Below are 57671 nucleotides of genomic sequence, written 5' to 3' on the forward strand. Positions count from 1 at the left end.
CTACAAGGCATTCAACGAGAAGGACATGGCTCTTCTCGAAGTGAACCCGCTGATCGTCATGCAAGATGGCCACCTGCGCGTTCTCGACGCCAAGATGTCTTTCGATGGCAATGCGCTCTTCCGTCACGACGACGTCAAGCTGCTGCGCGACGAAACCGAGGAAGACGCCAAGGAAATCGAAGCCTCCAAGTGGGACCTCGCTTATGTTGCTCTCGATGGTAACATCGGCTGCATGGTCAACGGCGCTGGTCTTGCCATGGCAACGATGGACATCATCAAGCTGTACGGCAAAGAGCCGGCAAACTTCTGCGACGTCGGCGGTGGCGCTGGCAAGGAAAAGGTTGCGGCTGCGTTCAAGATCATCACTGCTGACCCGAAGGTTGAAGGCATTTTGGTCAACATCTTCGGTGGTATCATGAAGTGCGACGTCATCGCTGAGGGCGTTATCGCCGCAGTGAAGGAAGTCGGTCTGCAGGTTCCGCTCGTTGTGCGTCTCGAAGGCACCAACGTTGAGCTGGGCAAAAAGCTCCTGAACGAATCGGGTCTTGCAATTACGGCTGCTGACGACCTCGACGATGCAGCCAAGAAGATCGTTGCGGCGATCAACGGCTAATTTGAAGGACCGAAATAATGTCTATTCTCGTAAATAAAGACACCAAGATCCTTGTTCAGGGTCTGACCGGCAAGACCGGTACCTTCCACACCGAGCAGGCCCTTGCCTACTACGGCACGCAGATGGTTGGTGGTATCCACCCTAAAAAGGGCGGCGAAACCTGGACCGGTTCGAAGGGCGAAAGCCTGCCGATCTTTGCTTCTGTTGCTGAAGCCAAGGACAAGACCGGTGCTGATGCATCCGTTATCTACGTTCCGCCAGCAGGCGCTGCAGATGCGATCATCGAAGCCATCGATGCTGAAATTCCTTTCATCACCTGCATCACCGAAGGTATCCCGGTCATGGACATGGTTCGCGTCAAGGCTCGCCTCGACCGCTCCACGTCACGCCTGCTTGGCCCTAACTGCCCAGGCATCATGACACCGGAAGAGTGCAAGATCGGCATCATGCCGGGTTCGATCTTCCGCAAGGGTTCGGTTGGTATCGTTTCGCGCTCCGGCACGCTGACCTATGAAGCCGTGTTCCAGACATCCAACGAAGGCCTCGGCCAGACGACGGCTGTTGGTATCGGTGGCGACCCGGTCAAGGGCACCGAGTTCATCGACGTGCTGGAAATGTTCCTCGCTGACGAAGCCACCACCTCGATCATCATGATCGGTGAAATCGGCGGTTCGGCTGAAGAAGATGCAGCACAGTTCCTGATCGACGAAGCCAAGAAGGGTCGCAAGAAGCCAATGGCTGGCTTCATCGCTGGCCGTACTGCTCCGAAGGGCCGCACCATGGGCCACGCCGGTGCTGTGGTTTCCGGCGGCAAGGGTGATGCAGAATCCAAGATCGCTGCCATGGAAGCAGCTGGTATCAAGGTTTCGCCTTCCCCGGCACGCCTCGGCAAGACGCTGGTTGAAGTCCTCAAGGGCTAAGACCACATACTGAGACTAAAACCGGGCAGGCGGATCGTGAAGAGCCGGCTGTCCGGATGCGCTTACAGAGCGCGGGATGAAGGCCGCTGCGGCGGCATATATGACCAAAGCGGCAGGCCATCAGCGGCCATCAACAAATCGAGGAGGCGGGGTACTTCCCCCGCAGGACAAATGGCAAGGCAAGAAGCCAACGAGCAGTTTCAGATCACGTCGTTTCTCGACGGTGCGAACGCAGCTTACATCGAGCAGCTCTATGCACGGTATGAAGAAGATCCTTCTTCCGTATCGCCGGAATGGCAGAGCTTCTTCAAGGGCCTGTCCGACAATCCCGAAGATGTAAAAAAAGCCGCTAAGGGCGCTTCCTGGAAGCGTGCCAACTGGCCGATCGCGGCTGGTGGCGATCTCGTCTCCGCGCTGGACGGCAATTGGGCGACGGTCGAAAAGGCCATCGAAAAGAAGGTGCAGGCCAAGGCAGAAGCCATGGTCGTAGAGACCGGCAAGCCGGTCAGCGAAGCAGAGGTTCTTCAGGCGACACGCGACAGCGTACGCGCCATCATGATGATCCGTGCGTACCGCATGCGTGGCCACCTGCACGCCAAGCTCGATCCACTCGGCATTGCCAGTGCGGTTGAGGACTACAATGAGTTGTCGCCGAAGTCCTACGGCTTCGAAGAAAGCGACTACGACCGCAAGATTTTCATCGATAACGTGCTGGGCCTTGAGTATGCGTCCGTGCGCGAAATGCTCGAAATTCTCGAGCGCACCTATTGCTCGACGCTCGGTGTCGAGTTCATGCATATGTCCAGCCCGGAAGAAAAGGCCTGGATCCAGGAACGTATCGAAGGTCCGGACAAGGGCGTCGATTTCACACCTGAGGGCAAGAAGGCCATTCTGTCGAAGCTGGTTGAAGCCGAAGGCTACGAGCAGTTCCTCGACGTTCGTTTCAAGGGCACCAAGCGTTTTGGTCTCGATGGTGGTGAATCGCTGATCCCTGCTCTTGAGCAGATCATCAAGCGTGGCGGCCAGGAAGGTCTGGAAGAAGTCATCGTCGGCATGGCTCACCGTGGCCGTCTGAATGTTCTGACCAACGTCATGGGCAAGCCGCACCGCGCCGTGTTCCACGAGTTCAAGGGCGGTTCTTTCAAGCCTGACGAAGTCGAAGGCTCCGGCGACGTGAAGTACCACCTGGGTGCCTCTTCAGACCGCGAATTCGATGGTAACAAGGTTCACCTGTCGCTGACAGCCAACCCGTCGCACCTTGAAATCGTCAACCCTGTTGTCATGGGCAAGGCCCGCGCCAAGCAGGACCAGTTGGCCAAGGTCTGGGAAGGCGACGTCATTCCGCTCTCTGAGCGCGCAAAGGTTCTGCCGCTTTTGCTGCACGGTGATGCCGCTTTTGCAGGTCAGGGTGTTGTTGCTGAAATTCTCGGCCTATCCGGTCTCCGCGGTCATCGCGTTGCCGGTACCATGCACGTTATCATCAACAACCAGATCGGCTTTACGACGAACCCGGGCTTCTCGCGTTCTTCGCCATATCCATCTGACGTTGCCAAGATGATCGAGGCACCGATCTTCCACGTTAACGGCGATGATCCGGAAGCTGTTGTCTATGCAGCCAAGGTTGCAACCGAATATCGCATGAAGTTCCACAAGCCTGTTGTTGTGGATATGTTCTGCTACCGTCGCTTTGGCCATAACGAGGGCGATGAGCCTGCGTTCACGCAGCCAAAGATGTACAAGGTTATCCGCAGCCACAAGACTGTCGCACGTATCTACGCTGACCGTCTGATCTCGGAAGGGCTGATCAACGAAGGCGAGTTCGAAAAGCTGAAAGCTGATTGGCGCGCCCATCTTGAGCAGGAATTCGAGGCAGGTCAGTCCTACAAGCCTAACAAGGCTGACTGGCTGGACGGTCAGTGGTCTGGTCTGCGTATTGCCGACAATGCCGATGAACAGCGTCGCGGCAAAACGGGCGTTGCAATGAAGACCCTCAAAGAAATCGGCAAGAAACTGTCGACCATTCCTGAAGGCTTCAATGCGCATCGCACGATCCAACGCTTCATGGACAACCGCGCACAGATGGTTGAAACCGGTGAAGGCATCGACTGGGCAATGGCTGAAGCCTTTGCATTCGGCACGCTTGCCGTCGAAGGCCACAAGATCCGTCTGTCTGGCCAGGATTGCGAGCGCGGCACCTTCTCGCAGCGCCACTCTGTTCTCTACGATCAGGACACTGAAGAGCGTTACATTCCACTTGCCAACCTGGCTCCGACACAGGCTCGTTACGAAGTCATCAACTCGATGCTGTCGGAAGAAGCTGTGCTTGGTTTCGAATATGGCTACTCGCTGGCCCGTCCGAATGCACTGACACTGTGGGAAGCACAGTTCGGCGACTTCGCAAACGGTGCGCAGGTGGTGTTCGACCAGTTCATCTCGTCGGGTGAACGCAAGTGGCTTCGCATGTCCGGTCTCGTCTGCCTTCTGCCGCATGGTTACGAAGGTCAGGGTCCGGAACATTCTTCCGCTCGTCTGGAACGTTTCCTGCAGCTTTGCGCCGAAGACAACATGCAGGTTGCCAACGTCACCACACCGGCAAACTACTATCACATCCTGCGCCGTCAGGTTCGTCGCGACTTCCGCAAGCCGCTCGTTCTGATGACGCCAAAGTCCCTGCTGCGCCACAAGCGTGCAACGTCTTCGCTTGCTGAACTGGCTGGCGAATCCTCGTTCCACCGCCTGCTGTGGGACGATGCAGAAGTGATCAAGGATGGTCCGATCAAGCTGCAGAAGGATTCTAAGATCCGTCGCGTCGTGCTTTGCACGGGTAAGGTCTATTACGATCTGCTCGAAGAGCGCGAAAAGCGTGGTATCGACGATATCTACCTGCTGCGTGTCGAACAGCTTTATCCGTTCCCGGCCAAGGCGCTCATCAACGAGTTGTCGCGCTTCCGTAACGCCGAGATGGTCTGGTGCCAGGAAGAGCCTAAGAACATGGGTGCATGGTCGTTCATCGACCCGTACCTGGAATGGGTGCTGGCACATATCGACGCCAAGTACCAGAAGGTACGCTACACGGGCCGTCCGGCTGCAGCTTCGCCTGCAACGGGTCTGATGTCCAAGCATCTCGCACAGCTTGCTGCATTCCTAGAAGACGCGCTGGGAGAGTGAAAACTCTCCCTCCATCATCCATCCAAAACAGACACCTATAAACGGAACAAGATTATGGCCACTGAAATCCGCGTACCAACTCTGGGAGAGTCCGTCAGCGAAGCGACTGTCGGGACCTGGTTCAAGAAAGTTGGCGACTTCGTCAAGGCTGACGAGCCTCTGGTTGAACTCGAAACCGACAAGGTAACTGTTGAAGTGCCTTCGCCGACCTCTGGCGTTCTGACGGAAATCGTTGCGCAGAACGGCGAAACGGTTGGCCTCGACGCATTGCTCGGCCAGATCGCTGAAGGTGCTGCTGGCGCGGCAACGACCGCTCCTGCGGCTGCTGCTTCCGCACCAGCTGCTGCTGTTTCGGCGCCTGCACCTGCTGCCGCTGCTGCACCTGCAACCGGCTCCATGCCTGCTGCTCCGGCTGCTGCAAAGGTTGCTGCCGATAACAACATCTCGACTGCAGATATCGACGGTTCTGGCAAGCGTGGCCAGGTTCTCAAGGGCGATGTTCTGGCTGCTGTTGCCAAGGGCGCTTCGGCTCCTGTTGCCGCTGCTCCGGTCTCTGCACCACGTCCAGTGTCTTCGGCTGAAGACGGTGTACGTGAAGAGCGCGTAAAGATGACCCGCCTGCGTCAGACGATTGCAAAGCGCCTGAAGGATGCACAGAACACCGCAGCCATGCTGACCACCTACAACGAGGTGGACATGTCGGCCGTTATGGATCTGCGTAACCGCTACAAGGACGTGTTTGAAAAGAAGCACGGCGTAAAGCTTGGATTCATGGGCTTCTTCACCAAGGCCGTTACTCACGCGTTGAAGGAACTGCCTGCAGTTAACGCGGAGATCGATGGCACCGACATCATCTACAAGAACTATTGTCACGTTGGCATGGCCGTCGGCACCGACAAGGGTCTGGTTGTTCCGGTTATCCGTGACGCTGACCAGCGTTCTATTGCTGGCGTTGAAAAGGAACTCGGTCGTCTTGCAAAGGCAGCCCGTGACGGTTCGCTCAGCATGGCTGACATGCAGGGCGGCACCTTCACCATCACCAATGGTGGTGTTTACGGTTCGCTGATGTCTTCGCCGATCCTCAATGCTCCGCAGTCCGGTATTCTTGGCATGCACAAGATCCAGGAGCGTCCGGTTGCTATTGGCGGTCAGGGTGTCATCCGCCCGATGATGTATCTCGCGCTGTCTTACGATCACCGTATCGTTGACGGCAAGGAAGCCGTGACCTTCCTCGTTCGCGTCAAGGAAAGCCTGGAAGATCCAGAGCGTCTGGTTCTCGATCTCTAAGAAAAAAGGAAGAGAAGAATGGAAACGCTGGCAAGCGAAAACGCGCCTTACATGGTGCTGTTGGCTCTCAGTGTCATTCTTCTCTTCTTGCATATCGGGTTGCAGGGGATACTTGCGACCAAGGAACTCGGATCTGCATGGAATGCAGGTCCGCGTGACGAGGGCAAAAAGCCGAAAGGCGCGCTGGCCGGTCGGGCTGAACGCGCCTTGGCAAACTACAAGGAAACCTATCCGGCCTTTGTGGGGCTGATCCTCGGTGTTGCTCTTGTGGGTGACGCTTCAGGTTGGGGTTTGATAGGCGGGTGGATATGGTTTGTGGCGCGTATCGCCTATGTTCCGCTTTATTTGCTGGGAATTCCCTATATTCGTTCGCTGGTATGGCTCGTTTCGGCTGGCGGACTGCTCATCATGCTGCTGTCGTTGATCTGAGGAATATCCGTCATGCACGCTTACCTGATTGAATTGCTCTCGCTGATGGCGATCTTTGCCTTTGCCATCGTATCACCGGGCGCCGATCTGGCGATGGTGATGCGCCAGGCCATCGTGCACGGCCGCGGTCAGGCAATCATCACCAGTTTTGGTATTGGCGCGGCGTTGATGGTCCATGTCAGCTACACGATCCTTGGTCTAGGCCTCGTCATTTCCCAGTCGATTTACCTGTTCAATCTCGTCAAATGGCTAGGTGTTGCCTACCTGCTCTATATCGGCATCAAGGCGTTGCGCGCTGGCAAGACCGATGTAACGGCAGCCACAGGCGATGTGACGACTGCACCCCGTCAGCAGCAATCGGCGCTCAGGGCTTTTACGTTGGGTTTTGCAGCCAATGCACTCAATCCCAAAGCGGTGTTTTTCTTCCTGTCGATTTTTTCGACAGTTGTCAGCGCACATACACCGATTGCCATCAAATTCTCTTACGGGCTGGTCATGGCTAGCTTCCTGATCCTGTGGTTCATCGGGGTCAGCCTGTTCATGACAACGCCACGCATGCGTGCGGCATTCTCGCGTGCAAGCCAATGGATCGATCGCACCAGCGGTGTGGTTTTCATTGCGCTTGGAATTAAACTTGCCACTGAAAAAGCGGCCTGAAGGCCAAAACCGAATGGTCACGGTTTAGCCGTTTCCATCATCAATCAGGAATTAGAACATGGCTTATGATGTAGTTGTTATCGGCACCGGACCTGGTGGTTATGTTTGCGCGGTCAAGGCGGCCCAGCTTGGCCTGAAGGTTGCCGTTATTGAAAAGCGCTCGACCTATGGCGGCACCTGCCTGAACGTCGGCTGCATTCCTTCCAAGGCGCTGCTACATGCATCCGAAACCTTCGCACATGTTGCACACGGTCTGGATTCGCTCGGCGTTGAAGTTGCCGCACCAAAGCTCAACATCGAAAAGATGATGGCGCACAAGGACGGTGTGGTGAAAGCCAACGTCGATGGCGTTTCCTTCCTGTTCAAGAAGAACAAGATCGATGCTTTCCAAGGCACCGGCAAGGTTGTGGCTGCGGGCAAGGTTTCCGTGACCAACGACAAGGGCGAAGTTCAGGAAATCGAAGCCAAGAACATCGTTATTGCTACCGGTTCTGACGTTGCCGGCATTCCTGGCGTCAATGTTGAAATCGATGAGCAGACCATCGTTTCCTCGACCGGCGCCATTGCGCTCACCAAGGTTCCTGAAAAGCTGATCGTGGTCGGCGGCGGTGTTATCGGTCTCGAGCTCGGTTCCGTTTGGTCGCGTCTCGGTGCCAAGGTGACCGTTGTTGAATATCTCGACAACATTCTCGGCGGCATGGACGGCGAAGTGTCCAAGCAGTCTCAGCGTCTGCTGGCCAAGCAGGGCTTGGACTTCAAGCTCGGCGCAAAGGTTACTGCCGTTGAAAAAACGGCTGACGGCGCAAAGGTTGTCTTCGAGCCTGTAAAGGGTGGCGAAGCCGAAACTCTCGATGCCAATGTTGTGCTGATCTCCACCGGCCGCAAGCCTTACACTGACGGTCTCGGCCTTGCCGAAGCTGGCGTTGTTCTGGACAGCCGTGGCCGCGTTGAAATCGATGCTCACTACAAGACCAACGTTGCTGGCATTTATGCAATCGGCGACGTTGTGAAGGGCCCGATGCTGGCGCACAAGGCTGAAGACGAAGGCGTTGCTCTTGCCGAAATCTTGGCTGGCCAGCATGGCCACGTCAATTACGACGTCATTCCAGGCGTTGTTTACACGCAGCCTGAAATCGCATCGGTTGGCAAGACAGAAGAAGAACTCAAGGCCGCCGGCGTTGCTTACAAGGTTGGCAAGTTCCCATTCACGGCCAATGGTCGCGCTCGCGCCATGCAGGTTACCGACGGCTTTGTGAAGATCCTGGCGGACAAAGAAACCGATCGCGTTCTCGGCGGTCACATCGTTGGCTTCGGTGCTGGCGAAATGATCCACGAGATTGCGGTTATCATGGAATTTGGCGGTTCTTCCGAAGACCTCGGCCGTACCTGCCACGCTCACCCGACCATGTCGGAAGCTGTGAAGGAAGCGGCACTCGCCACGTTCTTCAAGCCAATCCACATGTAATCATTGCTGATTTCACAGTTTATGAAAGGCGGCGACAATTCGCCGCCTTTTGTTTTTATGCGTATCGGTAAATGCTCGGCCTCAGTTAACATCAGAGGTCGAGAATGAAGCTCTTGTCAGAACCGTTGCCGTTTTCGTTTAACTGGGCGGATCGTTTCGAAGGTACCCTTCAGGAGAAGGGGCTGACATCGCTTACGGCAGCGCGCCTTATTCTGGAAAATCCACCGGCCTGGGTTTCGTTTCTCATGCGACTGCGCAATAGCGTTGTGCGCTGGTTCGGTCTGAAGACCGTGCAGCTTTCAGCGGGCGAAAGCGCTGGGGGATTTCCGATTATCGCCTCCACTGCAGACAGAACGGTGATGGGGTTTGATGATCATCATCTCGATTTTCGCATCGTGATTGATGTCGAAGCACACGACAGCAATCCGACAATCAGTGTCACGACGCTTGTGAACCGCAAAAACTGGCTTGGCTGGGTCTATATGATGTTTGTTTCGCCCGTCCACCGGCGCATCGTTCCAGCCACCCTGAAAAAGGTAAGCCGTGGCATTCACAAGGTTACCATTGACCGCTGATGATCAGTTGACGCGGGTCAGCGTATAACCCTGTTTGCGCAGGAGTTCGATGACCCCTTCTTCATCCGGCAAATGGAGTGCACCGACTGCCATGAAGACTGAGCCTTGCGCAAGCAGCGGCGCTGCTCTTCCGGCCATGACATGGTTACGGTCGGTGATAATTCTCTTTTCGAAGCTGGCATAACCGTCTTCGTCCGCGTCTGAGTTTTCCGGTGTGACGGCCGTTACCATTGGCATGATCGCGCCGACATTTTCCTGAAGGTAGAGATCGGTCATCGTCCACATGATGTCCTGCATGCGATCACCAAGGCTCAAGGTTTCAACCAATGCCTTCATGTGGAAATCCATTGGCAGATCAGCCATGGCCTGTATCTGTTCGACAAGGGTTTCCAGTCCCTGGATGGATTTTCCAGAAGCTACACCGTCTTCGGCGATCTTCTTGTCGAGGAAAGATGCTCCCTGCGCCTTGCGTTTGAACTCACAGGCTGGCAGAGCCACGAAGCTTGCCAGAATCCATGGCTTCATCTTCAGAACCGAGACCAGCGGAATGCCGCGCTGTTTCAAGCCATCTTCCAGGCGCTGTTTGTCTTGCGTCGACAGCATGTCGGTAATGGATTTTCCATCGATGAACATCGACAGATCGGGTCTGGCGAAAATTGCGACGGCGGCTTTCTGTTCATCAAGGATTTCGTCTGACTCAACCACCACCGTCTTTGCGCTGGCAAATGCTTCCTGTGCGCCCTTTGGCATTTTGAGAACACGCGGGTCGGTCACATGCATGGTGCCCAGCAAATAGGACGGTGCAAGACCGTCCTTTTCTATGCGCCAGAATGTACCTTTTCCATTCAGGACCTTATCCGCCTCTGCCTGCAAGTTCTGGTATTTCTGGGGTTCATCACGCTGCATGATCTCGACGAGATCCTGACCGACACAGCTCAGATCCTCCTGTGCATGTGCCGGTTTGATACCGAGCAATGTCAAAAGCAGGATGGCGAGAAGGGTGATGTTAAACAGCGCGCACAGGCCAAGCATGGTGTTGCCCGGACTTGGCAATCTCCAACCAAGAAGACGTTCAGTGTTCAATCCGCCAGCCATGGTCATGCAATCCCGTAATTTCGCTAAAGGTTTTTTATGACGGTGACGTCGCGATTGTATTAAAGAAATTGGTTAATGCGCGGACAGCACAACCGTTCCTTTCACGCCCGCGGATGGGCGTTATCGTAGATTTCCAACAGGCGTGCCGTATCCACCCCGGTATAGATTTGGGTGGTTGACAGGCTGGCATGGCCAAGCAATTCCTGGATGGTGCGCAGATCGCCGCCGCCAGCCAGCAGGTGGGTGGCGAAGGAATGTCGCAATGCATGCGGTGTCGCCGTATCCGGCAAACCAAACGCGCTGCGCAATTTCTGCATGCCGCGCTGGATGATGGCTGCGTGCAGTTTGCCGCCGCGTGCGCCGACAAACATGGGTTCGTCATTCGTAAGATGGTACGGGCAAAGTTTGCGATATGTTGCGATTGCTTCGGCGACGATCGGCAACAATGGCACCAGACGCGTTTTTCCGCCTTTACCAGTGATGCGAAGTGCGCTTGTGGCGCTTGGAATATCCACTGCGCGCAGGCTTAGTGCCTCGGAGATACGCAGACCACAGCCATAAAGAAGAGACAGTACCGCTGCATCGCGCGCGGCGATCCACGGTTCTTCCTGCATTTGGGTATCGGTCTGTGTCAGGTTCAGTGCCTGCCTGTCGGTAAGCGGCTTTGGCAGAGATTTTGGCTGTTTGGGCGTGCGAATGGCATTTGCCCCTGCCGTCTTCACCAGTCCCTTGCGTTCCAGATAGCGCAGAAAGGATCGTAAGCCCGCCAGATGGCGGCCAAGCGAACGGGCGCCTGCGCCATCACGACGGCGGGATGCCAGAAAACTACGCAAGTCAGCAGGGCGTAGGTCGGCAATATCCTTGATGCCTGCCGGTGCGGCGAGATGACCGGTCAGGAACATCAGGAACTGTCTTGTGTCCCGCTCATAGGCCTCAACGGTGTTTCCGGAAAGACGGCGCTCACCCTGCAACGTGGCAAGCCATGTCTGCCGCTCATCAAGAAGAGCCTGATCGGCAAAGGTCAGAATCTCGGACAACTCATTACGCTCCGGTGGTTCAATTGATGACAAGGATAGAGCCTGCGGATCAGCATTTGGTTAAAATTGACGATATTGAAGGCATCGCGCATCGCTGTTTGCAGTTTCCTTTTTGTTCATGAAAAGGCATGGTCGCCGCACAATGGCAAAAGATTCGACTGACCTGTTTGGCGCATTATTCGATCCTGCACCTGTGGCGCGCAATAGCGTGCCGGTTCTTGTGCCGCTGCCTGCGCCGGGTCCTTACAGTTACGCTGTCCCAGACGATATGGTGGTGGAACCGGGTACTGTGGTGCAGGTTCCGCTCGGGCCTCGACAGGTCATTGGAGTGGTTTGGGACAGGGAGCAGGATGACGGCAAGACCGTTGATCCGAAGAAGCTGCGCCCGATCACCAAGGCTTTTGACTGCCCGCCACTTAAAGCTGAAATGCGCCGTTTTATCGATTGGGTTGCCTCCTACACGCTGTCTCCACCGGGGCTGGTGGCCCGCATGGCGCTGCGCGCTCCCGCCGCATTTGACCCCGAGCCGATGATTGAAGGCCTGCGTCTGGGCGAAGGCCGGCCCGAACGCATGACGCCTGCACGCCAACGGGTGATCGAGCTAGCGGGTGAGGGCCATACCTGGACAAAGAGCGGACTTGCGCATGCTGCCGGTGTTTCCACCAGCGTTATTGATGGTTTGGCAAAACAGGGCGTGTTCGAAACCGTGTTTCTACCTGCCCCGCCCGTGGTTGCCGAACCTGACCCTGATTATGTCGAGGCGCGTATTGAAGGTCCGCAAAAGCAGGCAGCGTCTGAAATTCTTGAGGATCAGCGCAAGGGCGGATTTTCTGTCTCGCTGATCGATGGCGTCACCGGCTCCGGCAAGACAGAAGTCTATTTCGAGGCGGTTGCCGAAACGCTGCGGCAGGGCAAACAGGTGTTGATCCTGTTGCCTGAAATTGCGCTGACCGCTGCATTTCTAGAGCGATTTCAGAACCGGTTTGGCGCAAAACCGGCCGAATGGCACTCCGAGCTTGCCCCGAAAACCCGCGAAAAGGTATGGCGGCAGACCTCGACCGGCGAGGTGCGGGTGGTGGCAGGTGCGCGTTCCGCTCTGTTTCTACCCTTCGACAATCTTGGTCTGATCATTGTCGATGAAGAACATGACCCAGCTTACAAACAGGAAGACCGCGTGTTCTACAATGCACGCGACATGGCGGTGGTGCGGGCGCGAATAGCTGATTTTCCCGTCGTACTGGTCTCTGCGACGCCATCGGTGGAAAGCCAGGTCAACGGCAATTCCGGGCGTTATAATCTCATTCATCTGCACACGCGTTTTGGCGATGCGGCGATGCCCGATCTGCACCTTGTCGATATGCGACGCCACCCGCCGGAACGGGGCGGCTTTCTGTCGTCTGTGTTGCTGCGCGGCATTGGCAAGACCATTGAACGCGGTGAGCAGGCGCTGCTGTTCCTCAATCGGCGTGGTTATGCACCGTTGACGCTCTGCCGCGTATGCGGCCATCGCTTTCAGTGCCCGCAATGCGCCAGCTGGTTGGTGGAGCACCGTTTCCGTGAGCAGATACAGTGCCACCAGTGTGGTTACGCCGAAAAGACACCGGACCATTGCCCGGAATGCGGCACATTCGACCATTTGGCTGCCTGTGGTCCTGGTGTGGAACGTATTGCCGAAGAGGTCGAGAAACATTTCCCTGATGCGCGAACCATCCTTCTGTCCTCGGATATGCCCGGTGGCGTAAAACGTTTGCGGTTGGAACTGGAAGCGATTGCTAATGGCGAGGTCGATATCGTCATTGGCACGCAGCTGGTGGCGAAGGGCCATAACTTTCCGCTGATGACGCTGGTTGGCATTGTTGACGCCGATCTGGGATTGGCAAATGGCGATCCGCGTGCTGCGGAGCGAACCTTCCAACTTCTGTCACAGGTGACGGGTCGCGCCGGTCGTACCGGTCTGAAAAGTCATGGTCTTCTGCAAACCTATCAACCGCAGCACCCGGTCATGCAGGCCATCGTCTCCGGTGATGCCGGGGCGTTTTATGATCGTGAAATCATTGAACGTGAAAAAGCGATGTTGCCGCCGTTCGGGCGCTTAGCCTCGATTATCGTGTCGGCGGAAACCCGCGCTGATGCAGAAACCCATGCTCGTGCTCTGAGAGTTGCAGCGCCGCAGGCTGCTGGCATTGCCTTGCTGGGGCCGGCGGAGGCACCGCTCGCACTTATTCGCGGACGGTATCGTTTCCGGCTGCTGGTTCACGGAAAACGCAATTCGGACATGCAGGGGTTTATGCGCGCTATGCTGGCCAATGGTCCCAGGGAACGTGGCTCTATCCATGTCCAAGTGGACATCGACCCGCAGAGTTTTCTGTGATGCTGAAGTAGCGTTGAAATAACGATTCCGATTTTTAGGTCAATATTGTAAGTCGGCAAGTGAAACTGATTTGAAGCGAGGGGCTGGCAATCATGGAATTTTACTTTCCAACCGAGTTTGGAGAACAATTGGCGTTTTTGGCTGCATCGGTCTCAGCCCTGATCGGGTTATTGATGTTGTTTGCGCCTGGTGTGACCTTGCGCTTCTTTGCATTGCAATCCAGCCGTGAGCGCAATGACGGGTTTGTGCTGATCCGCTCCTCGCTGGCTGGCTTTTACCTGGGACTTGGCGCTGCTGCTTTGCTGCTCGCGCAGCCTATGGTCTATCTCGCGTTTGGTGCCGCATTCGGTCTTTCAGTGTTCGGGGCAGTGCTTTCCATCCTGTCTGACGGTGGCACGACATGGCGAAATTGCCTACTTATGGTTGTAAATTTTGTACTTGCTGCCTTGCCGTTACTCTATGTTTTTGGAATAGTGTGAGGCTGGCTGAAACGCCCAAGGTGTGGCGCTTTTGGCAAAGGAATGGGGATTTCGTATTTTTTTCTGCTTTCCTGTTGCCCTAAAGCCTTATTCCGTTATTACCCGTGTTGCGAGTCCCGGCATCCTATGCTAGACGGACCGCGAAATTCGAAAAGGTGAGGGGGATCACTTTAGCCTTTTTCGGGGAAATTGAAACGATTTCAAGAATTTGGCAAAGTTGCTGACGCGACTTGTCTTTCTTGGATGATAAGCAGGGAAAAAGTGCCAGTGGCAGACACCTCCCATGGAACATCCGGTGTAGCGGAAAGGTATGCGTCGTCGCTTTTCGAGCTTGCTCTTGAGGCGGGTGTTGTAGAGGCGGTTGGGGCCGATCTCGATGCATTCCAGTCGCTTCTCGACGAGAGTGACGATTTGAAGCGTCTGGTAGAAAGCCCGGTATTTTCGTCTGAAGATCAGGGCAAGGCCATCGCAGCTATCTGCGAAAGGGCCGGCCTGAAGACGCTTGCTGCGAACTTCCTCAAAGTTGTCGCCAAGAATCGCCGTCTGTTTGCCGTTCCTGGCATGGTACGCGCTTATCGCGAAATCGCTGCCGCACACCGTGGCGAAATTACTGCCGAAGTTACTTCGGCACATGCGCTCGATGCAGCGCAGGAAACTGAACTGAAGGCGGCGCTGAAGAGCGTTACTGGTAAGGATGTAACGGTTTCAGTAACCGTTGATCCGTCAATCCTCGGTGGCCTTATCGTCAAGGTTGGCTCCCGTCAGATCGACACGTCTCTTCGCACCAAACTTTCCACCCTTAAGCTTGCACTGAAAGAGGTTGGCTGATGGATATCCGCGCCGCGGAAATTTCCGCAATTCTGAAAGATCAAATCAAAAATTTCGGCAACGAGGCTGAGGTCTCGGAAGTCGGCCAGGTTCTGTCCGTTGGTGACGGTATCGCTCGCGTTTACGGCCTTGACAATGTTCAGGCTGGTGAGATGGTCGAGTTCCCAGGCGGCATCCGTGGTATGGCGCTGAACCTCGAATCCGACAATGTCGGTGTAGTTATTTTCGGTTCTGACCGTGACATTAAGGAAGGCGACACCGTTAAGCGGACCGGCGCCATCGTTGACGTTCCTGTCGGTCCTGAGCTGCTTGGCCGCGTGGTCGATGCTCTCGGTAACCCGATTGACGGCAAAGGCCCGATCAATGCCACGAAGCGCGCTCGCGTTGACGTAAAGGCTCCTGGCATTATTCCACGCAAGTCGGTTCATGAGCCGATGTCCACAGGTCTCAAGGCTATCGATGCCCTGATCCCAGTTGGTCGTGGCCAGCGCGAACTCGTGATCGGCGACCGCCAGACCGGCAAGACCGCGATCATTCTCGACACGATCCTCAACCAGAAGGCCATTCACGACAATGGTCCTGACGGTGACAAGCTTTATTGCGTATACGTTGCTATTGGTCAGAAGCGTTCGACCGTTGCCCAGTTCGTTAAGGTTCTGGAAGAGCGTGGCGCACTGCAGTACTCGATCATCGTTGCCGCTACGGCCTCCGATCCTGCTCCTATGCAGTATCTGGCTCCGTTCGCTGGTTGCGCAATGGGAGAATACTTCCGTGACAACGGTCAGCATGCGCTGATCGGTTACGACGACCTTTCCAAGCAGGCTGTTGCCTACCGTCAGATGTCGCTTCTTCTGCGTCGTCCTCCGGGCCGCGAAGCTTATCCTGGTGACGTTTTCTACCTTCACTCCCGTCTTCTCGAGCGCGCTGCAAAGCTCTCCGACGAAATGGGCGCTGGTTCGTTGACCGCTCTGCCGGTTATCGAAACCCAGGGTAACGACGTTTCCGCGTTTATTCCGACCAACGTGATCTCGATCACCGACGGCCAGATCTTCCTTGAAACCGACCTGTTCTATCAGGGTATCCGCCCGGCTGTTAACGTCGGTCTGTCGGTTTCGCGCGTTGGTTCTGCTGCTCAGATCAAGGCCATGAAGCAGGTTGCTGGTTCGATCAAGGGTGAGCTCGCTCAGTACCGCGAAATGGCCGCATTTGCTCAGTTCGGTTCGGACCTCGATGCCTCCACACAGCGTTTGCTGAACCGTGGCGCACGTCTGACGGAACTCCTGAAGCAGCCACAGTTCTCGCCGCTCAAGACGGAAGAACAGGTTGCCGTGATCTTTGCTGGCGTGAACGGTTACCTCGATAAGGTTGCTGTGAACCAGGTTGGCAAGTTCGAGCAGGGTCTGCTGTCCTACCTCCGTTCGGAAGGCAAGGGCATTCTCGACACCATTCGCACGGAAAAGGCTGTTAGCGATGACACCAAGAGCAAGCTCAAGGCTGCTCTGGATAGCTTCGCAAAGTCTTTCGCCTGATTAGGGTTCACACTGGGACGGATAACGGATGCCTTCACTAAAGGATCTGAAAAACCGCATTGCCTCGGTCAAGGCGACACAGAAGATTACCAAGGCGATGAAAATGGTCGCCGCGGCGAAGCTTCGTCGTGCGCAAGAGGCTGCTGAGGCTGCCCGGCCATATTCACAGCGCATGAGCGCCGTTCTGTCCAATATCGCTCAGGCGGTTGAGGCAGACGTAGCTCCTGCACTGATGACCGGTACCGGCAAGGACGACGTGCATCTGCTCGTCGTCTGCACAGCCGAGCGTGGTCTTTGCGGTGGTTTCAACTCACAGATTTCCCGTTTTGCTCGTGATCGTGCGCGTAAGCTGATCGCCGAAGGCAAGACGGTCAAAATCATGACCGTTGGTAAAAAGGGCTACGACAGCCTGCGTCGCGAATTCGCATCGAACATCATTGAGCGCGTTGAACTGCGCGAAGTGAAGAAGATCGCTTTCGAAAATGCCGACCAGATTGCCAAGAAGATCATTGCGCGTTTCAACGCCGGTGAATTCGATGTCTGCACGCTGATCTACTCCGAGTTCAAATCGGTTATCAGCCAGGTGCCGACAGGCTTGCAGCTTATTCCTGCTGCTGCGCCGGCCGCTGAAGTCGAGCAGACACCGACGACTGCAATTTATGAATACGAGCCGGATGCGGCTTCCATTCTGGAAGACCTTATTCCGCGCAACATTTCGGTTCAGGTTTTCCGGGCATTGCTCGAGAACGTTGCTGGCGAAATGGGTGCCAAAATGAGCGCGATGGATAACGCAACGCGCAACGCCGGTGAAATGATCCACAAGCTGACATTGTCTTACAACCGTCAGCGTCAGGCTCAGATCACCAAGGAACTGATTGAAATCATTTCGGGCGCTGAAGCGCTCTGAGGTTAAGGAAAGAGGGTAAGGATAATGGCTAAGGCAGCTACCCCCAAGAAAACCGCAGCGAGCACAACCGCGACTGGCAAAGTTACGCAGGTTATCGGCGCTGTTGTCGACGTGGCGTTCGAAGGCGACCTGCCTGCGATCCTCAACGCGCTTGAAGCTGACAACATGGGCAACCGTCTGGTTCTCGAAGTTGCACAGCACCTCGGCGAAAACGTCGTTCGCACGATCGCCATGGACTCGACCGAAGGTCTGGTTCGCGGTCAGGCCGTTCGTGACACCGGTTCTCCGATCACCGTTCCGGTTGGTCCTGAGACGCTTGGTCGTATCATGAACGTTATCGGCGAGCCTGTTGACGAAGCTGGTCCGCTGGTCACTTCCGGCAAGCGCGCTATCCACCAGGAAGCTCCGTCCTACGTCGACCAGTCGACTGAAGGCCAGATCCTGGTTACCGGCATCAAGGTTGTTGACCTTCTCGCACCTTACGCAAAGGGCGGTAAGATCGGCCTGTTCGGCGGCGCTGGCGTTGGCAAGACCGTTCTCATCATGGAACTGATCAACAACGTGGCCAAGGCGCACGGTGGTTACTCGGTATTTGCCGGTGTGGGTGAACGTACTCGCGAAGGTAACGACCTTTACCACGAAATGATCGAGTCGGGCGTTAACAAGCACGGCGGTGGCGAAGGCTCCAAGGCTGCTCTCGTTTACGGCCAGATGAACGAACCACCAGGTGCACGTGCACGTGTTGCTCTGACCGGTCTGACGATCGCTGAAGACTTCCGTGACAAGGGCCAGGACGTTCTGTTCTTCGTGGACAACATCTTCCGCTTTACGCAGGCTGGTTCCGAAGTGTCCGCTCTGCTCGGCCGTATCCCTTCTGCTGTGGGTTACCAGCCGACGCTTGCGACCGACATGGGCCAGATGCAGGAACGCATCACGACAACGACGAAGGGTTCGATCACTTCGGTTCAGGCTATTTACGTACCTGCCGACGACTTGACCGACCCGGCACCAGCAACCTCGTTCGCCCACTTGGACGCAACGACCGTTCTGTCGCGTTCGATCGCTGAAAAGGGTATTTACCCGGCTGTTGACCCGCTCGACTCTACATCGCGTATGCTTGACCCAATGATCGTTGGCGAAGAGCACTACGAAGTGGCTCGTAAGGTTCAGTCGACACTGCAGCGCTACAAGGCTCTTCAGGACATCATCGCCATCCTTGGCATGGATGAACTGTCTGAAGAAGACCGTCTGGCTGTTGCCCGCGCTCGTAAGATCGAACGCTTCCTGTCGCAGCCGTTCTTCGTGGCGGAAGTCTTCACCGGTTCGCCGGGCAAGCTGGTTGCTCTCGAAGACACCATCAAGGGCTTCAAGGGCCTGGTAAATGGTGACTACGATCACCTGCCAGAAGCAGCATTCTACATGGTCGGTTCGATGGAAGAAGCTATCGAAAAGGCAAAGAAGCTGGCTGCTGAAGCTGCCTGATAATGCTTTAAGAAGGGCGCGTGGCTTTTCCACGCGCCTTTGTCTGTCGCGCAACAAAACAAGAAGTGAATAGCCATGGCCGACACTTTCAAATTCGAACTTGTTTCTCCGGAGCGCCTGCTCGTTTCCGAAACGGTTACTGAAGTCGTCATTCCAGCCACTCTGGGCGAAATGACGGTGTTGGCAAACCATGCGCCGGTAATGACGACGATCAAGCCTGGTCTCGTTTCGGTGAAATTTGCCTCTGGTGAGACACACAAGTACGTGGTGTTCGGTGGTTTTGCCGACATTCTGCCAACAGGTTGCACATTGCTTGCTGAATCTGCTGTTTCGGCTGATGAAATCAGCCCTGATACATTGCAGAAGCGTATTGATGCAGCGAAGGCAGAAATCGAAGGTGGTAGCCATCACCACGAGCACCTGACCAAGCTTGAAAAGCACCTCTACGAACTGACGAACCTGCATGAGGTTCTCGTCGCTGCTTGAAAGCACCGGGCGGGTTCGAAAGAATGACTGCCCACAAAAAATGAGAAAAAAGCGGCCGTTTCGGTCGCTTTTTTGTTTTTAGACTACCCATGTTCAGCTGCTACTATCATCGCCGTTGCGAATTTGCGCTTTGATGCGCCCTAGCTCTTGGGTAGAACTAGGCTCCAATTTTGATGAAAGCCAATGGCAAGTGCGCGTGATGCTGCCAATTGTTCCGGCTTTTGTCGCATGCAGGCGAATAGGGCTGTTACTTGATGGAAACCTCGCGGAAAGTCATACGCATATCACGGCACGCAGGTGTTTTGGTGCAAGCCACACGTGCTGTTCCCGAGGAGGTGCCAATCGCCTTTTCCTATGGCGGTTCTACCCATGCCGTCATGATGGGCACACCGGCCGACTTGGAAGACTTTGCCATTGGTTTCAGCCTGACAGAGGGTATAATCCGTGATGTCTCTGAGATCGTTGACGTTGAAGTCCTTGCGGCCGATCAGGGTTACGATGTGCAGGTGATGCTTGGAGATAATCAGGCTGATGCACTGCGTGCGCGCCGTCGTCATATGGCAGGGCCAGTCGGATGCGGCCTCTGTGGAATTGAATCGATCGAGCAAGCACTTCGTCCGGTTCCCGACGTTTCAACGGCCCCGCTCAAAGCGACGTTTGATGACATTGTGTCTGCGATCACGCTGTTGTCGGACGGGCAGTCACTTAATCGGGAAACGCGCGCCGTGCACGGCGCCGGCTTCTACCTGCCAGGTGAGGGATTGCTGGCTGTCCGCGAAGATGTCGGGCGGCATAATGGCCTCGACAAGTTGGCTGGCGCTGTCCTTCGTGCTGGCCGCCGCGGCCGCGACGGTATGATTGCGGTTACAAGCCGTGTTTCCGTCGAGATGGTGCAGAAGACTGCTATTCTTGGCAGTCCCATCCTCCTGGCGATCTCGGCGCCCACTGCACTTGCCATCGAGACGGCGGAAAAGGCCGGTGTGACACTGGTGGCATTGGTGAGGGGGGAGGACTTCGAAATTTTCACCCATGCTCACAGAATTGTTGAGATGGCAGCGGGTGCGGATATCGCCTCCTGATTTTGCTTTTGGACACGGCTCTGCTATTCGTCATTTTTAAGCTGATAGCGGATGTCGCAGGAGAGTGATGTGCAACACGAAGTGATTCCAAAGCCGCCAGCCGCGGCTCAAGAATCCGATTTCGGACCGTGGCTCGCCAAGGCATCTATTCTTGTGGTGGACGATGAGCCAGGCATGCGCAATTTCCTTGTGCGCACGCTGGAAAGCCGCTGCAAATTTATCGACGAAGCAGCAGATACGGTTGAGGCCAGCCGCAAGCTGGATGAGCGTCATTTCGACATTGTCATTCTCGACAATATCATGCCGAAGAAAACCGGTCTTGAATGGCTGGCAGAACAGCGCTCCATCGGCCTTTATGCCGAAACGATCCTGATGACGGCATATGCCGATCTCGATACGGCGATACAAGCGATCCGCGCCGGTGCGGCGGATTTTGTGCTGAAACCGTTTCGGTCAAACCAGATACTAAATGCCATATCTCGCGCGCTGGACCGCATCCAGTTGCAGCGGGAGAACTTTGCGCTCAAATATGAGCTGAGGGCCGCGTCCGATCACATCTATCTGCGTGATCGGATTTTCGGTAGCTCTGCGACCATTCAGCAGACACGTGAAATGATCAGTCGCGTTGCGCCCTTGCCAACGTCGGTGTTGCTGACAGGTGAGTCCGGTACCGGCAAGGAAGTGCTGGCGCGTTCCCTTCACGAACTGTCCGACCGGGCTGGCAAACCCTTCGTGCCACTCAATTGCGCGGCTATTCCCGCTGACATGCTGGAAACAGAATTGTTTGGCCATTTGAAGGGCGCTTTCACGGGCGCGGAGTCCCGGCGCGAGGGTCTTTTCCTGCATGCGCAGGGTGGCACGCTGTTCCTTGATGAAATCGGTGAAATGCCGGTGGCGCTACAAAGCAAGTTGCTGCGCGTCATTGAAGATCGCAAGGTTCGGCCGGATGGTTCCGAGCGCGAAGTGCCGATCGATATTCGCTTTGTGTTCGCCACCAATGCCGATCTTGCCAAGGACGTTGAAAAAGGCCGTTTCCGCGCTGACCTTTATTACCGCATCAACGTCATGCAGGTGCATCTCGCGCCGTTGCGAGAACGTGAAAAGGATGTTCTTGAACTGACCGATCTGTTCATGAACAAGCTGTCGCGGCAGCTCGGCATGCCGCCTGTACAGGTGGATGATGCGATCAAGGCGGCTTTGCTCGCCTATAACTGGCCCGGTAATGTTCGTGAGCTACGTAACCTGATCGAACGTACCCTTATTCTGGGGCGTTTTCCTGCGGATCTACGTGGTGGCATTTCTGCGCCTGCCAGCAATGCCACGCTGGAAGAGGTTGAGCGCCGGCACATATTGAGTGTGCTCGACGAGGTTGCTGGCAACCGCGATGAAGCTGCAAGACGGCTTGGCATTTCCCGCAAGACCATTGATCGCAAGCTGACCTCCTGGCATGGCTGATCTGCACCATCAGCCAAAGGTCGTCAGTGCGGTTCGCTCCGTCCGCGTTAAACTGCTGGCGATTGCCCTGTTACCAACCTTGGTGATTTTGCCGCTGTTGCTGGGCGTGACGATGGTGCGTTGGGGCGCCAAGTTCGATTCGCTTCTGATCTCCAAAGTGCATGGCGATCTGACCATCGCGCATCAATATCTGTCGACCATTCTCGAAAACACCGGCGAACGTATTGAATCCATTGCGACCTCCGCACGGCTTCAGGATGTCTTGCAGGATGATACAGCGACACAATTGGGTGGTTATCTGGAAGAGAGCCGTGAGAAGCTTGGGCTCGACTTCCTGTTTATCATCGATCCCGAGGGACGGGTTACCGCCAGTGCCGGAACGGAAGTATCGCTTGTGCGGGTCAACTGGCCCGTGCGGGCCAAGGCACTGCAGGGAAAAGCAGCTTACGCATTCGACATTTTTTCCAATGACGAGTTGGGAGAGATTTCCGCTGCGCTGGCGCAACGTGCTCGCCTGGAGCTTGTAAAGACGCCAAATTCTGGGCAATCGGAACAGCTTTGGGAAACACGCGGTCTCGCCATTCACGCCGCCAGTCCGATTGATGTTTCGCCTGGCCGGCGTCTGGCTCTTGTCGGTGGCAAACTTCTCAACCAGAATCTCGATTTCATCGATACGATCAATGATCTGGTCTACAAGGAAGCCAGTCTGCCGGAGGGCAGTCAGGGTACGGCAACGCTGTTTCTGGATGATGTCCGCATCAGCACCAATGTCCGTCTTTTCGAAGGGAAGCGGGCATTGGGAACGCAGGTATCCAACGCCGTGCGGACTGCGGTGCTGGGTGAAGGGCGCGTATGGCTCGACAGCGCCTTTGTCGTAAACGACTGGTATGTCTCCGCCTATGAACCGCTGGTCGACAGTTACGGCAATCGTGCGGGCATGCTCTACGTCGGATTTCTGGAAGCGCCCTTTGCCCGCGCCAAATATGAAACGGTCGCCGCGGTGATTATTGCATTTTTTGCGATAACCTTGATGAGCATTCCGGTGTTCTTGCGGTGGGCGCGCAGCATCTTCAAGCCACTGGAAAGAATGACCGAAACCATCGCCCGTGTGGATGAGGGCGATCTTGGTGCGCGAACCGGGCTGCCTGCCACGCATGATGAAATCGGGCAGGTGGCCGTTCATCTGGATGATTTGCTGCAGCGCCTGCAGGAGCGTGAAGGGGAACTGCGCGCTTGGAATGAAGAGCTGAATGTGCGTGTTGACGAACGGACGCGGGAATTGCAGCTTGCCAACCATCAGCTGGAAGCCACCACGAAACAGCTGGTGATTTCTGAAAAGCTGGCCACGGTGGGGGAGATCACCGCCGGCGTTGCCCATGAGATCAACAACCCGATTGCCGTCATTCAGGGTAATCTCGAGGTGGCGCGTTATCTGATCGGTGAAAAGGCCGATCTGGCCAAAACCGAGTTTCGGCTGATTGATGAGCAGGTCGAGCGCATAAGCCGTATTGTCACCAAGCTGCTGCAATTTGCGCGACCAGAAGAATTCGCCGGCTATGTTGAACGGCATGACCCGGCCCATATCATGACCGATACCATGCCACTGGTTCAGCACGTGCTGAACCGCAGCGGTATCAATGTCGTGCGTGATGACAATGTCAGCCGGTTGGTGTTGATGAACCGCACCGAGTTGCAGCAGGTGCTGGTCAATCTGATCGTCAATGCCGCTCACGCAATGCCGTATGGCGGCACGTTAGGTCTTGGCTGCCATGATGCAGAGCGTGACGAGCGAGCTGGTGTTGTGCTGACAGTGTCCGACACCGGTATCGGCATGGATCAGGATGTTCTCGCTCGAATTTTTGAACCGTTTTTCACGACCAAACGGCAGGAAGGTACAGGGCTTGGTCTATCGGTCAGCCAGATGCTGGTGATCCGTCAAGGCGGTATCATTACCGCTGAAAGCACGCCCGGAACAGGAACGACCTTCACGGTCTGGCTACCTGAAGCGCAATAAATCTCCCATATCAGACCTGCTGTCCGGGCGCGATTTTGTCGCACCACCTGGACACTTTGTCGCATTGCCACGGACATTTTGTCCGAAATGCGGCGGAATTGTATTCTAATTCATTGTAATTCCGTGGTTTTATTTTTGGCACGATCTTTGCAGTTGTCAAAACGCAATTCGGAACAAGCGAAATGGGCGGGTTTTAGGAGAGGCCGCTCAAGCCGCGTCAGGGTCGGGGTCCATGACACGCAAGCCTGATCAAATGTCCCATGCCGGTGTGTGCTCACCGCCGGTCGGAACAGCCGAGTAAATGACAACAACCATATTCGCGCGGCGTCCAGCCGGGTCGAATGGAGGAAACACATGACTGCTACGAACGAGACGTTCACTGGCAACGCAGCCGGTATCGGCTTCCTTGACCGTGAGCGCATTATCGCCAAGCCTGGCTTTAACCGCTGGATGGTGCCGCCTGCTGCGCTGGCCATTCATCTCTGCATCGGTATGGCCTACGGCTTTTCCGTGTTCTGGCTGCCTTTGACCAAGGCAATCGGCATCAACCAGTCCGTCGTTTGCTCGGACATGGGCCTTGCGACTGCCCTGTTCACCACCAGCTGCGACTGGCGCGTCAGTGATCTTGGCTGGATCTACACGCTGTTCTTCGTTCTGCTGGGCTGCTCGGCTGCGATTTGGGGCGGTTGGCTTGAGCGCGCTGGCCCACGCAAGGCCGGTTTCGTATCGGCTGTGTGCTGGTGTGGTGGCATGACCATCGCTGCCATCGGTATCATGACCCACCAGCTGTGGCTGATGTGGTTCGGAGCCGGTGTTATCGGTGGTATTGGCCTTGGCCTCGGCTACATCTCTCCGGTTTCGACCCTGATCAAGTGGTTCCCTGACCGTCGCGGCATGGCGACCGGCATGGCGATCATGGGATTCGGTGGTGGTGCCATGATCGGTGCGCCGCTTGCGGATGCGCTGATGCGCCATTTCCGTACCGATGCATCGATCGGTGTTTGGGAAACCTTCCTGGTCATGGCTGCGATCTACTTCGTGTTCATGATGGCTGGTGCATTTGGCTACCGCATTCCGCCTACCGGCTGGAAGCCTGAAGGCTGGACAGCGCCTGCTGCCAAGAGCTCAATGATCACGACCCGCCACGTTCACCTGAAGAACGCGCACAAGACAAAGCAGTTCTGGATGATCTGGCTGGTACTGTGCCTTAACGTTTCGGCTGGTATCGGCGTACTCGGCATGGCTTCGCCAATGCTGCAGGAAATTTTTGCCGGTTCGCTGATTGGTCTGCCTGATGTCAAGTTTGCTGATCTGAACACGGAACAACTGGCGTCGATTGCAGCGATTGCTGCCGGTTTCACCGGTTTGCTTTCGGTGTTCAACATTGGTGGCCGTTTCGTATGGGCCTCCATGTCTGACCGTATCGGCCGCAAGGCAACCTACTTCACCTTCTTCGCACTCGGTATCGTACTCTACGCATCTGCCCCTTGGGCTGCTGGTCTCGGCAACAAGGCGCTGTTCGTGGGCATGTTCTGCATCATCGTGTCGATGTATGGCGGTGGCTTTGCAACTGTTCCGGCTTACCTTGCCGATATCTTCGGTACGCAGTTTGTTGGCGCTATCCATGGTCGTCTGCTGACGGCATGGGCAACAGCCGGTATCATCGGTCCTGTTGTGGTGAACTACATCCGTGAAGCACAGATCGCAGCGGGCATTCCACGCGCGCAGGTCTACGATTTCACCATGTATATTCTGGCGGGCATGCTGGCTGTTGGCCTCATCGCCAACCTGCTGGTGAAGCCGCTGGATGCCAAGTGGTACATGTCTGATGAAGAAGTTGCCGCCCTTCAGGCCAAGACCAAGGCCGTGGACACTGGTCCTTCCGGTTCGTTCGGTATTGGCAAGGGTGGTCTCGACGCCAGGGCGCTGATTGCCTGGGCTGTTGTTGGTATTCCGATTGTCTGGGGTATCTGGATTACCCTGCAGAAGACTTTTGTGCTCTTCGTGTAAAAAGAAAAGGCGGCTTTCGGGCCGCCTTTTTTGTTTCTGGATGTAAGTGCTACAGCGTCAGAACTCGGTCCATTGATCGGCGCGCTCTGCAGGCATGGCTGATGTGGCGTGCCGCAGACTGGCAACCATCTTATGTACCGGTGATGCGACCTGCTGGTGTCTGCTGACAAGGGCATGTGGGGTCGGTGCTTCATAGGCCTGTGCCTGAGCATTGCCGATACGGAACTGGGTCAACAGCTCCCGCAATATTTCCGATTCGCGCGCCAGACCGTGGCTGGCGGCAGTCGTTTCCTCAACCATTGCCGCATTCTTCTGCGTTGCCTGGTCCATCATGTTGACGGCCTGGTTGATTTCCGCAAGGCCGTTGGCCTGCTCGCGGGCCGCTTCGACAATCGCCGAGACATTGACGTGGATCTGGTCGACCTGATTGGCGATTTCTCGCAGCACGCCGCCTGTCTGACCAACAAGTTCGACACCATTGGCGACATGGTCGCCTGAGGTATTGATCAGGTTCTTGATTTCCTTGGCAGCACTGGCAGACCGTTGTGCCAGTTCGCGTACTTCCTGCGCGACGACGGCAAATCCTTTGCCGGCCTCGCCGGCACGTGCCGCCTCAACACCGGCATTCAACGCCAGCAGGTTCGTCTGAAACGCAATGTCGTCAATCACGCCGATGATGTTGGTGATCTCCTTGGAGGAGCGAGATATCTCATCCATGGCGCCAATTGCCTTGTCGACAATGGCACCGGAGCGTTCGGCATTGTTTTTGGTGGAAGTTACCAGCCTTCCGGCATCGTCGGCGCGCAGACTGGAATCCTTGACTGTTGTGGTGATTTCTTCGAGTGCTGCGGCGGTCTGTTCGAGTGAGGCAGCCTGTTGCTCGGTTCTTTGCGCCAGCTGGTCCGCAGCCGTGCGGATTTCAGAAGAACCTGCGGCAATTGTTGTCGCGTTGTGGGCCACCGTCTGCATGGTGTTGCGCAGTTTGGCGATGACTTCATTAAAGTCGTGCCGAACTCTTTCCATGCTTGGCACAAAGGCAGTATCGAGATTTTGCGACAGTTCTCCATCGGCCAGGGCTCTGAGGCCGTCGCCAAGTGCAGTAATTGCGCTCATGCGTGGGGTGACGTCTGTCGCAAATTTGACGACTTTGACGACGGTGCCCTTGTCGTTGAAGATTGGGTTGTAGGCTGCCTGTATCCAGACTTCCTTGCCACCTTTGCCAAAGCGAACAAATTCATCGGCAATAAATTCGCCCTGTGAAAGGCGCTGCCAGAATTGGGCATAATCGGATGTCGCAGCATAATTCGGCTCGCAAAACAGGCGATGGTGTTTTCCCACGATCTCCGAGAGGTCGTAACCCAGTGTTTTGCAGAAGTTTTCATTGGCGGTGAGAATTTCACCAGTTGAGGTGAACTCGATCACCGCCTGTGATTTGGAGAGGGCATTCAGCTTGCTGGCATCTTCGACCGCTTTTTGTTTGACGGCGGTGATGTCGGTCGCCAGCTTGATGACCTTGTAAACTTTGCCGGAGCGGAAAACTGGATTGTAAGAAGCCTGTATCCAGATGTCGCGTCCGTCCTTGCGGATGCGCTTGTATTCTTTGGTGTCGTGTTTTCCCGCCGCCAGGTTTTGCCAGAACTGGGTGTATGCGGCAGATGCGCTGTAATCTGGCTCACAGAACATGCGGTGATGTTTGCCAACAATCTCGCTCAGGTCGTAACCGAGGGCTTTGCAAAAGTTTTCATTGGCATTGAGGATTACGCCGTTTGGGGTGAATTCAATCACGGCCTGCGATTTGGATATGGCATCAACGATATTTCTGGCATCACTGACTTTATGCAGGCCGAACATTGTACCCTCCGGAAACAGCGAAAGTGAGAGCGTTTACTTTCGCTTGGCAGCGTTATCGCGATTCATTCGCTGACAGGGAGAAAAATCATCAATCTCCAATATAGTGATTAGAACATTAGAATATTAAAATGTAATTGATGCATTGTTGCTTGAAGCTCTTTTTAATACAGAAAGAAAAAGGGGGATTTTAGCTGTTTGACACAAACAAAAACCGCCACGAATGGATCGTAGCGGTTTAAAATCATAGGACGTTTGGAAAGATGATCTCGCTCGCGATGTGTGGCGTAGCGTGATGCAGTTTCTTATGCTGCCAGATCTTCGATCTCGTTGCCCTTGAACATCTTTGCGAGGTTCAGGAAGCAGATCATGCCATGTTCGTTGGCGATGATGCCTTCGGAGAAGGACTTGTCGAAAGAAGCGGATACTTCCGGCACAGGCTGAACCTGATTGGCAGGAATTGTCAGAATGTCGGATACGCGGTCAACCAGCATGCCGATGACCATGTTGTGAACTTCGGCAACCACGATGGCGCTACGCTCATTGGCAACGGTGCTTTTCATGCCGAGTTTGTAGGCGAGGTCAATGATCGGAATAACAGAACCGCGCAGGTTCATCACGCCAATCACGTCAGCTGGGGCGTGCGGGATCGGGGTGCATGGCGCCCAGCCGCGAATTTCGCGGATTGTGGTCGTCTTCACGCAGAATTCCTGATCGTGCAGGCGGAATGCAATAATTTCCAAAGTGTCGCTGCCGAAGTTTGTAGAATTAATCGTCGCCATCAGAATTCTTCCCAATCTTGCTGTACTTGCGCCAAAGCAAGAGAACCATGTGTTCTGGCTGCTGGTGTGGCAACCGTACCGCGTGCTCTTGATGCCAAGGGCTGCACATCCCCTTTCACATCATTCCTTGTAACGTGAGAGTCTTGCGTAAATCTAAATTGTCTTAGCAAATTACGTAAAGATTCTGCTTCTTTTGCCAAACCATGGCTGGCGGCGCTGGTTTCTTCCACCACGGCCGCGTTCTGCTGGGTATTGGCATCGATGGAGTTGACCGCAGAATTGATTTCTTTCAATCCAGTCGCCTGCTCGCGGGTCGTTTCAATCATGGCTGCGACATTCTGATTGATCTCGGCCACCTGACGAACGATTAACTCCAGTGATTTGCCTGTCTCATCAACAAGCGAAACACCATTGGCAACCTGCTCGGTTGATTTGGTAATCAGCGCCTTGATTTCCTTGGCGGCATTGGCGGAACGTTGCGCCAGTTCACGCACTTCTTGTGCGACCACGGCAAAGCCCTTGCCAGCCTCACCGGCACGAGCTGCTTCCACGCCAGCGTTCAGCGCAAGCAAATTGGTTTGAAAGGCGATCTCATCGATAACGCCGATAATGTTGCTTATGCCCTTGGACGATTGCTCAATCTCGTCCATGGCCGCAATGGCGTTGTTGACGACAGTCCCGGAAAGCTCGGCGCCGCTCTTGGCCTTCGCTACCAGTTGCCCTGCCTCTTCCGCTCTGCGGCTGTTGTCAGTAACCGTTTGGGTCATTTCTTCCAGTGCGGCTGCGGTTTGCTCGACAGCGGCGGCCTGTTTCTCCGTCCGTTCGGCTAGAGAGCTTGAGGCAATGCTGACTTCATGTGAAGCACCAGCAATGCCCGTCGCATTGTCTGAGACAACTTTCATGGCGTCGCGCAGTCTGGCGATCGATCCGTTAAAGTCTGTGCGCAGTTTGTCGAGGGCAGGGATGAAAGGTGTGTTGAGCTGCGTCGTCAAATCGCCATTGGCGAGGCCGGTCAAACCATCAGCGATTTCATTGACGGCGCGGACGCGTTCCGTCACGTCGGTGGCAAACTTCACGATCTTGAAGACATTGCCTTCCTCATCAAGAATTGGATTGTAGGATGCCTGAATCCAGACGGGTTTTCCGCCTTTACCTATGCGCTTGAATTCCTGGGCAATAAATTCTCCAGCTGCCAATTTTTTCCAGAAGGTCGCATAGTCGGCACTGTCGCGAAACGCAGCTTCGCAGAACATGCTATGATGTTTGCCCTTTATCTCTTCAAGCCTATAACCGAGACAGTTCAGAAAGTTGCTGTTGGCCGTAATGATCTGGCCAGTGGTGGTAAATTCGATAATAGCCTGAGCGCGTGAGATGGCATTTATCTTACCCGCATCCTCGGCTGATTTGAGCTTTGCTTCGGTAATTACAGTGGCAATCTTGATAACGCTCTGGACCTTGCCGCCAATGATCACAGGGTTGTAGGAGGCCTGTATCCAGACTTCGGTGCCACCCTTGCCGATGCGCTTGTATTGTCTTGCATCCGCCTTGCCGTTCGCCAAATCCTGCCAGAACTTCCTGTAATCCTGACTGCCACTATATTTAGGGTCACAGAATATACTGTGATGTTTGCCGATGATTTCGGCGGCTGAATAACCAAGTGCGCGGCAGAAATTGTCATTTGCAGACAGTATCTTCCCGGATGGATCAAACTCAATCATCGCTTGAGTGCCGCCAAGGGCAGTCAAAACAGCTTTTGCATGTGATCCCGGAAAAAATGACAAGCTCATGGGTGGCTCCCGTCTCCGCGAGGCGTTGTACAACTGAAAGTCCGGAAGCGTTTCCATTGATTGAAACGTCAGGACTCAATGTTATGTTTGGGGTGTTTCCTGAATATGCGAAATCCACTGACGATTTTTTATACAAAATCATCATTAAAAAATTATAAATAATAATAATAGGGTATTTTTGATATATTTATATTTTCAATATTATGAAAATATAAACTTATACATAAGCAGTACATAAGAGATCAATATTCTTTTTCGTAGAATATACCTGCCGCGCCACCGCCATCTGCGCCTGCTTCACCGCGCAGTTTGACGCCTCTGCCAACATCCAGATTGATCACAGCCTTTGCGCCTGAACTGCCACTCTGTTCCAGTTCAAGATAGGTGCGGTCATTGATGTATTTCCCGGCAGATACTTTCGCGTCACCCTTTTCGTCGGTGGAGATATCAAGATCATCGACGCCGAGATTGCTGCGCAAACTGTTGAACAGCGACGTGGAACGTCCACCAGCAAGCTGGCTTGCAGCATCGGCCAGACGGGCGATCTGAAGGGCAGACAGTTTCGACATGGACTGACCGAAAATAAGCTGTGCCAGCACTTCGTCCTGCGGCAGTGCCGGAGACGAGGAGAAGGTAATTGCCGGATCATTAGCAAGGCCTGAAACAGAGACGGTTATCGTTGTCGAACCGGAGGCCGAATCGGCGGCCATATCCAAAACTGGCACCAAGCCGCCACCGAATGTGATGTTGCCGGTGGTGAAGTCCAGTCGTTTGGTCAGGACTTCGAGCCTGCCACGCTTCATGGTGAAACCACCGGATACCACGGGATCGGCAGCGGTGCCGCGCACCACCAGATTGCCGGTCAGTTCGGCATCGACGCCGCGACCACGGACAAAAATGCCATTGGGCGCATTGATGTTGAGATCAAGTCCAATCGTGGAACTGCTGCCGTTTGACTCATCCGCCTGCATGCTATTCACCTGCGCTCTTACGGCGGGTGACGCGTTGCGGTGTTTGATGTCGATGGCGGTGAGCGAGGCGGGCAGGCGCTCGGGAATGGTAATGGCGCTCTTGTCCAAGGTAAGTGTTCCCGCAAGCACGGGATTGGCGAGCAATGGGCCTTTCAGGGTCAATGTGCCGCTGACAATAGTGGTAACCAGTGTGCCGTCATTATAGGCGGCGCGGTCTAGCACGATCGACAGATCGGCCGGGAAATTGGACGCTGGCGTGATACCGACCGAGCCGGATGCCGAAAGCGTGCCACCAGCCGCAAGCCTGCCGGACAAGCGCGAGATGACGGCGCGGTCCCGATCAAAGGTGATCGTAGCACCAAGATTGTTGATCGTCAGGTTTCTCCGCACATCGGTCAGCTGAGTGCCATCCGTTGAAACCGTGCCGGTTATCGATGGGGCTGCAGCGGTGCCAGATATATTGAGATCAATGTTGGCACTGCCTGTCACCGACAAACCCTGTTCGGCTGTTTGTGCCGCAACCGTTGCAAAGGGCAGATTACCCTTGAAGGCCAATGACAATGGCTGGTTGCCGGAGATACCAACTGAGCCGCCGCCGGACAATGACAGTCCGCCCTGACCGGTTAGTCCGGTTGTGATGTTCAGAAGATTGTCGGCAAATGTACCATTGGCCTTGATGCTGAGTGGTGAAAGGCCCGCCGCACGTGTCTGGCTTACAGCGGCGTTGTTCCAGCTAAGGTCATAACTGACAGATGGATTTGCCGCGGCACCTTTGGCGGTGACCGTGCCGGAGATATCGCCGGATGCGTCAAGACCACCGGCGAAGGCATTGGCAAGGCTGGCCGGCAAAGAACGGATAACAGCGTTGATATCAAGGTTTGAGCCTGCCGAGCCATTTACTTCAATGCGGCCATTGCCTGTCTGAATGGTGAGGCCGTTGATGCGCGCCGTACCATTGTCGACAGTGATATTGGTCGGTTGTGCCAGCTTGACCGGGATACCACGCGGAGCGGCGGAAAAGTCCCTGATAGCGACAGTCAGCGGTTGTTTGCCGGTATCGACGCTGCCGGATGCCAGAAGTGGCGCATTGTCGTATCGGGCATTGAGGTTGAAGCCTGTTGCGGACCCGGCATGGGTAATATCCAGCTTCAGTCCGCTGATGGTGTTTGCGCCGACATTTATCGCCTGTGCAGTCAACGTTCCCTGTGCCGCCAAGGCCTTCAGGTCGCTGACAGCGATATCGGCTGCGAGGTTTGAAATTCCATTCGTACCTTGGCTCAGCGATTTGCTGTTGGCCTTCAGAGTGATTGCCGTCGTTGTCGCATTGCTGTTGAAGACAGCAGTACCTTTCAAATCACCTGCGGCCTGCTGGGCTGCCAATGCGGCGAGCAACGAGACGTCAGGAAAGTCGAATACTAGAGTACCGTTGGGCTGGAAGGTCGGCGTAAAACGCAGATCACCTGTCAGGCTGTTGGGTCCGATGTCGACGCGCAATGACGGCAGAGCCGTTCCATTCTGGTCCTGAACCAGAGCGGCCTTAGCTTCGATTGGCTGGCCATCCAGCGTGCCGCTCGCCGCAATGTCTGCTTGCGGTGCTGCGGGGTCGGCCTTACCGCTTGCGGTCAGTGCAAATGCTTCGAGCGAACGCCCGGCCATCGTGGCACGGGCCGAGTTCAGGCTGGCCTTGAAATCCGGTGTAGCAAGCGGGCCTGTCGCTTCCACGGCAAAACCGGCTGCCCCCTGTGCGTTGGCCAGCAGTTTTTCGAGAGCAAGGAAACGTCCGCCGATCTTGGCCTGCACTATGCCGTTGTCGAGCAGCAGATTACCATTCGCTTCGACCAGATCCGAGCGAACGACAAGGTTTTCGAGGCTTGTTTTGCCGCCGATGACAGCGTTGACATATCCCTCGACCGCAATGGTTTTTTCGATCTTTTGTGCCAGTGCCTCAGGAAGGATCTGCGGCACTGCGAACAGGCGCAGATTTGCGGAAACGGTTTTGCTGTCCAGCGTATAGGTGCCGCTGGTGGTGCCGCCGATGCTGGCGCTTTCCAGTGTCGCGGCTTCAAAACCGATAGCCGTTGGAGACAGGCGCAACGGTGCCTTCAACGTGGCGGGTGCTTTAACCAAACGGTCGAGATCCGGGCTGACCAGCGCCGAACCATCAACGGAAACCCTCGTGTCGACCGTTCCGGTAAAGGCTGCGAGATTTAGGTCCTGGCTTGCCGCAGATAGCTTGATGCCATCCAGACGTCCCTGCGGAATTTCGACCGAGCGCAGTGCGGCGGCGACATTCAAGGCTGCAGCCTGCGCGTTGCCGCGCAACGAAATATCGGCGCCATCGATGAGAAGCCGTGCCTGACCACCATCCATCGGCAGGCGGAAATCAACCGGGCCATTGGTACCAATCAGGTTGGCGCTCAAGTCGTTCATGCCTTGCGGATCAACGGTGCCGGAGGCCGCCAGAAGCAGCGCGCCGGTTGTCAGATTTCCGGTTTCAATGTCGATACGGCCGTTCGGATCGAGTGCGACATTGAAGTCGATCTGCGTTTCGCCATTAAAAAGCTGGCGGTACAGCGGGGGCAAAAGCATGTCGGGCTGACCGCCACCTGTCAGCGCAATACGGCGCACGCCGGTATCGGCAAGTTTATGCTGGCCGGTCAGGCTCAGGATGCGATTGCCATCGACTGCGCCGACCAATTGGCCGCTCCAGTCGGACATTGGGCCTTGACCATCAATGTCAAGCGAAACAGCGGGGGCGCCGGGCAATGCCAGAAGGTTTGCCAGCATGCCGCCCTGTGGTTCGCTTAAATTAGCCTTGAGTTGCAGAACATTCTGCTCGGGCACATAGGTGAAATCGGCCGTGATGCCTGCCTGTGGCACATCCTTGCGGTGAATGGCGATGTTCGCAGCCATATCTCTGGAAGACGCTTTGGCACTGCCTGCCGCGGTCAATTCAAACGGGCGTCCAGCCAAGGCTTCACCAAGCTTGATGTCGTCGAAAGCAAGGTTTTTGATATCGACTGCAATCGGCAGCGAGAAACTACCGCTTTCCTGTTTTGCCGGTTGTTCAGATGGCAAGGGAGTGCGGTCAAATTCGATTGTGCTGGCTGAGACCAGATCTGCGCGGAAGGTGCCGGTGAGCAGCGCGGTTGGAGACCAGTCGACAGCAATGCCATTGATACGGGCATAGACCCCTTCGCGGTCGGACAGCACGACGCTGTCAAGGCGCAGATTTCCGGTAAGGAGACCCTGTGGGGCGGAAATCTCAACCTTTTGATCGGCTGTGGATGCAAGGGATGAAATCTGGCGGGCCGCAAATTTTGAGCCCGATGCGGTAAAGCCTATGAACGAGACAAACAAAACAAGAAACAGCACCAACCCTGCGGCGATGTATAAAACCCATTTTAAAGGTTGAAGCAGTTTCTTCATGGTGGTGTTTTGCCTTGTTTCAGACGAACTGCAGCACGATCAGAACGATTGACCGATACCGGCGTAAATGCCGTAACTGTTGCCGCCATCATATTTGTCGAGAGGCATTGCAACATCCAAACGCAATGGACCGAAAGGAGTTGCATAGCGTAAGCCGATGCCTGCGCCTGCTCTTATATCTGAAAAATCCGGTGTCATGCGGGTAGAAACCGCTGCCGCGTCGATAAATGGTACAAGACCGATTGTTTCGGTGATCTTGATACGGGCTTCTACGGAGCCAAGAACGTAAGAGCGACCACCTGTTGCATCGCCATTGGCGTTATAGGGTGAAATTTCCTGATAGCTGTAACCACGCACCGAGCCGCCGCCACCGGCATAAAAACGTCGAGTTGCAGGTACATCCTGAAGGTCACTTGCACCCACCAAAACGCCCGCGCCAAGTTTACCGGCAAGCACAACGCGATCTTCTTGTCCAAGTCCCTTATAGGCGGTGGCTGAGCCTTCAAAGGTCGAGAAGAATGTGCCGTTCATCGCTTCATAGCTGGGCTTGGCTGCAATGGCTGCACGGAAGCCGGTTGTCGGATCAAGCTTGTTGTCACGGGTGTCGCGCACATATTCCAGCGGTATGGATGTCGTCAGATACTTGTTGTTGCCATAGGCATCATCGGTATCCGTCCAGCTGACCTCAAGTCCTGCCGCTGCAGTATCGGTATCATTGACCTCATAACTGAAGCCTGCAGCACCTGTAATGGTCTTGGCTTCATAGGTGTCAGGATGCTCGGTCTTGGCAATAAGGCTTGCTTTGAATGTTGCCGAGGGATGGAAGACGCCTGGCTTCGTGAAGGTAATGCCTGCGGAATAATCCATGCCTTCGACGCTGGATGCCTCACCCAGTCGCGAAACAGAACCTTCGATGCGCAGGGTTTCCGCCTTGCCAAACAGGTTGCGGTGGCCCCAATAGCCTTGCAGGCCGGCACCTTCGGTTGTCGAGAATTGCGCACCGAGGCCGAAATAGCGGTGTTTTCCTTCGGACACTTCGATGGTCAGTGGCAAGGAGCCGTTGGCCGCGAGTTGCTCGGATTCACGAACTGTGACGCTGGAGAAGACACCAAGCTGGCGCAGCCGCTCGGATGCCTTGCGCAGGCTTTCCGGCGAATAGGGCTGTCCGGCATTCAGTCTGGAGTAATAACGAATAAAGTCCGGATCAACGCTTTGCTGACCCTTGATGCCGATCATGCCAACCGGTGCGACTGGCCCCGCTTCTGCCGCCATCGTCACATCAACGGTGTTGGTAGCGTGGTCGGCGACCGCCTGTCTTTTGGTCAGCTTGGCCAGCGGGCGGCCTTCGGATTTCAGCTGCTCAATCAGCTTTTCGCCACCACGGATAATATTGAGCGAGCCGGCCTTGCCGCCGCGCACCAGACCAAACTCTTCCAGGTTGCGCCCTGCGGCGTCACCTTCCAGAATTATGTTGCCGAGAGTAAACTCTGGGCCTGGTGTGATCTGGATATGCACAGGAACCGGCTTTGAATGGTCAAAGACCGGATTGGGGGGTAGATTTTCAATGTCCGTGCCAGCGATACTGACTTTGACGACACCGGAATAACGGGCATTTTCATAAAGAGAGGCGACGAGACGGTCGCGGTCGTCGCGCGCCTTTATGACGAGGCCAAGATCGCCCGATACGGGTTTGTCCTGATCGGAAATCAGAAACGACGCGTTTTCCAGATTTTCGTAGAACTTGGGATCAACGAGCGGAACATCCATGCTTGCGCTGTAGCGAACCGGATTGATGATCTCGAGTTCCGGTTCGTCTGATCCCCAAAGCGTAATGCCAAACAGCTTGAACGCGTTCGCTTCCCGCACAAACGCAGGGTATAAAACCACTGCTGCCGCAACCGCCAGTGCGGTGCCTGCCTTCCGGTACGCAATACTCAATCTCGGGTCAGTCCGTTTTGTCGGCATCTGCTACTTTATGGTTGAGCATTTATTATCGCTCTCACCGGTTTCCCGTTCGTTAATATAATAATCTAAGCATAAAAGACCGATTTTGATACGCAGAATCAACTTTTCCGATGTTTAAATGCAAAAGCCCCGGAAAACCGGGGCCTGCATTCTGCATAAATCTGCAATCGAGATTAGCAACGGTCTACGTAGCGGTTACCATAACGGTCACGGTAGTAGCATTTCCCAGGTTCATTGGCATTACCAATGAGCGCGCCGCCAACACCGCCGATAGCAGCGCCAACTGCTGCGCCGCGAACGTTACCGGTGATTGCGCCACCGAGAACAGCTCCGGAAACGGCACCGATTGATGCGCCTTTTTCAGTTTGTGTGCAGCTTGCGAGCGCCAAGCCAACCAGTGCAAATACGATGGCCTTCTTCATTTACTCTCTCCAACGTTACATTGAGCCTCAGCTCCGATAGGCGTCCCAGTTTTTTATGCGGTGACTGCTTGTCCTCCGACCGCTACGGATTGCTTTAACAATTCACCGTCATTTATGGAAGCCTGATTAGCTGGCTGATGAACCGGAATTGCCGACAGGTTTCAAACGCATGCTGCCGGTTTTCGTTCCAATCTTTTTCTGAATTTGATGTGAATCAAGTTCAAGCCATCGCGAAAGCGCTAAAAGAAGTATATTGGAATCGTTCAAAAGAGTAGGCGAATTGCCGCAGGCTATGTAAAGTTGGTCTGTCGGGGTTGACGGTTCGAAGGGGAGAACTCAAAACTCCCTCAAGAATTCTGGAGCAAGGCATGGATTTCGAGGCATATTTCAAGGGCGAACTGGACAGCTTACACACAGAGGGGCGGTACAGGGTATTTGCGGATCTGGAACGCCATCAGGGGCAGTTCCCGCGGGCCACTCGCTACAATGCAAATGGTGAAAAGCGCGACGTAACAGTCTGGTGTTCTAACGACTACCTCGGAATGGGGCAGAACCCGAAAGTTATCGAGGCCATGAAAGCGGCGATCGATCACTGTGGCGCGGGTGCGGGAGGCACCCGGAATATTTCTGGTACCAGTCACTATCACGTCCTGCTTGAGCAGGAACTTGCTGACCTGCACGGCAAAGAAGCTTCACTGATCTTTACGTCTGGCTATATTTCCAACTGGGCAACCCTTGGAACGCTCGGACAGAAAATTCCTGGTCTGATCATCTTCTCTGACGCGCTGAACCATGCGTCGATGATTGAAGGTATTCGGTATGGCAAGTGCGAAAAGGTCATCTGGAAGCATAATGATCTCGAAGACCTCGAGGCAAAGCTGAAGGCTGCTGATCCGAAGGCGCCAAAGCTGATCGCTTTTGAATCCGTCTATTCGATGGATGGCGACATTGCCCCGATCAAGGAAATCTGTGATCTGGCCGACAAATATGGCGCAATGACCTACCTGGATGAAGTGCATGCCGTTGGCATGTATGGTCCGCGCGGTGGCGGCATTGCCGAACGCGAAGGTCTGATGCATCGCCTCACCATCATCGAAGGGACGCTTGGCAAGGCATTTGGTGTAATGGGCGGCTACATTGCCGGTTCCACAGCACTTTGCGACTTCATCCGCTCGTTTGCTTCGGGCTTCATTTTCACGACTGCGCTTCCGCCATCATTGGCTGCGGGTGCCGCGGCGTCCATCCAGCACCTGAAGTCCAGCCCGTTTGAGCGTGCACGTCATCAGGACCGGGTTCGCAAATTGCGCACACTCCTGGATGCCAGCGGCATTCCGCACATGCCAAACCCGAGCCATATCGTGCCTGTCATGGTTGGCGATGCTGCCAAGTGCAAATGGATTTCGGATATTATGCTGGATAACCATGACATCTATGTCCAGCCGATTAACTATCCCACGGTGCCGCGCAAGACAGAGCGTCTGCGCATTACACCGACGCCGCTGCACAGCGATGCGGATATTGAGCATCTGGTGGGTTCGTTGCATCAGTTGTGGGCACGTTGCGCACTGGCACGTGCCGTCGCGTAAGATAAGGCTCAGCCTTAACTCGCTGAAACATTTGGAATGGCCGCCTCTCAGGCGGCCTTTTCTGTTTGGGCGATGTAATCTTCAGCCAAAATACGAGCATGCTGGTCTGCCGCGATAATGTCGTCCATGCTGTTTGCTGTGCGACCATCAGCCATTCGGTCCATCGCAAACTCGACGGCTTCAGCCATGTGCAGGAAACTGATCCGGCCTTCAACAAATGCATGGAAAGCAGTCTCATCAGCTGCACTCAGCACAGCGCCCTGCACACCGCCACGTTCCAGAGCGGTGCGGGCCAAACGCAATGCCGGGAAGCGTTGTTCATCGGGCGCTTCGAAATCCAGCTTGGCAAGTTTGGCGAAGTCCAAACGATCAACGTTGAGCGGCGCGCGCTCCGGGTAGGTCAGAGCATAAGAAATGGCGGTGCGCATATCCGGGCAGCCAAGCTGAGCAATCACCGAACCATCGTGGTAGCTGACCATAGAATGTATGATCGACTGCGGATGGATGATCACCTCGATCTGTTCAGCCGAAACATCAAACAGGAATTTCGCCTCGATCATTTCCAGCGCCTTGTTGAACATGGTGGCGCTGCCAATTGAAACCTTCAGGCCCATTGACCAGTTGGGATGCGCTTTGGCCGCTTCCACCGTCACGCCAGCCATTTGTTCCTTGGTCCAGGTGCGGAATGGCCCACCGGACGCAGTCAGCAGAATACGCTCCAGGGATTGGCGCGGATTTCCTTCAAGGCACTGGAAGATGGCGCTATGTTCGCTATCGACAGGGATGAGCTTGCCGCCGCCCTGCTTGATGGCGCGAATGAACACATCACCTGCCGACACAAGGCATTCCTTGTTGGCAAGTGCGATGTCAGCGCCGCGTTTTGCTGCGGTGATCGTTGGGGCAAGACCGGGTGTTCCGGCAATGGCCGCCATAACCCAACCGGCATCCATCTCGGCTGCTTCCGTCAGGCCATTTTTTCCAGCTGCAACTGCGATGCCGGTGCCGGCAAGCGCTACCTTCAGCGCTTCATATTTTTCATCATTGGCGGTGACGGCCAGCTTTGCGCCAAATTCCTTGGCCTGCGCTGCCAGCAGCTCGATATTATCCGCACCGGTCAACGCCAGTATGTCGAATGCGTCACGGCCGCCGAGTTGGCGCAGAACATCGAGAGTGCTGGTGCCGATAGAGCCTGTCGAGCCAAGTATCGTCAGGCTGCGTGGTGTGGTCGTGCCGGGTATCATCGTTGCAATCCGGTATCTTTTACGTTGTGATGGCTCTACCTGCGAAAACAGGACGGAACAAGAAGAAACCATCGCCATTGTTTTCCTGAACGGCGAAAGCCATATGCTGAAGAGCGGTAAGGTCAGACCAACAGGAGTTGCATGAACAGATTTATTGTTTCCAGTGGTTGGGTGTTTCTGGCGTCTATTGTCCTGGTTCTGGTTTTCATGCCGTTTGATGCCGCTCTTTCCGAGAGAGCGCAGGGCTTGCCGGGCAGGGTTGTCGGCTTCAACAGTGCGATTACCGATCTCGGTACATTTCGGTGGATGCTTTATTCATCGGGTTTGGTGATCATTATCGCCTTCATTGCCGGAAAGGTTTATCGCAACAGTACCTATGTTGGGAAATTACGCACCGGTTACAGGCTGTTTTTGTATTTCTTCCTGACAATTGCCTCTGCCGGAATTCTGGTCCATCTGCTCAAGTTTCTGATTGGTCGGGCAAGGCCGGAACTGTTCAGTGAACTCGGTGCCTTCAGCCTCACACCTTTTGCAGGTCAATGGTCTTACGAGAGTTTTCCATCCGGCCATTCGACGGCTATCGGAGCGCTGTGTGGCGCGCTTGCCATGCTGACCCCGCGTCTGCGGCCGGTCTTTCTCCTGCTTGCCCTCATCATCGGAATTTCACGCGTCATCGTTGGGGCGCATTATCCGAGTGATGTCGCTGCCGGTTTGTTGCTTGGTGTGTGGACGGCCATGGCCTTTGCCTTTATCTTTGCGCGTTACAACTGGTTGTTCCGGTTTGATGAGAAGGGCTGGCCACAGCCCAAATCCGTTTTTGCTGCGAAAACGGCCGATAGGGCGCAGTGACTTGCAAGACGTCTGGGGAGTGGAATGAACGTTCAGCAGAGCCTTTCCGATAATCCTCCAGCCGTGCGGGATTTGGAAACCACTGTTGCGATTGCCGGTGGTGGACCTGCGGGAATGATGCTGGGTTTGCTGCTTGCGCGCGCTGGTATTGACGTCACTGTGGTTGAAAAACACGGCGATTTCCTGCGCGATTTTCGTGGCGATACCATCCATCCATCAACGCTTGAGGTGATCGAGCAGCTTGGTTTCATCAAGGAATTTCTGCAGCTACCGCATACGCGAGCTGAAAAGCTGCATGCACAGATCGGGGATGACACCATCACCATTGCCGATTTCTCATGGTTGCCGGTCAAGAACCGCTTCATTGCTTTCATGCCGCAGTGGGATTTCCTGAACTTTCTGGCAGGCAAAGCAGGGCAATACGAAAACTTCCGTTTGTTGATGAATGCGCCTGTTACTGGCCTGTCGATAAAAGACGGTCGCGTTTGCGGGCTGGAGGTCTCAACACCGGAAGGCGATCTTGTCATCAAGAGTGCGCTTGTCATTGGCGCCGATGGTCGAAACTCCGTCGTGCGAGACAAGGCCGGCCTTGAGGTTGAACGGTTTGGAGTGCCAACCGAAGTCTTGTGGATGCGACTTTCCAAACAGCCGGGTGATCCCAACGAGACGATGGGACATGCTGGCCCCCAGCAAGGTCTGGTGTTGATTGATCGCGGTGACTATTGGCAATGCGGTTTTGTGGTGCGCAAGGGTACATTTGCCGAACTGCAACATAGGGGCATCGAAGCATTTTGGGATGCAGTTGCGTCTGTCAGTCCTCTGCCGAAGGACAGGATGCGGGAAATTGCGTCATGGGATGATGTGCATCTACTGACCGTGCGGATCGATCGTCTGAAACGCTGGTGGCGACAAGGTCTGCTTTGTATTGGTGATGCCGCCCATGCCATGTCGCCGATTGGCGGTGTCGGGGTCAACCTTGCCATTCAGGATGCGGTTGCTGCCGCCAATATCCTGACACCTGCACTGAGTAGCAGAGGTACCGTCTCAGATAATGACCTTGCAGCTATTGAAGCACGACGCTCTTTCCCGACCAAAGCTACGCAAAAATTGCAATTGATGATGCGCAGCCGACGAAAGGCACCGAAAGCCAACGCGGGCAAACCATCGGGACCGCCAGGTTTTGTAAAGGCGATCATCAAATTCCCGCTTCTTGCCCATTTGGCCGGTCGGTTGATTGGCCTTGGTTTCCGGCGGGAAAAGCTGAAATAGGCTATACCGTCAGCGCGATTGATAGAGCTTGTGCAGAATTGCAGCGGTGCCTTGCGCACCGTTGAGATCAAGGTTCTGACTATCAGGTGATGGAAGCGCCAGTGCCTGTCTGATGGCATCTGCCATGGCCGGGCCGGAGATTTGGTCTTCTTGCAGGACATGGGCTAGCTGTAACTTCGCCAGCCGCTCGGCACGGGCGCCCTGTTCGGTTTCACCGCCGACAGCGAAGGGAATAAGAAGCGAGCGGCATTTTGCCCGCAAAATATCGCAGACCGTATTATAGCCCGCCTGAGAGACCGATAGTTTTGCCGCTGACAGCAGGCTTGGAAAATCCTTGCGGAAACGGAAAACGGAAACCTTGTCACTGGCCTGAGCGGAAATCGCGTCGAAGTCTGCCTGCGGCATGTTAGGGCCTGTTATCAGGCACCAGCTGTTTACATCGTCAACGATGTTTGACGCTTCCAATGCACTTTTGATGAGTTCCGCACCGACGGCGCCACCGCCTGCGGAAACGACCACGTCATACTGCTCTGTTGGTTCTGGCGGCGGTTCAGGGGCAACGAGGCCAGTGTAAACCACGCGTGCGGAAATCTCGTGCGCGAGCGGGAACGTTTCCTCAAGCTTAACGAAATTCGGGTCGCCATGAACAAGAATGGTGTCGAAGTGTTTTTTGACGAGTTCGATTGTTTCTTCGTCACGGCCCGGTTTGTTGCGTTCCTGTAAGATATCGCGCAGCGACGTCATCAGCAGTGGGCGTGGCCGTGATTGTTCGATGGCTTGCAGCAGTGGCAAAAGCTCAAACCGTACCTGCCGTCGACCGAACGGAAAGGCCTCGATAATAACGATATCCGGTTTCACCTCTTCGAAGGTGTTTAAAAGCAGGGTGGTGCGCAGCTGCTTGAAGCTGTCATCGACCGCCTTACCGTTGATATCGACCAGACCGGAAAAACCGCTATCGCCAACGGCAATCGGCGGCAATGCCACATGCTTCAAACCGTCAGCCGGAAAACCGGGTACTGGCAGACCGCCGGTGACCAGCGTCACATCAAAACCGTCTCTCTGCATGGCGTTGGCGACGCGACTTGCCCGCGCAATGTGACCGATGCCGAGCAAATGCTGGACGTAAAATAAAACGCGTGGTCCCGGCGTGGCGGTTTCTGTGGTCATACGCCTTTTTCCCACTCTTGTTCGAACAGCGATTTGAGATGGGCAATGCTGGTATTGTTATCGAATGCGGTGCGCACTTTCTGCTCGGCGGCAACACCAAGTCTTGCGCGCAGGGCGGGATCAGTGATCAAGGTATGTAGTGCTGTGGTGAAAGCGGCGACATCTTCCTGATTGGTCAACAGGCCGTTTTCACCTGAGATGAAGAATTCCGGGATGCCTGAAATGTTGGTAGAAAGACAGGCGAGCTTCTGGCTAGCAGCCTCAACCAACACGTTCGGCAGACCGTCGCGGTCACCATCCTGCGTGATACGGCAGGCAAGTGCGAAGAGGTCGGCTTTGCGGTAATGGTCCAGAACCTCCTTCTGATCCATCGCGCCTTTCCAGGTCACCCGGTCAGCAAGTCCAAGCGAGTTTGACAAAGCCTTGAGGCTTTCCAGCTTCTCACCTCCGCCGATGTGAACGAGTTGCCAGTGCAGAGAAGAGGGCAATGAGGCCAGCGCTTTCAGCAGAATATCGATGCCCTTTTTCTCGACGGCGCGACCTACACTCAAAATGGTGATCGGCCGGGCAGCATCCGAGCCGTCATTGATCGGACGGTCGGCATCAAAATGCGGAAAACGTGTCAGATCCAGCCCGTGATAGCTTAAGTGAACCGTGTCCTTCTGCCGGGCCATATTGCGCAAATGCTCATAACCGCTGGCGGTGCAGGTAACCGCCCAGCGCGCGCTGTTGAGCTTGCCCGAGAGATCGTGGTCGTTGGACGTCCAGATATCCTTGGCATGGGCAGAGATCGTCCAGGGAATATCTGTCAGAAGATGGGTATAGGCAGCGACAGAGGCGGGCGTATGAATGAAATGCACATGCAGCCATCCGCCATTGTCTGGCCACTCGGCAGCAAGAACGGCTGCCTGACCAAAGCGGCGAATACGGTTGCGGTTCACGTCATGGCGAAAATCGCACAGAAAGCGTTTAAAGGCTTTGCCAAATCCGGGGCGTTTGCGGCAGGCCCAAAGCGCCCGCAAAACCCTTATCGGTTCTTCATGCAGATATTCCGGCAGGTAAGAAACCGGAGCCTTGATTTCATCATGGACGGGATGGCGTTTCTTGTCGGTAGGACGGCGCATGGCGACCAATTCCAGCTCCAGCCCGGCTTTCTCCAGCCCAAGCAATTCCTGTGCAATGAACGTCTCAGAAAGCCGCGGATATCCCTTCAAAAGGACGACGATTTTTTTCTTGTCGCTCAAGCTCTTACAATCTCTTTTTTCTCGGAAGGCTATCGGTTGCTTTGTGGTGTTCAAAAGCGCTTAGCCTGTCGCCTTGGCGGCGTTGATGTCTTCGCTGGCATGCAGCCATTCTGCTATTCTGCGCGAAATGTTCTGCAAACCATCGAGCTGTAAGTTCTGGGAGTTAGCAGAGGGCGGCTGTCGGTGTGGCAGGGCCTTCAGCGCCTCTGCCATCAGCTGAGGATTTTCTGCTTCTTCCGGCAACAGCATGTCCAACAGGCCCAGCTCCTTGGCGCGGCTGGCGCGGATCAGCTGTTCTTCGCGGGGCACGACGCGCGGCACGATGAGAGCCGGTTTGTCGAACGAAAAGATTTCGCAAACGGTGTTATAGCCACCCATGGAAACAACGGCCTTCGCGCCGGCAACCAGATCTTCCATACGGTTGTCGAACTGGATGATTTCCAGATGCGGGATGTGGGCAGCCTTGCTCAACAGCCTGTCGCGTTGCTCGGTGGGCATGTAGGGACCGAGAACAACAAGCGCCTTGTGGGTCAGTGTCTTGTCATAGTCATAGGCGTTTAGAACATCATCAATCAGTTCGCTGCCATCACCGCCGCCGCCGGTCGTAACGAGGATGTAGTCATCCTTGGGGCGAGGGTTGTCGATTTCACTTTGCGTTTGTGAGCGTTGCAGAAAACCAACGAACTCCATGCGATCGCGTACAGCTTGCGGCACGTCGAGGCCATTGAGCGGATCGTGGAAATCGGGCGGCCCGTAGACCCAGACATTGTCGTAGAATTTCGCAATCTTGTTCATCACATCATTGCGTTTCCATTCGACATCAAGAAGCTGTGGCGCATCCATGACGTCGCGTAGGCCAATGACCAGCTTCGTGCCTTGCGATTTCAGATATTCAAGCGTTTCCTCGACTTCGCCGCGCAGGCCCATTGGCTCCTTGTCAACGATGAAGACATCCGGCTGGAAGCTTTCTGCGGTGTGGCGAATGATCGACCGGCGCATTTTCAGCGTGTCCTGAAGGTCGATATGACGATCCAGCGACGTGTATTCGCCATTGCGCAGCTTGATGATACTGGGAATTTTGACGAAATCGACGCGGGCGCGATAATCGAAAGCCCCGGCTATCGTGGCGCCGGAAATGATCAGCACGTTCAGGCCACGGTAGTCTTCTACCAGCGCATGGGCAATCGTGCGGCAGCGGCGCAAATGGCCAAGGCCGAACGTATCATGACTGTACATCAGGATGCGTGCATCGTTCAGACGGGATGTCACTGAGAATGCCTCATGGTGTTTGGACAGATGATGGCGAGGTGCCGGACTACCGGTTTTTGCTTATTTGAAAGGATCTGCAGCATCTCGTAGACCGTCACCCAGAAAATTGAAAGCCAGTATCACAAGGACAACCGGTAGCGTTGGTAGCAGGAGCCAAGGATATAACGCAATAACGCTGACACTGCGCGCCTCAGTGAGCAGAATTCCCCAACTTGTGATCGGAGGGCGCAAACCAAGGCCGAGGAAGCTGAGGGCAGTTTCGCCAAGGATCATGCCGGGGATAGTCAGTGTTGCAGAAGCGATAAGATGCGACATGAAGCCGGGAATAAGGTGCAGGCCAATAATGCGGCGGGTGCTTGCACCCATCAATTGCGCAGCAAGAACATAGTCTTCCTCGCGCAATGCCAGCAGTTTGGAGCGCACCGCTCGTGCAAGTCCCGTCCAGTCCAGCATGCCGAGAATGACGGTGATGCCGAGATAAACAAGGATTGGGCTCCAGGTGACCGGCATGATTGCGGCAAGCGCCAACCACAGCGGAATGCTTGGAATGGACTGCAGAACCTCAATGATGCGCTGAACGATCAGGTCGAATACGCCACCGCGATAACCGGCAAGACCGCCAATCACAATTCCGAGAATGAAGCTCATGGTCACGCCAAACAGGCCGATTGTGAGCGAGATGCGTGCGCCGTAGATGATGCGCGACAGCACGTCACGCCCCAGCCGATCTGTTCCCAAGAAAAAGAACTCGCCGTCTTTGGCAGGGCAGACCAGATGCGTATTGGACTCGAAAAGCCCCCAGAACCGATAGCTGTCGCCACGGCAGAAGAACCGTAGCTGCTGAATGTCGTTGGGGTTGTCAGTATAGACGCGTTTCAAATCTTCCATTTCCAGCGACATGGTCCGTCCGTAGACGAAGGGACCAATAAATTCGCCGTCATGGAACAGATGCACGCTTTGTGGTGGCGCGTAAATCTGCTCAACATTTCTGGTGTGCAGATTATAGGGTGCCAGAAACTCCGCAATGATGATGGCGAAATAGGCCAGAATCAGAAAGATGCCGGAAAACAGCGCCAGCTTGTGCTGTTTGAACTGCCACCACATCAGCTTTAGCTGTGAGGCCCGTGCAATCCCAGCCATGCCGCTGGTGTTCGGTTCGACCAGATAGGGATCGAATGGCGCGGTTGATACATAATGCTGCAACGGTTCACCGGGACCGGGAATAGGCGCGCTCATTTATGGCTCCCTCCGCCCAGGCGAATACGCGGATCAAGGATGGCGAGTGCAATATCCGACACCAGAACACCGATGACCGTCAGGAATGCCAGGAACATCAGGAATGACCCGGCCAGATACATGTCCTGACTTTGCAGCGCTTTGATGAGCATCGGTCCGGTGGTTTCCAGAGACAGCACGACGGCGGTGATTTCCGCGCCTGATATGATCGATGGCAGGATTGAGCCGATGTCGGAAATGAAGAAGTTGAGGGCCATGCGCAGCGGATATTTGGTGAGAACGCGAAACGGGTGCAGGCCCTTGGCGCGGGCGGTGACGACATATTGTTTCTGCAACTCATCCAACAGGTTGGCGCGCAGTCTGCGGATCATGCCAGCCGTTCCGGCGGTGCCAATGATTAGAACCGGGATCCACAGATGTTCAAGAATGGATTTGAACTTGGCCCAGCTCATCGCCTGACCGAGATATTCGCGGTCCATTAGATGGCCGATCGATGTGCCGAACCAGATATTGGCGAAATACATCAGAATCAACGCGAGCATGAAGTTGGGAATGGCAATGCCAAGCAGACCGAGGAATGTCAGGCCGTAGTCACCCCAGCTGTATTTGTGGGTTGCCGAGTAGATGCCGATAGGGAATGCGAGAATCCAAGTGACGATAATGGTCACGAATGAGACGAGAACCGTCAACCAAAGACGGTCACCAACCACGTCACTGACCGGCAACTGGTATTCGAACGAATAACCGAAATCTCCAACCAACATGCCCGATACCCAGCGCAGATAGCGGATCGGGGCGGGCTGGTCAAAACCGTAGCGGATGCGAAGGTCTTCGATTTCCGCCATGTCGGCGGTCTCGCCCATGGCGCGGACCTCTGCGACATAACTTTCAAAATAATCGCCGGGTGGAAGCTCGATGATCGTGAAAACCAGCATGGAAATCAGGATCAGCGTCGGGATCATGAATAGGATGCGGCCGAGAATATAGCGCAGCATATTATGCCCCTTCCCCGTACCAGAATGTATCGGGCATATAGACACCAAGGTAGGATGTCGGGTCGTAACCGAACAATCCCTTCGACGGAATGTTGTTCAACCGCGATGAATGCACGAGCGGTTGCAGCGCGCCATTCACGGTGCCGATCGAAAAGACCTGCTGAGAATAAAGTGACAACATCTGCTGCCAGATTGCGGTGCGGTCTTCGAGCGTAGTGCTGGTTCTCCACTGTTTGAGAAGTTGCAGCAACTGGTTGACCTCGGGTAGATCCGGCGCTTTGCCCTCGCGGCCGCCAGACAGGTAGTGCACGCCCCATAGTGGCCATTGCAATTGATCTGTGTCGGTGGGAGCAAGACCTGATGGCAGCATTTCCGCTGTCGGAATGCCATTGTCCATGCCCATCCACACAGCCATCGTCACTTCGCCACCCATTGCGCGGCTGCGGAATACGTCGCGCTGTGTAACGCGAACAGAAAGTGAGATGCCGACGTCTTTCCAGTGATCGGTCACCAGTTCCATCACGTCGGTTTCGAGCGTGCTTTCACCTGAGGATTCGACAACGATATGGGCAGGACGACCATCGGGCAGCAGGCGTATGCCGGATGAATTTCTGGCCTGAAGACCGGCTTCGTCGAGAAGCGCATTTGCCGCCTCTGGATCAAACTGCGCCCAGGCTTGCGCAAATTCCGGCTTGTAAAGCGGGCTTTCCGGCAGCACCGTATCAGAGCTTTCCGTGCCCAGACCATAAAAACAGGCCATATTGATTTCGTGGCGATTGATGGCAATCGACAATGCGCGCCGCACCCGAACATCCTGAAACAGTGTGCGCCATTGGCTGTCACCGCAGGTCAGGTTTGGCAACAGGGCAATTCGCGATCCTTGGGTACGCTTCCACAGATTGACCTTGAGAGGGTAACGGTTTTCCGCATCCTTCAGGAATGTGTAGTCGGAGAAGTCCAGGCCGAGCAGCTGCAGGTCACTGTCACCGGATGCGGTTTTGGCTGCGATGATTTCCGACGAGGAAACGTTGAGGACAAAACGGTCGAGGTAGGGCAGCTGCAGGCCGTTTTCATCGATGCGATGATAATAGGGATTGCGCTCAAAAACGAACTGTTCGGCTGGCGGTGCAGTCAGCGGACGCCAAGCATCCAGCGTCGGCAGATCAGGGTTTTCCGGCCGGTTCTGGCGCGACATCTTGATGTGGAGGCCGCTCCAGTCATCAACCTTGTTTTTCTTGATAAGGGCCGCAAGTTTTTCAGGTGTCTGGTACTTGCTGTGGAACTGCTTCATGTAGGCGGAAGGCAGATACAGGCGGGCCGGTGATGGTGCCGCCAGCTTGGCAAGAAAGTCCGGATTTACCCCCTGCCAGGTATAACGAACGGTCAGTTTGTCGATAATTTCGACGGTTGGTGGCTGGTCATGCACCTTTAGGTCGATGGGCGGGCCGCCCTTATGGATTTCCTTGTTCAGCGCCACATCTTCCCAGAAATAGCGGAAATCCTCTGTCGTGAAGTCACTGCCATCGGACCATTTATGGCCTTCGCGCAGATGCAGCGTAAAAATGCGGCCTTCGGATATGTCGTAGCTTTCGAGAATATCAGGCTGGAAACTGAACTTTTCGTCGTAACCAACCAGACGGGCATAGGCATTGATCGGCATCAGGCGGGTATCGCGTTGCCCACCAATCAGCATTCGCACCGAACCGCCGTGTTTTCCGGGCATGCGTCCAAGTGATTTTAAGTCGAGGACGCGGGGATTTTTTGGCAGACGATTGGCAATGTCAGGCAGTTCGCCGGCCTGTACTTTCTGCTTGAGGCTTTCCGGTTCCACCAGCGCGGCACGGGCGGTCGCCGGGACAAGAGCCGAAGCAAGCAGCATCAAGGTGGTGCGCCGGGTTATCATGAGCGCAACTCCGTTACGTCGACATTGCGGTTGGCAAGCACGACATGTCCATTGCCCAGGTCAGCGGGCGCGAGACCGTGGCTGCCTTCCGACTGGAACTGGCGGCCCCAGCTGGCACGGTTGGTAAAGCCCGATTTTCCGAGTTTGGCATAGTCCAGCGGACGATCCAGATCAGGGAAGGGGACTGCTGTCAAAAGTGCCTTGGTGTAAGGGTGAACCGGGTTCTGCATCAGGATTTCACGCGGGGCGATTTCCACGATGCGGCCGTCGCACATTACGGCAACGCGGTCAGCCATGTAGTCGACCACGGCCAGATTGTGGGAGATAAACAGATATGTCAGCCCCAGATCCCGCTGCAAATCCTTCAGTAGATTGAGGATCTGCGCCTGTACGGAAACGTCAAGCGCTGACACAGGCTCGTCGCAGATCAGCAGTTCAGGCCCCAGTGCCAGAGCACGGGCGATGCCAATTCTCTGTCTTTGGCCACCGGAAAAACTGTGCGGGTAACGATTAAGGGCACTGTCACCAAGTCCGATGGCTTTCAGCAGCGCACGCACAGCTTCTTTCCGAGTGCTGGCATTGCCGCGATTGTGGATTTCCAGCGGTTCACTCAAGATATTGCCGACAGTCATGCGTGGTGACAGCGAGGACACCGGATCCTGAAACACCATCTGGATTTTGGTACGCAATGTCTTGAGGTCATCGCCGGCGGCATTCAGCACATCGATATCGCCGGTATCATCATGGAAGGTGACGCTGCCGGCATCGGGCTTTACGGCACGCATCAAAATCTTGCTGACCGTGGTTTTGCCACTTCCGCTCTCCCCCACCAGACCGAGGCACTCTCCACGACGAATATCGAAACTGACATTGTCGACGGCGAGGGTTTTGGTCGCAGCGGCTTTTTCAAACCAGCCGGCTTTGCGAATGGTGAAAGACTTTTCGATGTTATCCACCGAAAGCAGGACGCCGTCCTTCTTGTGTTGCTTTGTGGTGCTGCGCCCGATCAGGCTGTGTTTGTCGATAGTGACTTCACGCAACGCCTTCAGCCGCTCGCCCGGCTTCATATCGAAATGCGGAACGGCCGCCATCAGTCCCTTGAGGTAAGGATGGGACGGTGAGCGGAAAATCTCGTTGACCGGGCCGGCCTCCATGATCTCACCCTGATAAATCACGGCAACTTCGTCGGCGATATTGGCAACGACGCCGAGATCATGGGTGATGAGCAACATGCTCATGTTGAGACGTTCCTGCAGGTCACGCAGCAGTTTGAGGATTTGTGCCTGGATCGTGACATCGAGAGCCGTCGTGGGCTCATCGGCAATCAACAGGGCCGGGCGGCAGATCAGTGCCATCGCAATCATCGCTCTTTGCCGCATTCCACCCGATAGCTCGAACGGGTACATGTTGCAGACTTTGGCCGGGTTAGAGAAACCCACCAGATCAAGTGTATCGAGCAATGTTTCGTAACGCTCTTTTGGCGAGAGCGTCGTGTGAATTCTCAAGGCCTCATCTATCTGATTGCTGATTGTGTGCAGGGGCGAGAAGGATGTCATCGGCTCTTGAAAGACCAGGCCGATACGGTTGCCGCGGATGGAGCGCATTTCTCGCCCATCTTGGGGAAGCGATAACAGATCGACCGGGCCTGCCGATTTCTCAGTGTCATTAAACAGGATACGGCCGCTGGTATGTGCTGTTCTTGGGTGCAAACCCATGATGGTCTGGCCGAGAACGGATTTTCCGGAACCGGATTCTCCGACCAGTGCGGTGACCTTACCCGGCAGGATGCGCAGGCTGACATCGCGAACGGCATCTATGGTTCCACCCATCAAAGAAAACGAGACGCGCACATTTTCAACGCGCAGCAAATCGACGCCTGTTTTCATGCCAATGGGTTCCCTGTCTCGATCCTTTTGTTTACCTGTAATACGAATGGGTAATCAGGATGTTACAGTCACGTTATCGCAGGGCCATTGGTCTGTCTATGCTTGCGTATGGGCAAAAGCGGAATGACGTTACATCCGCATTTGAACGGGACCGAAGGAAACATGGCGGACAAGACCTATTATGACGCTCTGCTCGCCGATGTCAGAAAATTTCAGAAGGAAAATCGCCTTGATGAGGCGAGGTCTCTGCTGCGAGACTTGCAAAAAGAACCAGATAACGGCCTGATGGGTCCCAAAACCGTGTTTGGTCTGCCGCGCAGGCTGCATGCGGCCTTGCTTCGGCAGGCCAAAGTGGAAAAAGACACACTCAAACGCATTGGTTATCAATACACTCTCGTTCCACCACCTGAGGTGCTGGCCCCCTACGGTATCTTTGATGTTAGCGGACATCGTGCGCTTGCAGAGGCAAACCGAAAGCCGGTCCCGAAGATCATTCACCAGATCTGGATTGGGCCAAAAGAGCTTCCGGTCAGCATTGAGGCGTGGCGTAAGCACGCCGAAGATAATGGCTGCGAATTCAGGTTGTGGCGCGAAGCCGACATTGACCGTGAGGGCATTACGGATAATCCGGACTTTGCCGACATGCTGAGACGCGGAGATTATCCCGGGGCGGTTGACGTGGCTCGTTATGTCATCCTTGAGCGCTTTGGTGGGATCTATCTTGATTGTGACTGGTACCCCGCGCGCGATGATATCAGCTTTCATGACCTGTTGCCGCTGCAGGGCCTGACCGCTTTTGCCGAAGAGGTGCCACGCGATACGGGACGAGGAAGTGTGCTTCTGGCCAACTCTTTTATCGCCGCACCGCCACAGCATCCGGTGTTCACCCGTATGCTGACGGCCATTCCGGCGGCGTTACACGATATGCCACGGGCACCAGCATGGTGGGCAACGGGTCCGTTGCTGTTTACCGTTGTTGCTCGCGCGGCATCGATCTGCCTTGCCGGGGCGGATTTTGTTGCCGGTTCGTTGCCGGACAAGGCACCACTTGATGACGTGCTGGCAGTGCGCGCTGCATTGGATGAAAACTCGTCCGGTCTGCTTATCGCCTGGAAATCATGGTGACAGTGTCGCCATCAGCTGTCGTGAAGCGCGCCAGCTGATGGCCGGATGGTTGGCGGTAAGCTCAAACAGCTTTTCCAGAAACGCCCAGGCACTCTCATCATGCACAAGGTGATGGGTCAGAATACCGGTGATACTGCCACCTTGTGGTTCTGATCGCAGCCGCGTGGCGATTTCCTCAAACAGGACGTCGTGTGGTCGTCCGCGACCGGTGCCGTGCCAATCCATCAGATCGATATGGGTGTTCAGAAGCGGCAGACTTACCGGCTTGTTTCGTCCAAACACCGACAGTGTCTGATAGCCGATATCCGGCAATCCATCGACAATACCGTCATCGATCCGGTTCCACGGCGGTACCAGCATGGCGATGAACTGGTCTGGATAGAGGTCGTGCAGCTTTTCAAAGCCGTGGGTCAGTTCGGAGAGAACGATTTCTTTCGGCCTGTGCAGACCGAGTTCGCGTTTTTTCTCAGTTTCTGCCGCGTAATTGAGGTGCGACCAGCCATGCACTGCCACATCAATATGTCGGTAATCCCGCAGATAGGTTGCCAGTCTCTCGCCGGTATGTTCGGGAATCACCGCCAGCGTCAGGGGAACAGCATACTGCTGCGTCAGACGAACCAGTTTTTCCAGAGCGGCAGTTGGTTCAATCGCGTCGTCATCCCGTAACCACAGATCAACCGATTTTCCCTGACTTGCGAATTCATCCAGTGTTTCACGAAGGGAGATGGCTGTCATCGGTGGTTCCAATATCGTTCGTGAGAATGGTGTTGAGGTTCTGGCTTGCACGATCAAGCGAACGTTCCATCGTTGCGAATAAACGTGCATTACTTGCCAGCGTTTGTCTGTCGTCATCATGACGCAGCAGATGTTCTATTGCCGCAGCATAGGCATTTACATCATTTGCCGGCGTCAAAAGGCCAGTCTTGCCATTCTGGACCACCTCCGGGACACCGGCTGTGTGTTCTGCGACAACAGGAAGCCCCGCCGCCTGCGCCTCCAGATAGGCCAGGCCATAGGCTTCGCCATGACCCGGCCAAACATAGATGGCGGCATTGGCCAAGATGACCGCGATGTCTTCTGGCTTTTTTTCGCCATGCCAATGAAGACGTGACGGATCAAACTCATCCAACAAAAGCTCGACGTTTTTACGCTCCGGACCATCTCCAATGATATCCAGTGTCCAGGGCAGGTTGGGCGGTAGTTGTGCCAGTGCGCTTGCCAGCGCAGCATAGCTTTCCAGCTTGTCGCCAGCGCGCATCATCGCCACCGTTACCAGCCGGAAAGGGTGAGGTGCCGGTTTTTGTGCAAGGAAAATGGCGGGATCGATAAATGGCGGCAGCATCGCCAACCGGGCGTCAGGTGCGGCCGTCAGCAGGCCGTCATGATCGCGTTTCGTAAAGCAAAGATTGACGGTCGCACGCTTTATACCATCCAGCAGACGGCGCTGGTTTTCAGCCCAGTGGCCGATATTGCGCCGGTTTGAATAGGACGCTTCCGATGTGATGTAGGCAATGCCAAATTCATCACACAGCAAAGGACCAAGCAGGTCCGGCGCCTTGTAGTAGGGATGGTAGCAGAACCAGACGTCCGGTTTGCCACTTGTTTGCCATTTCTGCCTGATCTGGCCACTTTCCTCCTTCGCACTTTGCAGCAAAGTCTCGTAATCGGGGTCGTCGGCATTTCGCAGAAAGCTGCGCAGCTCCGAGACCACAGATACATCATGGCCAGCCATCGACATGGCTTGCATGAGTAATTGCGCCATCAGCCGGTCGCCGGAGGGGACGGGATGATTGGGCGATTTGAGCGGAGCGTAGAAAGCAATTTTCATGACGGAGACTGGATTTACGCCGGAGTTGGCAGAAAGCGAGCACTTTCCTGTTCCGAGATAACATAAACGCGCATTTGCGACGACCGTCCGCGCACTGTGATATCGTGTTTTTGCAGAGTGCCAATCGGCACACCTGACTGGACGATAGCCGGTTCCGAGACAACGATTGTGGCATTCAATTCTTTTGCCACACTTTCCAGACGGCTCGCGACATTGACTGTGTCGCCGATCGCCGTCAGCGACTTCGCCTCGCCATATCCCATCACGCCGACGATGGATGGGCCGGTATGGACGCCAATGGCAATACGAAGATGTACCGAGAAATCTTTCTCCAGTTCCTCATTCAGACGCTCTATGTCCTGCACGATCGTTGCTGCTGCCCGCATGGCATCCCGGCAGGCGTTTGCCGAATTACCATCGAGGCCGAACAGCGCCATTGCGCCATCGCCGATAAATTTGTCCAGCCTGCCACCGGATTGCTCGATGGCCTGGCCAACAATCGCAAAATAGCGGTTGAGCAGGAACACGATGTCATAGGGAAGGCGGGCTTCCGTCAACGTCGTAAAGTTCCGCAGATCACAGAACAGGACAGCAATTTCCTCTTCGCGACCTGGACGGATTGGCTCACTTTCGGCTGGGGCGACCTGCTGGTGGTTTTGTGAAAGAAGCAGTGCAACACGAAGGTTGGACTGTGGTCGCAACTGACAGCCAAGTCGAATATTCTGATCTGCATGGATACGTTGCAGAGTGGCTCTCTCAATATCACCGGGTGGCGGGAGGGGGGCGTCACTTTCGAGAATTCTCACTCGGCAGGTGGAACAGCGACCCCGTCCACCGCAAACCGAATAATGAGAAATGCCATTCAGTCGGCTCGCCTCCAGCAGTGTCATGTCCTTTGGAGCGCGAACCGTTGCGCCATGCTCGTAATGAATATCGATCGATGTCGAGTTCTGCCGCAAAGTGCGTGCGCCACGCAACAGGAACACTGTCCCGACCATGCCGACGAATGTCAGCTGGATGGATTTGACGATGTTGTTGATGTTGTCATCAATGCTTGCCTGCCGAGGGTCTGGACGGTGCAATTCATTAGGAGCAGCAATGATGGGGTTGGGCAAGGCCCTGTAGCTCTGGGCGCTTTCAAGCTCACGTCCGGCACTGCTGAAGCCGAGCAGTGCCATAACCGGTACCAGAACGGCGATTGTCAGGAAATAGGGCGCGACACGCGGATACCAGGAGCGGTATCGCAGCCAGAAAAACAGGCCGATACAGCCATGGCTCCAGATGACAACAACAGCCACGCTTTGCCGTACGCCCGCCACAGGCGCATTGATCCACAGACGGCGGATGACATTCTCATAGGTAATGGGAATGCTATAGAGCATGCTTGAAAATCTGAGACTTGCGGCATGCTCGATAATCAATAGTGGAATGAGAAGCCCGAATATCAGCTGCAGGGCCTCACGCATCGGCATGTTCAGGGTTCTGCGTTTATAAAGCGCATGCAGCACGAGCAGAACATGGGTCAGAACTGCGCCATAAAAGGCGCTGAGACTGACTGGGTTCATCCAGACAGCAGAGAACCAGCGTTTTCCGTGCTCGGCCGCTTCAATGGAGATCAGGCCAAGCGCGTGATTGAGCAAATGCATGCTCAAAAACGAGAACATAATTAGTCCGCTGAGCAGACGCAGTTTTTGCAGTTGTAGCGATGCAGGAAGATTATCGGAGTTCATCTGCTGTTGCCCGATGATAAACGGTCTTTTGGGTCATGACGGGAACAGAATATTCCTGGTGTTTCGGTTGCCGTTTGTTGCCCAAAGATGCCGACTTCCTAAAGACAGTATGACTGATGGTGTTGAATAGCAAACAGCATTGCTGTGCGCCTCGAATATGAACCGCAGTGAACAGCATAGTGAGGTTATGGTGGCGAAAAAACAGCAGGCACGTTTCATACCTGCCAAATCTGCATCACGGCCCATCACATGATTGGCATTAAAAATACTTAGAGTTCAATGGTCTGGCCATCAAGGGCAGCAAATGCGCCATTAAATTCCAGTCTAGCTTGCGCATCGATCTTGTCGAGATCTTCGTCACTGCGCCACGGAGAGTGATGGATGAAACCGACACGGGAAGCATTGGCAAGTTTTGCCAGACGAACGGCCTGCTGCCAGGACGAGTGCCCATAGCCCTTGAACTGTTGCATTTCATCATCTGTGAAAGAACAGTCGTAGAGGAACAGATCAACATCCTTGATCAGTTCCAGAACATTGGGATCATTGATGCCTGGCGTGTGTTCGGTGTCGGTGATGATGGCCATTGTCCGGCCTGCCCATTCGATACGATAGCCGATGGCGTTACCGGGATGGTTGAGCACGCCGGTCTTGATGACCAGACCCGGTCGAACATCAAGCGTGTCGCCAGCCTTGAAATCCTGTGGGTCGATCTTGGCGCAGCATATGTCGAGCGGTGCCGGAAACCACGGTGGGCTCATGAATTCGTTGAGCATCTGGCGCGTGGTCTTGACGCCGGCCATATGGCCCGACCAGATGGCAACCTTATTGGCCTGATTGAAGAACGGCTTGAAATAGGGGAAGCCGACAATATGGTCGTAGTGACAGTGGGTGAAAAACAAATTTATGTCGGAGACGCCCTCAGCCTTCAGCGACATGCCGGCTGGCATGATGCCCGATCCGGCATCAAAAATGAGAACGTGCTCTCCGCAGCGAACTTCGATGCAGATGGTATTGCCGCCATATTTGGAGAAATTTTCGCCTGATACGGGCAAGGTGCCTCGTGCACCCCATATTTTCACGCGGAATAAGTCTGCACTCTTTTCCCGACTTGTTTCGCCGGAACTCGCTACCATGATCCACCTCTACTCACCACGGTTCCCATGATACTCTGTGTTTCATGGTGCCGTGCCGCAAGCTCCATCCTGATGATGCCCTGCGGTTGAAATGCTGTCTCTTTAATTCAGTCAGCATTT

43 protein-coding genes (1 of these 43 cut by a window edge) are annotated in these 57671 nt (G+C 55.1%); 23 read left to right on the forward strand and 20 right to left on the reverse strand.

From position 1 onward, the window contains the following. The 8 genes from sucC to HGO37_RS16735 form a co-directional block, all read left to right on the forward strand. A protein-coding gene (gene sucC, locus HGO37_RS16700; RefSeq protein ID WP_250984289.1) for an ADP-forming succinate--CoA ligase subunit beta crosses the window boundary here: on the forward strand, positions 1-613 show its 3' portion. 581 nt of this gene lie to the left of the window's left edge; only the last 613 of its 1194 coding nucleotides appear in the window; the start codon falls outside the window, past its left edge; it ends in the stop codon at positions 611-613. A 17-nt stretch (positions 614-630) separates the two neighbouring features. Further along, positions 631-1533, forward strand: coding sequence for a succinate--CoA ligase subunit alpha (gene sucD, locus HGO37_RS16705; RefSeq protein WP_192490402.1), 903 nt, complete (start codon positions 631-633; stop codon positions 1531-1533). A 171-nt stretch (positions 1534-1704) separates the two neighbouring features. Next, positions 1705-4701: a 2-oxoglutarate dehydrogenase E1 component gene (locus HGO37_RS16710; protein WP_250984290.1), complete on the forward strand. Its 2997-nt coding sequence runs from the start codon at positions 1705-1707 to the stop codon at positions 4699-4701. Positions 4702-4755: 54 nt separating this feature from the next. After that, complete coding sequence (gene odhB, locus HGO37_RS16715) at positions 4756-5988, forward strand: 2-oxoglutarate dehydrogenase complex dihydrolipoyllysine-residue succinyltransferase (protein ID WP_250984291.1); 1233 nt, start codon at positions 4756-4758, stop codon at positions 5986-5988. Between the two features lie 18 nt (positions 5989-6006). Beyond that, positions 6007-6417 (forward strand): MAPEG family protein, encoded by a 411-nt coding sequence (locus HGO37_RS16720; RefSeq protein ID WP_250984292.1) that lies wholly within the window; start codon positions 6007-6009, stop codon positions 6415-6417. A gap of 12 nt (positions 6418-6429) precedes the next feature. Next, positions 6430-7074, forward strand: coding sequence for a LysE family transporter (locus HGO37_RS16725; RefSeq protein WP_250984293.1), 645 nt, complete (start codon positions 6430-6432; stop codon positions 7072-7074). A 58-nt stretch (positions 7075-7132) separates the two neighbouring features. Then, positions 7133-8539, forward strand: a complete 1407-nt coding sequence (gene lpdA / locus HGO37_RS16730; protein WP_250984294.1) for a dihydrolipoyl dehydrogenase — start codon at positions 7133-7135, stop codon at positions 8537-8539. 104 nt (positions 8540-8643) lie between these two features. Continuing rightward, positions 8644-9114, forward strand: coding sequence for a DUF2867 domain-containing protein (locus HGO37_RS16735; protein ID WP_250984295.1), 471 nt, complete (start codon positions 8644-8646; stop codon positions 9112-9114). A 3-nt stretch (positions 9115-9117) separates the two neighbouring features. On the opposite strand, the gene HGO37_RS16740 is transcribed toward HGO37_RS16735, so the two are convergent. Further along, positions 9118-10215, reverse strand: coding sequence for a TraB/GumN family protein (locus HGO37_RS16740; RefSeq protein ID WP_250984296.1), 1098 nt, complete (start codon positions 10213-10215; stop codon positions 9118-9120). A 95-nt stretch (positions 10216-10310) separates the two neighbouring features. Next, positions 10311-11246, reverse strand: coding sequence for a tyrosine recombinase XerC (locus HGO37_RS16745; RefSeq protein WP_250984297.1), 936 nt, complete (start codon positions 11244-11246; stop codon positions 10311-10313). Positions 11247-11388: 142 nt separating this feature from the next. Here HGO37_RS16745 and HGO37_RS16750 point away from each other — a divergent pair, with 142 nt between their 5' ends. From HGO37_RS16750 to HGO37_RS16800, 11 genes are all read left to right on the forward strand, one after another. Beyond that, positions 11389-13617: a primosomal protein N' gene (locus HGO37_RS16750; RefSeq protein WP_250984298.1), complete on the forward strand. Its 2229-nt coding sequence runs from the start codon at positions 11389-11391 to the stop codon at positions 13615-13617. A gap of 92 nt (positions 13618-13709) precedes the next feature. After that, a complete protein-coding gene (locus HGO37_RS16755) occupies positions 13710-14096 on the forward strand; it encodes an AGROH133_08824 family phage infection protein (protein ID WP_250984299.1) in 387 nt (128 codons plus the stop codon). Positions 14097-14357: 261 nt separating this feature from the next. After that, entirely contained in the window at positions 14358-14924 is a 567-nt protein-coding gene (locus HGO37_RS16760; protein WP_192490391.1) for a F0F1 ATP synthase subunit delta, read from the forward strand. Further along, complete coding sequence (gene atpA, locus HGO37_RS16765; RefSeq protein ID WP_192490390.1) at positions 14924-16453, forward strand: F0F1 ATP synthase subunit alpha; 1530 nt, start codon at positions 14924-14926, stop codon at positions 16451-16453. Before HGO37_RS16760 ends, atpA begins: the two co-directional genes overlap by 1 nt. 28 nt (positions 16454-16481) lie before the next feature. Beyond that, positions 16482-17360, forward strand: a complete 879-nt coding sequence (locus HGO37_RS16770) for a F0F1 ATP synthase subunit gamma (protein ID WP_250984300.1) — start codon at positions 16482-16484, stop codon at positions 17358-17360. Between the two features lie 24 nt (positions 17361-17384). Then, a complete protein-coding gene (gene atpD / locus HGO37_RS16775) occupies positions 17385-18842 on the forward strand; it encodes a F0F1 ATP synthase subunit beta (RefSeq protein ID WP_192490388.1) in 1458 nt (485 codons plus the stop codon). Positions 18843-18917: 75 nt separating this feature from the next. Further along, positions 18918-19328: a F0F1 ATP synthase subunit epsilon gene (locus HGO37_RS16780; protein WP_250984301.1), complete on the forward strand. Its 411-nt coding sequence runs from the start codon at positions 18918-18920 to the stop codon at positions 19326-19328. Positions 19329-19582: 254 nt separating this feature from the next. Continuing rightward, positions 19583-20407, forward strand: a complete 825-nt coding sequence (gene fdhD, locus HGO37_RS16785; RefSeq protein WP_250984302.1) for a formate dehydrogenase accessory sulfurtransferase FdhD — start codon at positions 19583-19585, stop codon at positions 20405-20407. A 51-nt stretch (positions 20408-20458) separates the two neighbouring features. Next, a complete protein-coding gene (locus tag HGO37_RS16790) occupies positions 20459-21862 on the forward strand; it encodes a sigma-54-dependent transcriptional regulator (RefSeq protein WP_502941425.1) in 1404 nt (467 codons plus the stop codon). Further along, positions 21855-23876: a sensor histidine kinase gene (locus tag HGO37_RS16795; protein WP_250984304.1), complete on the forward strand. Its 2022-nt coding sequence runs from the start codon at positions 21855-21857 to the stop codon at positions 23874-23876. The genes HGO37_RS16790 and HGO37_RS16795 overlap by 8 nt, the downstream gene beginning before the upstream one ends. Before the next feature lie 354 nt (positions 23877-24230). Next, complete coding sequence (locus HGO37_RS16800) at positions 24231-25886, forward strand: OFA family MFS transporter (RefSeq protein WP_250984305.1); 1656 nt, start codon at positions 24231-24233, stop codon at positions 25884-25886. 57 nt (positions 25887-25943) lie between these two features. Here HGO37_RS16800 and HGO37_RS16805 read toward each other — a convergent pair whose 3' ends face one another. The 6 genes from HGO37_RS16805 to HGO37_RS16830 all read right to left on the reverse strand — a co-directional run bounded on the left by HGO37_RS16805 (position 25944) and on the right by HGO37_RS16830 (position 37090). Continuing rightward, a complete protein-coding gene (locus tag HGO37_RS16805) occupies positions 25944-27737 on the reverse strand; it encodes a methyl-accepting chemotaxis protein (RefSeq protein WP_250984306.1) in 1794 nt (597 codons plus the stop codon). 302 nt (positions 27738-28039) lie between these two features. Continuing rightward, entirely contained in the window at positions 28040-28516 is a 477-nt protein-coding gene (locus HGO37_RS16810) for a chemotaxis protein CheW (protein WP_192490381.1), read from the reverse strand. Continuing rightward, positions 28516-30303 carry a methyl-accepting chemotaxis protein gene (locus HGO37_RS16815; protein WP_250984307.1) on the reverse strand — a complete coding sequence of 596 codons (1788 nt, stop codon included), beginning with the start codon at positions 30301-30303 and terminating at the stop codon, positions 28516-28518. The genes HGO37_RS16810 and HGO37_RS16815 overlap by 1 nt, the downstream gene beginning before the upstream one ends. A gap of 242 nt (positions 30304-30545) precedes the next feature. After that, complete coding sequence (locus HGO37_RS16820; RefSeq protein WP_250984308.1) at positions 30546-34703, reverse strand: translocation/assembly module TamB domain-containing protein; 4158 nt, start codon at positions 34701-34703, stop codon at positions 30546-30548. 39 nt (positions 34704-34742) lie between these two features. After that, positions 34743-36668 carry an autotransporter assembly complex protein TamA gene (locus HGO37_RS16825; RefSeq protein WP_250984309.1) on the reverse strand — a complete coding sequence of 642 codons (1926 nt, stop codon included), beginning with the start codon at positions 36666-36668 and terminating at the stop codon, positions 34743-34745. A 173-nt stretch (positions 36669-36841) separates the two neighbouring features. Next, a complete protein-coding gene (locus HGO37_RS16830; protein ID WP_192490377.1) occupies positions 36842-37090 on the reverse strand; it encodes a YMGG-like glycine zipper-containing protein in 249 nt (82 codons plus the stop codon). A gap of 368 nt (positions 37091-37458) precedes the next feature. Between HGO37_RS16830 and hemA the strand changes: the two genes are divergently transcribed. Beyond that, complete coding sequence (gene hemA / locus HGO37_RS16835) at positions 37459-38676, forward strand: 5-aminolevulinate synthase (protein WP_250984310.1); 1218 nt, start codon at positions 37459-37461, stop codon at positions 38674-38676. Positions 38677-38723: 47 nt separating this feature from the next. Here hemA and HGO37_RS16840 read toward each other — a convergent pair whose 3' ends face one another. After that, complete coding sequence (locus tag HGO37_RS16840) at positions 38724-39917, reverse strand: 1-deoxy-D-xylulose-5-phosphate reductoisomerase (RefSeq protein ID WP_250984360.1); 1194 nt, start codon at positions 39915-39917, stop codon at positions 38724-38726. Between the two features lie 141 nt (positions 39918-40058). Between HGO37_RS16840 and HGO37_RS16845 the strand changes: the two genes are divergently transcribed. Together HGO37_RS16845 and HGO37_RS16850 are read left to right on the forward strand one after the other, a co-directional pair. Continuing rightward, a complete protein-coding gene (locus HGO37_RS16845; RefSeq protein WP_250984311.1) occupies positions 40059-40766 on the forward strand; it encodes a phosphatase PAP2 family protein in 708 nt (235 codons plus the stop codon). Positions 40767-40790: 24 nt separating this feature from the next. Further along, positions 40791-42035, forward strand: a complete 1245-nt coding sequence (locus HGO37_RS16850) for an FAD-dependent oxidoreductase (protein WP_250984312.1) — start codon at positions 40791-40793, stop codon at positions 42033-42035. Positions 42036-42044: 9 nt separating this feature from the next. Here the strand turns inward: HGO37_RS16850 and HGO37_RS16855 are convergent, their stop codons facing one another. From HGO37_RS16855 to HGO37_RS16885, 7 genes are read right to left on the reverse strand one after another with little or no spacing between them, the layout of a single operon-like run. Next, a complete protein-coding gene (locus tag HGO37_RS16855) occupies positions 42045-43202 on the reverse strand; it encodes a glycosyltransferase family protein (RefSeq protein ID WP_250984313.1) in 1158 nt (385 codons plus the stop codon). Continuing rightward, positions 43199-44446: a glycosyltransferase family 4 protein gene (locus HGO37_RS16860; protein WP_250984314.1), complete on the reverse strand. Its 1248-nt coding sequence runs from the start codon at positions 44444-44446 to the stop codon at positions 43199-43201. Before HGO37_RS16860 ends, HGO37_RS16855 begins: the two co-directional genes overlap by 4 nt. Positions 44447-44506: 60 nt before the next feature. After that, positions 44507-45715 (reverse strand): glycosyltransferase family protein, encoded by a 1209-nt coding sequence (locus tag HGO37_RS16865; RefSeq protein WP_250984315.1) that lies wholly within the window; start codon positions 45713-45715, stop codon positions 44507-44509. A gap of 60 nt (positions 45716-45775) precedes the next feature. Continuing rightward, the gene (locus HGO37_RS16870) at positions 45776-46951 is read right to left on the reverse strand and encodes an ABC transporter permease (RefSeq protein ID WP_250984316.1); all 1176 of its coding nucleotides are present in this window, start codon (positions 46949-46951) and stop codon (positions 45776-45778) included. Continuing rightward, the gene (locus tag HGO37_RS16875; RefSeq protein ID WP_192490368.1) at positions 46948-47946 is read right to left on the reverse strand and encodes an ABC transporter permease; all 999 of its coding nucleotides are present in this window, start codon (positions 47944-47946) and stop codon (positions 46948-46950) included. Before HGO37_RS16875 ends, HGO37_RS16870 begins: the two co-directional genes overlap by 4 nt. A gap of 1 nt (position 47947) precedes the next feature. Continuing rightward, positions 47948-49849: an ABC transporter substrate-binding protein gene (locus HGO37_RS16880; protein ID WP_250984317.1), complete on the reverse strand. Its 1902-nt coding sequence runs from the start codon at positions 49847-49849 to the stop codon at positions 47948-47950. After that, positions 49846-51735, reverse strand: a complete 1890-nt coding sequence (locus HGO37_RS16885; protein ID WP_250984318.1) for an ABC transporter ATP-binding protein — start codon at positions 51733-51735, stop codon at positions 49846-49848. The genes HGO37_RS16880 and HGO37_RS16885 overlap by 4 nt, the downstream gene beginning before the upstream one ends. Before the next feature lie 162 nt (positions 51736-51897). On the opposite strand from HGO37_RS16885, the gene HGO37_RS16890 reads away from it, so the two are divergent. Beyond that, positions 51898-52860 (forward strand): glycosyltransferase family 32 protein, encoded by a 963-nt coding sequence (locus HGO37_RS16890; RefSeq protein ID WP_250984319.1) that lies wholly within the window; start codon positions 51898-51900, stop codon positions 52858-52860. On the opposite strand, the gene HGO37_RS16895 is transcribed toward HGO37_RS16890, so the two are convergent. The 4 genes from HGO37_RS16895 to HGO37_RS16910 form a co-directional block, all read right to left on the reverse strand. After that, positions 52852-53595, reverse strand: coding sequence for a polysaccharide deacetylase family protein (locus tag HGO37_RS16895; RefSeq protein WP_250984320.1), 744 nt, complete (start codon positions 53593-53595; stop codon positions 52852-52854). The genes HGO37_RS16890 and HGO37_RS16895 overlap by 9 nt on opposite strands. Beyond that, complete coding sequence (locus HGO37_RS16900; RefSeq protein WP_250984321.1) at positions 53573-54688, reverse strand: glycosyltransferase family 4 protein; 1116 nt, start codon at positions 54686-54688, stop codon at positions 53573-53575. The genes HGO37_RS16895 and HGO37_RS16900 overlap by 23 nt, the downstream gene beginning before the upstream one ends. Positions 54689-54702: 14 nt before the next feature. Continuing rightward, the gene (locus tag HGO37_RS16905; RefSeq protein ID WP_250984322.1) at positions 54703-56418 is read right to left on the reverse strand and encodes an adenylate/guanylate cyclase domain-containing protein; all 1716 of its coding nucleotides are present in this window, start codon (positions 56416-56418) and stop codon (positions 54703-54705) included. 269 nt (positions 56419-56687) lie between these two features. Then, a complete protein-coding gene (locus HGO37_RS16910) occupies positions 56688-57551 on the reverse strand; it encodes an MBL fold metallo-hydrolase (RefSeq protein ID WP_285200707.1) in 864 nt (287 codons plus the stop codon). Positions 57552-57671 lie beyond the last annotated feature (120 nt).

This window comes from Rhizobium sp. CG4, assembly GCF_023701965.1.
Classification (GTDB): domain Bacteria; phylum Pseudomonadota; class Alphaproteobacteria; order Rhizobiales; family Rhizobiaceae; genus Agrobacterium.

Coding starts and splice junctions, on each gene's coding strand:
- HGO37_RS16875 (WP_192490368.1), bottom strand. CDS start 47,946: ATGCTGCGCTATATTCTCGGCCGCATCCTATTCATGATCCCGACGCTG.
- atpA (WP_192490390.1), top strand. CDS start 14,924: ATGGATATCCGCGCCGCGGAAATTTCCGCAATTCTGAAAGATCAAATC.
- HGO37_RS16880 (WP_250984317.1), bottom strand. CDS start 49,849: ATGATAACCCGGCGCACCACCTTGATGCTGCTTGCTTCGGCTCTTGTC.
- HGO37_RS16780 (WP_250984301.1), top strand. CDS start 18,918: ATGGCCGACACTTTCAAATTCGAACTTGTTTCTCCGGAGCGCCTGCTC.
- HGO37_RS16720 (WP_250984292.1), top strand. CDS start 6,007: ATGGAAACGCTGGCAAGCGAAAACGCGCCTTACATGGTGCTGTTGGCT.
- HGO37_RS16855 (WP_250984313.1), bottom strand. CDS start 43,202: ATGACCACAGAAACCGCCACGCCGGGACCACGCGTTTTATTTTACGTC.
- lpdA (WP_250984294.1), top strand. CDS start 7,133: ATGGCTTATGATGTAGTTGTTATCGGCACCGGACCTGGTGGTTATGTT.
- HGO37_RS16795 (WP_250984304.1), top strand. CDS start 21,855: ATGGCTGATCTGCACCATCAGCCAAAGGTCGTCAGTGCGGTTCGCTCC.
- HGO37_RS16850 (WP_250984312.1), top strand. CDS start 40,791: ATGAACGTTCAGCAGAGCCTTTCCGATAATCCTCCAGCCGTGCGGGAT.
- sucD (WP_192490402.1), top strand. CDS start 631: ATGTCTATTCTCGTAAATAAAGACACCAAGATCCTTGTTCAGGGTCTG.
- HGO37_RS16755 (WP_250984299.1), top strand. CDS start 13,710: ATGGAATTTTACTTTCCAACCGAGTTTGGAGAACAATTGGCGTTTTTG.
- HGO37_RS16905 (WP_250984322.1), bottom strand. CDS start 56,418: ATGAACTCCGATAATCTTCCTGCATCGCTACAACTGCAAAAACTGCGT.
- HGO37_RS16910 (WP_285200707.1), bottom strand. CDS start 57,551: ATGGTAGCGAGTTCCGGCGAAACAAGTCGGGAAAAGAGTGCAGACTTA.
- HGO37_RS16825 (WP_250984309.1), bottom strand. CDS start 36,668: ATGCCGACAAAACGGACTGACCCGAGATTGAGTATTGCGTACCGGAAG.
- HGO37_RS16770 (WP_250984300.1), top strand. CDS start 16,482: ATGCCTTCACTAAAGGATCTGAAAAACCGCATTGCCTCGGTCAAGGCG.
- HGO37_RS16870 (WP_250984316.1), bottom strand. CDS start 46,951: ATGAGCGCGCCTATTCCCGGTCCCGGTGAACCGTTGCAGCATTATGTA.
- HGO37_RS16805 (WP_250984306.1), bottom strand. CDS start 27,737: ATGTTCGGCCTGCATAAAGTCAGTGATGCCAGAAATATCGTTGATGCC.
- HGO37_RS16815 (WP_250984307.1), bottom strand. CDS start 30,303: ATGAGCTTGTCATTTTTTCCGGGATCACATGCAAAAGCTGTTTTGACT.
- HGO37_RS16900 (WP_250984321.1), bottom strand. CDS start 54,688: ATGAAAATTGCTTTCTACGCTCCGCTCAAATCGCCCAATCATCCCGTC.
- HGO37_RS16790 (WP_502941425.1), top strand. CDS start 20,459: ATGTCGCAGGAGAGTGATGTGCAACACGAAGTGATTCCAAAGCCGCCA.
- HGO37_RS16740 (WP_250984296.1), bottom strand. CDS start 10,215: ATGACCATGGCTGGCGGATTGAACACTGAACGTCTTCTTGGTTGGAGA.
- HGO37_RS16725 (WP_250984293.1), top strand. CDS start 6,430: ATGCACGCTTACCTGATTGAATTGCTCTCGCTGATGGCGATCTTTGCC.
- fdhD (WP_250984302.1), top strand. CDS start 19,583: ATGGAAACCTCGCGGAAAGTCATACGCATATCACGGCACGCAGGTGTT.
- HGO37_RS16820 (WP_250984308.1), bottom strand. CDS start 34,703: ATGAAGAAACTGCTTCAACCTTTAAAATGGGTTTTATACATCGCCGCA.
- HGO37_RS16895 (WP_250984320.1), bottom strand. CDS start 53,595: ATGACAGCCATCTCCCTTCGTGAAACACTGGATGAATTCGCAAGTCAG.
- HGO37_RS16800 (WP_250984305.1), top strand. CDS start 24,231: ATGACTGCTACGAACGAGACGTTCACTGGCAACGCAGCCGGTATCGGC.
- HGO37_RS16890 (WP_250984319.1), top strand. CDS start 51,898: ATGGCGGACAAGACCTATTATGACGCTCTGCTCGCCGATGTCAGAAAA.
- HGO37_RS16840 (WP_250984360.1), bottom strand. CDS start 39,917: ATGATACCCGGCACGACCACACCACGCAGCCTGACGATACTTGGCTCG.
- HGO37_RS16735 (WP_250984295.1), top strand. CDS start 8,644: ATGAAGCTCTTGTCAGAACCGTTGCCGTTTTCGTTTAACTGGGCGGAT.
- hemA (WP_250984310.1), top strand. CDS start 37,459: ATGGATTTCGAGGCATATTTCAAGGGCGAACTGGACAGCTTACACACA.
- HGO37_RS16830 (WP_192490377.1), bottom strand. CDS start 37,090: ATGAAGAAGGCCATCGTATTTGCACTGGTTGGCTTGGCGCTCGCAAGC.
- HGO37_RS16750 (WP_250984298.1), top strand. CDS start 11,389: ATGGCAAAAGATTCGACTGACCTGTTTGGCGCATTATTCGATCCTGCA.
- atpD (WP_192490388.1), top strand. CDS start 17,385: ATGGCTAAGGCAGCTACCCCCAAGAAAACCGCAGCGAGCACAACCGCG.
- odhB (WP_250984291.1), top strand. CDS start 4,756: ATGGCCACTGAAATCCGCGTACCAACTCTGGGAGAGTCCGTCAGCGAA.
- HGO37_RS16810 (WP_192490381.1), bottom strand. CDS start 28,516: ATGGCGACGATTAATTCTACAAACTTCGGCAGCGACACTTTGGAAATT.
- HGO37_RS16885 (WP_250984318.1), bottom strand. CDS start 51,735: ATGAAAACAGGCGTCGATTTGCTGCGCGTTGAAAATGTGCGCGTCTCG.
- HGO37_RS16845 (WP_250984311.1), top strand. CDS start 40,059: ATGAACAGATTTATTGTTTCCAGTGGTTGGGTGTTTCTGGCGTCTATT.
- HGO37_RS16710 (WP_250984290.1), top strand. CDS start 1,705: ATGGCAAGGCAAGAAGCCAACGAGCAGTTTCAGATCACGTCGTTTCTC.